The organism is Myxococcus sp. AB056 (assembly GCF_006547365.1).
Classification (GTDB): Bacteria; Myxococcota; Myxococcia; order Myxococcales; family Myxococcaceae; genus Myxococcus; species Myxococcus virescens.
Window position 1 is genome coordinate 57672 of record NZ_VHLB01000003.1, and the last position, 56402, is coordinate 114073.

At 70.5% G+C, this 56402-nt stretch carries 49 protein-coding genes (2 of these 49 cut by a window edge); 17 read left to right on the forward strand and 32 right to left on the reverse strand.

Annotated features, from left to right (window positions below):
• The 7 genes from FMP39_RS38535 to FMP39_RS37705 all read right to left on the reverse strand — a co-directional run.
• A protein-coding gene (locus tag FMP39_RS38535) for an AAA family ATPase (RefSeq protein ID WP_141588379.1) crosses the window boundary here: on the reverse strand, positions 1-160 show its beginning. It extends 3065 nt beyond the left edge of the window; the window shows 160 of its 3225 coding nt (coding positions 1-160); it begins with the start codon at positions 158-160; its stop codon lies off the left edge, out of view.
• The gene (locus tag FMP39_RS02205; RefSeq protein ID WP_171410322.1) at positions 157-1410 is read right to left on the reverse strand and encodes a DNA repair exonuclease; all 1254 of its coding nucleotides are present in this window, start codon (positions 1408-1410) and stop codon (positions 157-159) included. The genes FMP39_RS38535 and FMP39_RS02205 overlap by 4 nt, the downstream gene beginning before the upstream one ends.
• A 228-nt stretch (positions 1411-1638) precedes the next feature.
• A complete protein-coding gene (locus FMP39_RS02210; RefSeq protein WP_141588380.1) occupies positions 1639-1956 on the reverse strand; it encodes a hypothetical protein in 318 nt (105 codons plus the stop codon).
• A gap of 143 nt (positions 1957-2099) precedes the next feature.
• Complete coding sequence (locus FMP39_RS02215) at positions 2100-2981, reverse strand: cyclopropane-fatty-acyl-phospholipid synthase family protein (RefSeq protein WP_141588381.1); 882 nt, start codon at positions 2979-2981, stop codon at positions 2100-2102.
• Positions 2978-3715 carry a hypothetical protein gene (locus FMP39_RS02220; RefSeq protein WP_141588382.1) on the reverse strand — a complete coding sequence of 246 codons (738 nt, stop codon included), beginning with the start codon at positions 3713-3715 and terminating at the stop codon, positions 2978-2980. The genes FMP39_RS02215 and FMP39_RS02220 overlap by 4 nt, the downstream gene beginning before the upstream one ends.
• Positions 3712-5070 carry a sensor histidine kinase KdpD gene (locus FMP39_RS02225; RefSeq protein ID WP_141588383.1) on the reverse strand — a complete coding sequence of 453 codons (1359 nt, stop codon included), beginning with the start codon at positions 5068-5070 and terminating at the stop codon, positions 3712-3714. The genes FMP39_RS02220 and FMP39_RS02225 overlap by 4 nt, the downstream gene beginning before the upstream one ends.
• Positions 5067-5489: a hypothetical protein gene (locus FMP39_RS37705; RefSeq protein ID WP_228557574.1), complete on the reverse strand. Its 423-nt coding sequence runs from the start codon at positions 5487-5489 to the stop codon at positions 5067-5069. The genes FMP39_RS02225 and FMP39_RS37705 overlap by 4 nt, the downstream gene beginning before the upstream one ends.
• 173 nt (positions 5490-5662) lie before the next feature.
• Between FMP39_RS37705 and FMP39_RS02235 the strand changes: the two genes are divergently transcribed.
• Both FMP39_RS02235 and FMP39_RS02240 read left to right on the forward strand, forming a co-directional pair.
• Entirely contained in the window at positions 5663-6550 is an 888-nt protein-coding gene (locus tag FMP39_RS02235) for an EamA family transporter (protein ID WP_141588384.1), read from the forward strand.
• Between the two features lie 88 nt (positions 6551-6638).
• On the forward strand, positions 6639-7301 hold the full coding sequence (locus FMP39_RS02240; RefSeq protein WP_228557575.1) for a hypothetical protein: 663 nt from the start codon (positions 6639-6641) through the stop codon (positions 7299-7301).
• Here the strand turns inward: FMP39_RS02240 and FMP39_RS02245 are convergent, their stop codons facing one another.
• Positions 7302-8042: a DNA methyltransferase gene (locus FMP39_RS02245; RefSeq protein WP_194858197.1), complete on the reverse strand. Its 741-nt coding sequence runs from the start codon at positions 8040-8042 to the stop codon at positions 7302-7304.
• A 129-nt stretch (positions 8043-8171) separates the two neighbouring features.
• On the opposite strand from FMP39_RS02245, the gene FMP39_RS02250 reads away from it, so the two are divergent.
• Entirely contained in the window at positions 8172-8957 is a 786-nt protein-coding gene (locus FMP39_RS02250; RefSeq protein ID WP_141588387.1) for an alpha/beta fold hydrolase, read from the forward strand.
• Positions 8958-8982: 25 nt separating this feature from the next.
• Positions 8983-9417 (forward strand): hypothetical protein, encoded by a 435-nt coding sequence (locus FMP39_RS02255; protein ID WP_141588388.1) that lies wholly within the window; start codon positions 8983-8985, stop codon positions 9415-9417.
• Between the two features lie 107 nt (positions 9418-9524).
• Here the strand turns inward: FMP39_RS02255 and FMP39_RS02260 are convergent, their stop codons facing one another.
• Together FMP39_RS02260 and FMP39_RS02265 are read right to left on the reverse strand one after the other, a co-directional pair.
• Positions 9525-10217 (reverse strand): molybdopterin-dependent oxidoreductase, encoded by a 693-nt coding sequence (locus FMP39_RS02260; RefSeq protein ID WP_141588389.1) that lies wholly within the window; start codon positions 10215-10217, stop codon positions 9525-9527.
• The gene (locus FMP39_RS02265) at positions 10210-10869 is read right to left on the reverse strand and encodes a cytochrome b/b6 domain-containing protein (protein WP_255508454.1); all 660 of its coding nucleotides are present in this window, start codon (positions 10867-10869) and stop codon (positions 10210-10212) included. Before FMP39_RS02265 ends, FMP39_RS02260 begins: the two co-directional genes overlap by 8 nt.
• A gap of 287 nt (positions 10870-11156) precedes the next feature.
• On the opposite strand from FMP39_RS02265, the gene FMP39_RS02270 reads away from it, so the two are divergent.
• The 7 genes from FMP39_RS02270 (at position 11157) to FMP39_RS02300 (ending at position 20002) form a co-directional block, all read left to right on the forward strand.
• Positions 11157-12260: an outer membrane beta-barrel protein gene (locus FMP39_RS02270; RefSeq protein ID WP_141588391.1), complete on the forward strand. Its 1104-nt coding sequence runs from the start codon at positions 11157-11159 to the stop codon at positions 12258-12260.
• 108 nt (positions 12261-12368) lie between these two features.
• Complete coding sequence (gene kdpF / locus FMP39_RS02275) at positions 12369-12458, forward strand: K(+)-transporting ATPase subunit F (RefSeq protein ID WP_141588392.1); 90 nt, start codon at positions 12369-12371, stop codon at positions 12456-12458.
• Positions 12459-12467: 9 nt separating this feature from the next.
• On the forward strand, positions 12468-14189 hold the full coding sequence (gene kdpA, locus FMP39_RS02280) for a potassium-transporting ATPase subunit KdpA (protein ID WP_141588393.1): 1722 nt from the start codon (positions 12468-12470) through the stop codon (positions 14187-14189).
• A gap of 1 nt (position 14190) precedes the next feature.
• A complete protein-coding gene (gene kdpB, locus FMP39_RS02285) occupies positions 14191-16251 on the forward strand; it encodes a potassium-transporting ATPase subunit KdpB (RefSeq protein ID WP_141588394.1) in 2061 nt (686 codons plus the stop codon).
• A gap of 14 nt (positions 16252-16265) precedes the next feature.
• Positions 16266-16901: a potassium-transporting ATPase subunit KdpC gene (gene kdpC / locus FMP39_RS02290; RefSeq protein WP_141588395.1), complete on the forward strand. Its 636-nt coding sequence runs from the start codon at positions 16266-16268 to the stop codon at positions 16899-16901.
• 87 nt (positions 16902-16988) lie between these two features.
• On the forward strand, positions 16989-18158 hold the full coding sequence (locus tag FMP39_RS02295) for a sensor protein KdpD (RefSeq protein ID WP_141588396.1): 1170 nt from the start codon (positions 16989-16991) through the stop codon (positions 18156-18158).
• Positions 18155-20002 carry an ATP-binding protein gene (locus FMP39_RS02300; protein ID WP_141588397.1) on the forward strand — a complete coding sequence of 616 codons (1848 nt, stop codon included), beginning with the start codon at positions 18155-18157 and terminating at the stop codon, positions 20000-20002. The genes FMP39_RS02295 and FMP39_RS02300 overlap by 4 nt, the downstream gene beginning before the upstream one ends.
• A gap of 9 nt (positions 20003-20011) precedes the next feature.
• Here FMP39_RS02300 and FMP39_RS02305 read toward each other — a convergent pair whose 3' ends face one another.
• From FMP39_RS02305 to FMP39_RS02320, 4 genes are all read right to left on the reverse strand, one after another.
• Entirely contained in the window at positions 20012-20590 is a 579-nt protein-coding gene (locus tag FMP39_RS02305) for a putative toxin-antitoxin system toxin component, PIN family (RefSeq protein WP_141588398.1), read from the reverse strand.
• Positions 20591-20677: 87 nt separating this feature from the next.
• A complete protein-coding gene (locus FMP39_RS02310) occupies positions 20678-21157 on the reverse strand; it encodes a helix-turn-helix domain-containing protein (protein ID WP_228557576.1) in 480 nt (159 codons plus the stop codon).
• A 252-nt stretch (positions 21158-21409) separates the two neighbouring features.
• Positions 21410-21877, reverse strand: a complete 468-nt coding sequence (locus FMP39_RS02315) for a hemerythrin domain-containing protein (protein ID WP_141588399.1) — start codon at positions 21875-21877, stop codon at positions 21410-21412.
• 193 nt (positions 21878-22070) lie between these two features.
• Positions 22071-23432, reverse strand: a complete 1362-nt coding sequence (locus FMP39_RS02320; protein ID WP_141588400.1) for a sigma-54 dependent transcriptional regulator — start codon at positions 23430-23432, stop codon at positions 22071-22073.
• Positions 23433-23502: 70 nt separating this feature from the next.
• Between FMP39_RS02320 and FMP39_RS02325 the strand changes: the two genes are divergently transcribed.
• Positions 23503-23979: a hypothetical protein gene (locus FMP39_RS02325; protein ID WP_228557577.1), complete on the forward strand. Its 477-nt coding sequence runs from the start codon at positions 23503-23505 to the stop codon at positions 23977-23979.
• 377 nt (positions 23980-24356) lie between these two features.
• Positions 24357-25949 carry a methyl-accepting chemotaxis protein gene (locus FMP39_RS02330; protein WP_141588401.1) on the forward strand — a complete coding sequence of 531 codons (1593 nt, stop codon included), beginning with the start codon at positions 24357-24359 and terminating at the stop codon, positions 25947-25949.
• Positions 25950-26010: 61 nt separating this feature from the next.
• On the opposite strand, the gene FMP39_RS02335 is transcribed toward FMP39_RS02330, so the two are convergent.
• Both FMP39_RS02335 and FMP39_RS37710 read right to left on the reverse strand, forming a co-directional pair.
• The gene (locus tag FMP39_RS02335; RefSeq protein WP_141588402.1) at positions 26011-27666 is read right to left on the reverse strand and encodes a formate--tetrahydrofolate ligase; all 1656 of its coding nucleotides are present in this window, start codon (positions 27664-27666) and stop codon (positions 26011-26013) included.
• A 241-nt stretch (positions 27667-27907) separates the two neighbouring features.
• Positions 27908-28324 carry a hypothetical protein gene (locus tag FMP39_RS37710; protein WP_228557578.1) on the reverse strand — a complete coding sequence of 139 codons (417 nt, stop codon included), beginning with the start codon at positions 28322-28324 and terminating at the stop codon, positions 27908-27910.
• 153 nt (positions 28325-28477) lie between these two features.
• Between FMP39_RS37710 and FMP39_RS02340 the strand changes: the two genes are divergently transcribed.
• Positions 28478-30022, forward strand: a complete 1545-nt coding sequence (locus tag FMP39_RS02340) for an ATP-binding protein (protein ID WP_228557579.1) — start codon at positions 28478-28480, stop codon at positions 30020-30022.
• A 7-nt stretch (positions 30023-30029) separates the two neighbouring features.
• Here FMP39_RS02340 and FMP39_RS02345 read toward each other — a convergent pair whose 3' ends face one another.
• The 7 genes from FMP39_RS02345 to FMP39_RS02375 form a co-directional block, all read right to left on the reverse strand.
• On the reverse strand, positions 30030-30908 hold the full coding sequence (locus tag FMP39_RS02345; protein ID WP_228557599.1) for a sulfite exporter TauE/SafE family protein: 879 nt from the start codon (positions 30906-30908) through the stop codon (positions 30030-30032).
• Positions 30908-31519: a rhodanese-like domain-containing protein gene (locus tag FMP39_RS02350; RefSeq protein WP_141588405.1), complete on the reverse strand. Its 612-nt coding sequence runs from the start codon at positions 31517-31519 to the stop codon at positions 30908-30910. The genes FMP39_RS02345 and FMP39_RS02350 overlap by 1 nt, the downstream gene beginning before the upstream one ends.
• A 17-nt stretch (positions 31520-31536) precedes the next feature.
• Positions 31537-32241 (reverse strand): MBL fold metallo-hydrolase, encoded by a 705-nt coding sequence (locus FMP39_RS02355; RefSeq protein ID WP_141588406.1) that lies wholly within the window; start codon positions 32239-32241, stop codon positions 31537-31539.
• Positions 32242-32471: 230 nt separating this feature from the next.
• Entirely contained in the window at positions 32472-33758 is a 1287-nt protein-coding gene (locus FMP39_RS02360) for a sigma-54-dependent Fis family transcriptional regulator (protein WP_141588407.1), read from the reverse strand.
• Positions 33759-33787: 29 nt separating this feature from the next.
• Positions 33788-35059, reverse strand: a complete 1272-nt coding sequence (locus FMP39_RS02365) for an FAD/NAD(P)-binding oxidoreductase (RefSeq protein ID WP_141588408.1) — start codon at positions 35057-35059, stop codon at positions 33788-33790.
• Positions 35060-35210: 151 nt separating this feature from the next.
• The gene (locus tag FMP39_RS02370) at positions 35211-37913 is read right to left on the reverse strand and encodes an AsmA family protein (protein WP_141588409.1); all 2703 of its coding nucleotides are present in this window, start codon (positions 37911-37913) and stop codon (positions 35211-35213) included.
• 372 nt (positions 37914-38285) lie between these two features.
• Complete coding sequence (locus FMP39_RS02375) at positions 38286-39689, reverse strand: ELWxxDGT repeat protein (protein ID WP_228557580.1); 1404 nt, start codon at positions 39687-39689, stop codon at positions 38286-38288.
• Positions 39690-40144: 455 nt separating this feature from the next.
• Here FMP39_RS02375 and FMP39_RS02380 point away from each other — a divergent pair, with 455 nt between their 5' ends.
• Complete coding sequence (locus tag FMP39_RS02380) at positions 40145-41839, forward strand: DUF885 domain-containing protein (RefSeq protein ID WP_228557581.1); 1695 nt, start codon at positions 40145-40147, stop codon at positions 41837-41839.
• 8 nt (positions 41840-41847) lie between these two features.
• On the opposite strand, the gene FMP39_RS02385 is transcribed toward FMP39_RS02380, so the two are convergent.
• The 5 genes from FMP39_RS02385 to FMP39_RS02405 all read right to left on the reverse strand — a co-directional run bounded on the left by FMP39_RS02385 (position 41848) and on the right by FMP39_RS02405 (position 46968).
• Positions 41848-42279 carry a fibril protein gene (locus FMP39_RS02385; RefSeq protein WP_228557582.1) on the reverse strand — a complete coding sequence of 144 codons (432 nt, stop codon included), beginning with the start codon at positions 42277-42279 and terminating at the stop codon, positions 41848-41850.
• A 112-nt stretch (positions 42280-42391) separates the two neighbouring features.
• Entirely contained in the window at positions 42392-43369 is a 978-nt protein-coding gene (locus FMP39_RS02390; protein WP_141588412.1) for a 4-hydroxy-3-methylbut-2-enyl diphosphate reductase, read from the reverse strand.
• A gap of 109 nt (positions 43370-43478) precedes the next feature.
• A complete protein-coding gene (locus FMP39_RS02395; RefSeq protein WP_141588413.1) occupies positions 43479-45611 on the reverse strand; it encodes a M56 family metallopeptidase in 2133 nt (710 codons plus the stop codon).
• Entirely contained in the window at positions 45608-46003 is a 396-nt protein-coding gene (locus FMP39_RS02400) for a BlaI/MecI/CopY family transcriptional regulator (protein ID WP_026113917.1), read from the reverse strand. The genes FMP39_RS02395 and FMP39_RS02400 overlap by 4 nt, the downstream gene beginning before the upstream one ends.
• Positions 46004-46152: 149 nt before the next feature.
• Positions 46153-46968, reverse strand: coding sequence for a sterol desaturase family protein (locus FMP39_RS02405; protein WP_141588414.1), 816 nt, complete (start codon positions 46966-46968; stop codon positions 46153-46155).
• Between the two features lie 370 nt (positions 46969-47338).
• Here FMP39_RS02405 and FMP39_RS02410 point away from each other — a divergent pair, with 370 nt between their 5' ends.
• Positions 47339-47593 (forward strand): hypothetical protein, encoded by a 255-nt coding sequence (locus tag FMP39_RS02410; protein WP_228557583.1) that lies wholly within the window; start codon positions 47339-47341, stop codon positions 47591-47593.
• 8 nt (positions 47594-47601) lie between these two features.
• On the opposite strand, the gene FMP39_RS02415 is transcribed toward FMP39_RS02410, so the two are convergent.
• From FMP39_RS02415 to FMP39_RS02425, 3 genes are all read right to left on the reverse strand, one after another.
• Entirely contained in the window at positions 47602-48705 is a 1104-nt protein-coding gene (locus FMP39_RS02415) for a hypothetical protein (RefSeq protein WP_141588416.1), read from the reverse strand.
• An 18-nt stretch (positions 48706-48723) separates the two neighbouring features.
• Positions 48724-50151 carry a VWA domain-containing protein gene (locus FMP39_RS02420; protein ID WP_141588417.1) on the reverse strand — a complete coding sequence of 476 codons (1428 nt, stop codon included), beginning with the start codon at positions 50149-50151 and terminating at the stop codon, positions 48724-48726.
• A 113-nt stretch (positions 50152-50264) separates the two neighbouring features.
• The gene (locus FMP39_RS02425; RefSeq protein WP_194858198.1) at positions 50265-53123 is read right to left on the reverse strand and encodes a PAS domain S-box protein; all 2859 of its coding nucleotides are present in this window, start codon (positions 53121-53123) and stop codon (positions 50265-50267) included.
• Between the two features lie 232 nt (positions 53124-53355).
• Here FMP39_RS02425 and FMP39_RS02430 point away from each other — a divergent pair, with 232 nt between their 5' ends.
• The gene (locus FMP39_RS02430) at positions 53356-55080 is read left to right on the forward strand and encodes a GAF domain-containing sensor histidine kinase (RefSeq protein WP_228557584.1); all 1725 of its coding nucleotides are present in this window, start codon (positions 53356-53358) and stop codon (positions 55078-55080) included.
• A 4-nt stretch (positions 55081-55084) separates the two neighbouring features.
• On the opposite strand, the gene FMP39_RS02435 is transcribed toward FMP39_RS02430, so the two are convergent.
• On the reverse strand, positions 55085-56402 hold the 3' portion of the coding sequence (locus FMP39_RS02435; protein ID WP_228557585.1) for an ATP-binding protein. Its footprint extends 1199 nt past the window's final position; only the last 1318 of its 2517 coding nucleotides appear in the window; the start codon falls outside the window, past its right edge; it ends in the stop codon at positions 55085-55087.

Genomic DNA, 56402 nt, shown 5'->3' on the forward strand with positions numbered 1-56402 from the left:
AGCCGAACAGCATGCTGCGCAGGAAGGCCAGCAGCGTGCTCTTCCCCGCCTCGTTGGGGCCGTACAGCAGGTGCAGTCCCGGCCCCAGGTCGCGCGTGAGGCCGGAGAAGCGGCCGAAGCCGAGCACGCGCAGCGCGTCGATGCGCAGCCCCGGCTTCATGACGTCTCCTCCTCGTGCAGCGACTCCACGCCGTGCAGCCCCGCTTGCACCACCCACTCCGCGCGAGGCGCCTCCAGCGCGTCCACGCCCAGCCGCTTCAGCCGCTGGCTCAGCGCGCCCAGGGCCTCCTCTTCCCACAACCGCGCCAGCGCCGCCGGGTCCTCCGCGAGGAAGCCCACCTCGTCCAGCAGCGTGCGGGCGAAGCCGCCCGCCGCGCACACCGCCTCCAGGTCCACTTCTGGCCGGCTGCTGTCCCGCAGCGACTCCAGCAGTACCGGTGGGTGACTCCTCGCGAGCTGTTCGCGCAGGTCCACCTCCAACTGCGCCAGCGCGCCAGGACGGGCCAGCTCGCGGTGCAGCGGACCTCTTCCGGTGAGGGTGAGTCGCACCGCGTGGCCGTCCAGTTCGGGCGCGCAGCGTGCCTCCACGCCCTCCATCGCCGTGGCCAGCAGGCCGTCCAGCGTGCTGACGCCGGACAGCGGCACCTCCAGCTTGTGCCAGCGCACGCCGTCCACGGGGATGAAGCGCCGCCGCATGCCGCCGTCCTCCACCTCCACCAACATGCAGCCGCGCGGGCCGGTTTCGTTCGCGTGCCGGCCCTGCGGGTTGCCGGGGTACACCGCCACGCCGCCGCCGGGGAGCATGTGCTCGGCGCGCGTGTGGACGTGGCCCAGCGCCCAGTAGTCCAGCCCGCGCGAGCCCAGGCCCGCGGTGGTGCAGGGCGCGTAGTTGGCGTGGCCCTCCGCGCCGCCCAGGTTGGCGTGCAGCAGTCCCACGCTGAAGCCATCCCCGGTGCGGCGGAAGCGCGCGGAGAGGTCGTCGCGCACCTCTACGTCCGGATAGGAGATGCCCTGCACGCGGCACAGCCGCCGGCCCTCGCGCTTCACCTCCACTTCTTCCCAGTCCGGGCCGAACACCTTCACCGACGGCGGAAGCCCCAGCGCGCCGGTGTCTCCGCTCAGCGGGTCATGGTTGCCGTGGACGATGAAGGTGGAGATGCCCGCCGCGTCCAGCCGGCCCAGCTCGCGCCGCAGCGCCAGCCGCGCGCGCACGGAGCGGTCCTTCACGTCGAAGAGGTCTCCGGCGAGCAGCAGGAAGGCCACCCGTTCTCGCAGGCACACCTCCGTGATGCGCGTGAGCGCTCGGAACGTCGAATCCTGGAAGCGTCCCAGGAGCGGCCCCTGGGTCGCGACGCCCCGGAAAGGCGTGTCCAGGTGCAGGTCGGCGGCATGAACGAACTTGAAGGGCATGGCGCGCCGCACAACGTACCCGATGCGGGCGGGTGACCCGACATTCCGGCCCGGACGCACGGTCGCTGGCCGACAGCGACCCCTCCCTTTGTGCCCGGGTGGCGTCGACTCGCCGCCAGAACGGGTGTGGCGGGTAGGACAGAGCCGAAGGCCCAGAAGCGGAGCGGGGCCCGGGAGCATCCCGGACCCCGTGGGTTGCTTGCTCGCGGCGGTTCGCGAGCAGGCGGGCTACTGCTGACCTTCGGGGCTGTGCGTCCCGGTGTCCTGGGTGTTGTGGTCGTTCATCATCCCGGAGCCTCCGGTGCCGGCGTCCTCGTTCATCATCCCAGAGCCACCCGTGCCGGCGTCGTAGCCCTGCATCTCATGGCCGGAGCCGCCGGTGCCGCCGCTGGGGCGCGGCTGGTTGCCCTGGCCGCTACCGCCGGTGCCCTCCATGCCCGGGGTGGTCGTCGTCCCTCGCTGGTCACGGTTTTGTTCCCTGCATCCCGTGACGGACATCGCCACCGCCACCGCACCGAGCACCATCCACCGATTGAAAGCCTGCATCGCGTTTCCTCCCTGAGTAGCGACTGGCCCAAGGCTGGAGGCGGCCCTCGCGTGTTGCACCCCGTCCCCTCGGCCGTTGCGCACGCATGCCTGGGCTGCGGCCGGGCGGCCAGGGGCTGGCTTTCGTCGGAAGGGTCGTGGCCTCAGTCCACCCGCCGGAGCACGAGCAGCCCGTACTCCAGACCGCCGTCCATCAGCGCCTGCTGCAGGCGCAGGTGCTCGCGGCTGGATTCGCCGCGGCCGGCCTGAGCGAGCGCACGCAGGGGATGCTGGGAGGGGTGTGCCGAAGCGCGCTCATGCACCATCAATTCCAGGGTCAGCGACCAGAAGCCCACCACGCGTGAGGACACGTCGTCGCGTACCTCCAGCTCCAACCCCGCGGCGTGCGCGGCGGACAGGTACTCATCGAGCGAGCCGATGCGCGTGCGCCAATACCGGTCAAAGCCGGGGGCCAGCTCCGGACGGCAGAGGAAGCAGTCGGCGATGGCCAGCACGCCGCCTGGCTTCAGCAGCGTCCGCGTGCGGCGGAACCACTCGGCGCGCGGCAGGTAGCAGGCGCTCTCCACCGCCACCACCGCGTCGAAGGCCGCGCGGCCCGGCACGGAGAGGGCATCACAGAGGATGGGGCGCACGCGCGCGCTCACGCCCGCGGCCTCCGCGAAGCCGCGCACCAGCGCGACATGCGAGGGCACGTTCGTCACCGCCGTCACGTGCGCCTGATGCTCGGTGGCCCAGTAGAGCGCGCCGCCGCCCAGGCCGCAGCCGATGTCCACCACCTCGCCGCCGTCCGGGAAGCGGCCCACGGCGCGTGCCAGCTCCACCAGCAGCGCTTCCTGCGCGGCATGGACCGTGTCGCGCAGCACCTCCGAGGACGCGCCGGGCGGCGGCACCACGTCCACCAGCCCGGAGTGATAGTGCACGCGTGGGCCGGGCCCGTAGCGTTGGAGCAGCCGCTCCGTCTTCGCCTCGTAGTACGCGCTCACCTCGTCGCGTCTCCACTCGGGTTGCACGGCTTCGGCTCTCATGACTCCCCCTCTGGCAGCATCGGTTCGATGCGGCGCAGCGCCGCGTCCAGGCAGCGCAGGTCCAGTCGGCGCAGCGACTGCGCGGCGGCGCGCGCCCAGGCCACCACCGCGTGACGGTCCGCCCCGGGCATGCTGGTGAAGCGCACGTCCCGTGTGCGGATGTCCTCCGCCACGTGCGCGGCCACGCCCAGCGCCCGGCCCGCCGCCGCCGCGCGGGGCTCCAGCACCGTGCCCGCCCACAACACGCGCAGGTACGCGGCCCACTGCTGGCCGGCGATGCCCTCCGCCACCTGGCGGAACAACGGCGCCGTCCAGTCGCTGGCGCGCACCTCCAGCGCCTGCGGGCCCGCGGCCACCGCCAGGGTGCGGACCGCCTCTTCCAGCACCGGGCCCGGCAACTGCGCCTGCGCGCCGCACAGCGTGGCGAAGGCCAGGTTCTGGAGGATGAACTGCACGCACGGCCCCACGCGGATGGGTGGGTCGTGGTACGTGCACTCGCCGTCGATGAGGTCGTCGGCGAGGTTGCCCGCGCTGAAGCTGAGGAAGAGCCCGGCGCCGCGCGCCATCAGGGCCTCGCGCGGCAGACCGGCCTCCGCGCCCGCCTCGTAGAAGAGGGACAGGGGGCCCGGCTGCGCCGCCTCCAGCGCCGCGAGCACGTCCCGCTCCGACACCTCCGGCAAGCCCAGCCGGCGAAGCGCGCGCAGCGACTCCTGGTACAGGGCTCCGCCGCTCATCGGTACTCCCTGGGAAGGACCATGCGGAGCACGGCGCCGCCCCCTGCCGCGTTCTGCCGGTGCAGCATGCCGCCGCTGGCGCGCAGCAGGCACTCGCTGGTGTAGAGGCCCAGGCCCGTCGCGTGGGACTTGCTGGTGTACAGCGCCTCGGCGGGGCGGGCGAGCTGGCCGGGCGGGAAGCCGGGGCCATCATCCGTGATGGTAACCTCCAGGCGCCCGCTGAGCGGCTCCACGCGCGCATGGATGTGGACCCGCGCCGCGCCTTCCTCGCCGTTGCCCTCGCAGGCGTTGAGCACCAGGTTCTCCACCACGCGGCGCAGCGTGGGCGCGCCGCCGCGCATCAGAGCGCGCAGGGGCGGGGAGGGCTGCTCCACCTCCACCTGGATGTCCACGTCCGGGAAGCGCAGGCCCACGCTGGCCTGCACCGAGTCCAGCACGGGCGCCAGCTCTACGGGCTCCGGTTCCATGCCGGCATGGCGCCGCCCCTTGTTGCGGGCGTCCATCATCATGTCCCGTATCTGCGTCAGGTTGTCGTTGAGCTGCCGGAGCAGGTCGTCGAACTCGGTGCGGCCGGAGCCCGGGCGGTGCGCGCCCACCACGGCCAGCATGTCCGCCGCGCTGCCTGCCGCCATGAGCGCGTTGTCGATGTCGTGGTGGTAGCCCAGGATTTCCGACAGCGCCTGCGACAGGCGGCCCACGTCGCGCTCCTGCTGCTCCAGCAGTTGCGCGTGCACGGCGGCGCGCAGGCGCTCCGCGTCCGCGCGGGCCCGGTCATGCTGCACGGCGAAGGTCCCCAGGTAGAGCTGGGCGGTGAGCGCCGCGGGGCCGATGACGCCGAAGAGGGCCAGGTGTTCGTCGCTGCCGCGCAGGGGCAGGGCCAGCGCCAGCGCCAGCGCGGTGCCCAGGGCGAGGAAGGGCTGGCGCGGCGTCACCCGGTGCAGCCGGCCATGGAAGGCGGTGGTGAAGAGGAACAGCGAGGCGATGACGGCCGCCCCTGGCGGCGCCGACAGGGCCATCAGCGCGGCCACGAAGAAGTGCATCGTCGCCACGCCGAAGATGAGCCACACCCAGCCCCAGGGCTCGATGCGGCGGCGCCGCCGGTGGACGAGCGAGAACAGGATGCCGCTGGTCAACATGGGCGCGGCGCACAGCAGCGCGGTGCCGAAGTGGATGCCGAAGAAGCTCCGCGCGCCAGGGGCCCAGGCCGTCATGGCCAGCAGGCTCGGTACGAAGGCACAGAGCGCGAGCCACGCGCCCAGGCCCGAGGCGGCCAGCACCTCCGCGGCATTCTGGGCGCGCGTCCACCGCCGGAACGAGGACAGGACGGCCTGTCGCCCGGCGGAGCGCGGACTCATACGGTGGCGGACAGGATGTCACCCGCCATACCCAGGCTGGACGACTCCTCGGTGGCGTGTTCGGCCCGGAGGTTCAGTTCGTTGACGATGTCCGCGTTGCCGCGCTGGAGCAGCTGCACCGACACCTCGCCGCCCGCGAGCAGGTGGTGGAGGGCCTCCAGCACGGGCCGCAGTGCGGGGTTGAGCGTGCGCGCACCCAACGGGCCCTCCATCGCGCCCAGCTCATTGCAGCGCGCCAGGTAGGCCGTCAGCGCGTCGTCACGGACGGTGTCACCGCGCGAGCCGCCGTGCTCTGGCTTGAACGCGCGGTTTCGAGGCCGCGGCGTCGCGAGCGCGCCCGTGCGGGCATCCCAGCGCGGTGGGCATTCTCGGCGCGTGCGAAGTGGATGGAACCGGATTTCTCGGACTCTTGGCGTCATGCTGGCTCCCCCCCGGGGCCTGGCACAGTCGTTTCACCCCCGAGCAAAGCGAAGGCGCCCCCGCGCCGTCAAACTCCCGGCCAGGCGAGTGTTGTCCAGCGTGTTCTCTTCACCCTTCAAGGCAGGCGGGTGATACGGGATGGACAGAGGGTGCGGTGGAAGAGGTGCGCGGAATGTCTCGAGTCTTGACGAAGCCGGGGCCAGTCACGGTGGCGGTCCTGACGTTGCTCGTCGCGATGGCCTCCATCCAGACGGGCGCTTCGTTGGCCAAGCAAGTCTTCCCCGTGCTGGGCGCGGCGGGGGCCACGGCGCTTCGCGTGTTCTTCGCGGCGCTCATCCTGGCGGCGGTGTTCCGGCCCTGGCGGCAGCGGCTCACCCGCAAGGACTTGCGGGCCGTGGCCATCTACGGCGCGGCGCTGGGCGGGATGAACCTGACCTTCTACCTGGCGCTGGAGCGCATCCCGCTGGGCATCGCCGTCGCCATCGAGTTCACCGGGCCGCTCGCCCTGGCCATCTTCTCCACGCGCCGGGCGCTCGACTTCGTGTGGGCGCTGCTGGCCGTGGCGGGCATCCTGCTGATTCTGCCGCTGTCGGAGACGTCGCGGTCGCTGGACTGGATGGGCGTCTTCTGGGCGCTGGTGGCCGCCACCTGCTGGGCGCTGTACATCCTCTTCGGTCAGCGGGCCGGAGGCACCGTCCACGGCGGCACGGCGGCGTCGCTGGGGATGTGCGTCGCGGCGCTGCTCGTCATGCCCTTCGGGGTCGCACACGCCGGCATGAAGCTGCTGGACGTGTCGCTGCTGCCCATCATCCTGTGCGTGGCCGTGCTGTCGAGCGCGCTGCCGTACTCGCTGGAGATGTATGCCCTCAAGGCGCTCCCCACGCGCACGTTCGGCATCCTGATGAGCCTGGAGCCGGCGCTGGCCGCCGTGTCCGGGCTGCTGCTGCTGAATGAGCGGCTGTCGCTGGTGCAGTGGGCGGCCATCGGTTGCATCATCCTGGCGTCCGTGGGCAGCTCCGCGACGTCGCGCAAGCCCGTTGAAGCCGCCGCCGCGAACTGACCAGAAGGGTCCGCAGACACCATTCCCCGGGGGCGGGCCTGTCTTCGGGCTCGCAATGGGGCCCGGCGCCGGGCTAGAGGACGGCCTCATGCGTGACCGAATCCAGGCCGTGCTCCGCCAGCTTGCCCAGTCGCCCGACATGGAGGCGCGCTGGCTCCACACCCTGTCCCTGATGGAGTTCATCGGCGCGCGGAAGATTTCGCGCACCGTGGCGGACCGGCACCCGACGCTGGAGGTGCTGGGCCACCTGGCCGACGAGACGCGCCACGCCTTCGCCTTCAAGCGCCTGTCCGCCGAGGTCGCGGGCGCGGAAATCACCACGTTCCTCTGCCCGGAGGCCGCGGGCCGCTACTTCCAGGCGCTGGACCACGAGCTGGCCACCTGGGCGACGTCCTTCACGGGCGCGCCGGACGTCTATCTGCACTACCTGCTCACGACGACGGCCATCGAACGGCGCGCCATGGTGCTGTACCCGCTCTACAAGGCCGCGTCCCGCCAGCCGGCCGTGCGCGAGGAGCTGGGGCGCGTCGTCACCGAGGAGCAGAGCCACCGGCGCACCATCGAGGATGCGTGTGTCGAGCGCCTCACCGCCGTGGGCGCCACGCTGGATGCCGCGCTGGCGCTGGAAGAGCAGCTCTTCGCGGCCTTCATCGGTGAGCTGGAGGCCACCGTGGCGCGGGAGTCGGGCGCCCAGGCGGCCTTCGTTCCTGCGCCCGGCGAGGACGTCGCGGCGCGGTCGCAGCAAGGGTGACTACAGCGCGTCGTCGTCGCCCACAGGCGCGCCCGTGCCATGGGCGCCTGACAGGACAAGCGTGCCGTCCATCAGCTCCGCGCGCAGGTTGCGGGCCTTGCGCGCCCGCTTGCGGCTGAGCTCCACGCCCACCGCGTCCAGACCCAGCGCGTTGGCCACCGCCAGCACGGTGCCGTGGCCACAGAAGGGGTCCACGACGGTGCGCGTGCGGGTGTGCTCCAGGATGAAGCGGCACGCGATGAGACACGCCTCCACGCCCATGCCGCGCGTCCACGTCACCTCGCCCGCTTCCGGCAGGACGTCCGGCGTGGACTTCGCCATGTCCACGCGGACGCCGCGCGAGAAGCACAGCATGTGGGAGTACGCGGGCCGGCCGAACGTCACCGTCCCGGGCGGCCGCCGGCACACCACCTTGTGCCAGAGCAGGTCGACGCCCACCTCCTCCGCGGCGCGAGCCACCAGGTAGCCCTTGTCCACCCAGGTGCCCTCGTCCTTCACGTCCGTCTGGTAGAAGATGGCCACGCCTTCGGGCGGCACGCGCGCGAGGATGAGCGCCGCGGCGCGGATGAACCAGGCCTTCCACTCCGCCAGCAACAGGGACGGGAACTCGGACCAGTCCGGCAGGGACGCGATGGCCGAGCTGCCTTCCAACACCGGCCGCGCCTCCAGCCACACGAGTGCGTCTTCGCAGTACACCGTGCGCTTCGCCGCGCCCGCGGCGCCTGCCTGTTCGTCCACCATGGGGTGCCAGAGTCTGCCAGAGCCGCGCGCACTCCGCGTCGGGCTGGTCAACACGCCCAAACCGTGGCTTGCTAGCGCTTCCCTAGATTTCTACAATCCTGTTTTATCTCGATGCAACGGAGAGACGGAATGCCCACGACTTCAGCGAAAGACGGGACTTCGCTCCACTACCGTGTCGTGGGTGAGGGTCCGCGCACGGTCATCCTGGTTCACGGTTGGATGGTATCAGGCGCGGTCTGGGATGCGCTGGTGGAGCGCCTGGACCTGACGGGGCTGCGGCTGGTGATTCCGGACATGCGGGGCTCGGGTCAGTCGGGCCGGCCGGACGGAGGCTTCAGCCTGGAGTCGCTGGCGCACGACGTGCTGGCCGTGGCGGACGCCGTGGACGCGCGGCGCTTCACGCTGGTGGGGCACAGCATGGGCGGCCAGCTGGTGAAGTGGGTGGCCGCGGAAGTGCCGGCGCGCGTGGAGGGGCTGGTGCTCCTCAACACGGTGCCCGCCGCGGGGCTTCCGCTGCCTCCGGACGCGGCGGGGCTGTTCCGCACGTCGGCGGACAGCCGCGAGAAGAAGCAGACCATCCTCGGCCTCGCGTGCAAGCAGCTGTCGCCGGAGGCCCTGGAGGCGTTGGTGAAGGACTCGATGGGCGTCAGCCTGGCGGCCATCGAGCACGTCTTCGACGCGTGGACGGCGGGTGGCTTCGCCGACAAGCTGGCCTCGATTACGGCGCCCACGTTGGTGTTGGCCACGGACGACGCCTTCCTGCCGGCGGCCTTCCTGCGGGAGGCGGTGGTGTCGAGGATTCGCGGCGCACGCCTGTCGTACCTTCCCGGCCCCGGTCATTACCCACAGGTGGAGCGCCCGGCGGAGACGGCGGCGCTGGTGTCCGCCTTCCTCGCCGGCTCCCAGCCGGTCTGAGCGCCCGCTTCGAGGAGGCAGCACGATGGCCTGGAACATGTCCTTCGAGTACGACGCGCTGAACGACGTCGTCACCGCCTACTTCACCGACTGCGTGTTGGTGAGTGAGGCGGACGTCCTTCGCTGGCGGAAGGAAGTCGAGGAGCACCTTTCCAAGTACCCGCCCAAGGTGGACCTCCTCATCAACCTGGACGGGCTGGTGGTGAAGTTCACCGCCGGCCGTGTCTTCGGCAAGGAGCGGCGCGAGGTGCTGGAGCGCTACACGCACCGCTCGTACCGCTTCGGTGGTGACGAGATGACGCGCATGTTCGTGCTCACCAGCGGCGCCATCAACGGCGCGGCCGTCAATCACTACGCCACTCGCGACGAGGCGCTGGCCGCGCTTCAGGCCGAGCGCGAGGCGCTGCGCAAGCGGGGCTTTTCGCCCTTCGGTGGTGGCTTCGTCAGCAGCAAGGTCTGAGTCTTGCTCCCCAGCCTCATGCGCGGCGGTGCGTCTGAACACACGCCCCGTCGCAGGCGTCGATGGCTGTCGTTGATGTCGTGGGCGCGTGGCGAGTTGAGGGGGCCTCACACGCCCGCGAACCACTCGTAGCCGCGGTCCTCCCAGTAGCCTCCGGTGGGCTCGGGCAGGAAGTTCACCTCGGTGAGGTACTTCACCATCTTGTAACCCAGCTTCACGCCCGAATAGAGGCGCAGCGGCGCGCCGTGGCCGGGCGTCAGCGGCTGGCCGTTCATTCCGTAGGCCAGAATCGTCTGCGGATGGAAGGCGCTGGGCCGGTCCCAGGACGAGTAGTAGCCCGCGTCGAACGAGCGCAGCTCCACGTAGCCCGCGCGCGTGTCCGCGCCCACATGCCGGGCCAGCTCGCTCAGGCGGACGCCATGCCAGGACGCCACCGCGCTCCAGCCTTCCACGCAGTGGTGGCGAATGCGCAGGTCCGTGCGAGGCAGGCGCTGGAGGGCGTCCAGCGTCAGCACGGTGGGGTGCGCCACGAGCCCGCCCACTCGGAGCGCCCATCCCGAGGGCGCGAGCGGCACCGTGTCGGAGACGTAGTATTCGGGGAACTTGCCTGGGGGCGTCGTCTCCTCGGGAGGCAGCTCCGGCGCCAGCCGGCGTTCATCGAACAACACGGCCTGGGCGCGCGCGTTGAAGCGCTCCATGACGCCCAGGAAGCCCTCGCGAGGGCGGCTGCTGTCACACGCGCTGGCCGTGAGCGCGGTGGTGCCCAGCAGCGCCGTGCGCCGCGTGAGGTGCCTAGGCATCCGGCTTCCTTCCGCCCGTCACCATCTCCGCCAGGCTTCGCGGGTGGAGCAGCACCAGGGCGATGTGGCCCACGGTGAAGAGGGCGAGCAGCGCGAGGATGACGAGGTGGATGGCGCGCGCCGCGTCGTAGCCACCGAGCAGCGACGTGAGCGCGCCGAGCTGCACGGGCTTGTAGAGGACCAGCCCGGAGAGCACCGCGAGCAGCCCCAGCGCCAGCGTGCCCGTGTACGCCAGCCGCTGAAGGCCGTTGTACAGCCCCTGCGCGGGTGCGTGCTTTCTCACGCGCAGGTAGAAGGCGAGCGTGTCCAGGGCGTTGCGTGTATCGCGACGGGGCAGGAAGAGGCGGCGGCGCCACTCACCGCTGAGGGCGAGGTAGAGCACGTACGCCACGCCGTTGAGGGTGAGGAACCACGCGAAGGCGAAGTGCCAGTGACGGGCGCCGGCCAGCCAGTTCCCCAGCCGCATCCATTCGGGTGGAGGGATGCCCTGGAAGGGATACCAGCCGTAGGGCCGGCCCTGGGGCCCGAGCATGGGATAGGCGACAAGTATCTGGAGTCCGCTGGCCGCCATGATGAGCAGCAGCGGTACGTTGAGCCAGTGGGTGACTCGGATGAGCCACGGCTGAGGTCTGCGTCGTTCAGGGGCTTGCACGCACGCGGAAGAAAGCACCCGGCGTCACGCGGCGTGGGCGCGGCTCGTCCCGCGTTGGTGGACAGCCGTCATTCAGGGCGGGGGCCGCTCGCCTTGCGTCGACGTGAGGACGGGCCCTGGCCTCGCGGGGCAGGAAGAGGCGGCGGATTTCAGCGCGCACGATGCGCCCGAGCCCGTTCGTGCAAGTTGCAACCTGGAGAATGGCGGCAGGGACACAAGCCCCTGGAATGACAGGGGGCTCGTGAGCCGTGGCCGGGCACGGCGCGTGCTCTTGGGGAGAAGCGACCATGCTCGCTTCTCCACTGCCATCCCTGGTGTCCTCCCTGTTGCTGTCGCAGGCCCCTTCGCCGGAGCCGTCTCCCGATGCCGAAGCCCCGGGCCTGCTGTCTCGCCTGGAGGTGGAGGGCGGGGTGGACGTCTACTTCGGCTACAACGCCAATCGCCCCGCCGACGGTGCCAGTTTCATCCCCGGCACGGGCACCACCGCCCGGCGGGACAACGAGGTCTCCATCAACCTCGCGTCGCTGGGCGTGTCGCTCGCGCCCAAGCCCGTGGGCTTCAAGGTGCTGCTGGGCTTCGGCACCGGCATCGAGGTGCTGCACCAGGCCGAGCCGGAAGGCCCGGCCATCGGGCCCGAGGTGTGGCGCCATCTCCAGCAGGCCACGGTGTCGTACGCGACGGGACCGCTCACGTTGGAGGCGGGCGTCTATCCCAGTCACATCGGTCTGGAGTCGTTCCAGTCGCAGCTCAACTGGAACTACACGCGCTCGTGGATGGGCGAGCTGTCGCCCTTTTACCAGTCCGGCCTCAAGAGCACCTGGGCCTTCAATGACGCGTGGAGCGCGCAGCTCCACCTGCTCAATGGCTGGCAGACGATTGGGGAGAACAACCGCGGCAAGGCGCTGGGCACGCAGGTGGCCTATGCGGGCCCGCGGCTATCCACCGCCCTCAACACCTTCGTGGGGGAAGAGGGTGACGGTGGTCTGCGACTCTTCGTGGACGCCGTGGCCACCTGGAAGGTGACACACGCCTTCGCGCTGGCCGCCACGGCGGACGTGGGCCGGCAGGCGCGTTCCGGACAGTCCGCGGCCTTGTGGTACGCGGCGGGCTTCAACGCGCGGATGCAACTCTCCGACGTCGTGGCCGTTGCCGCCCGGGTGGAGGCCTATCGCGACGAGCACGGGCTCATCACGGGGGCCGTCCAGACGTTGGCGGGCGGCACCCTCACGCTGGAGTTGAAGCCCGCGGAACACCTGGTCCTCAAGATGGAGGCGCGCCGCGACACCTCCACCGCAGACGTGTTCACCGGCCGCGCCACGGGAGGGGATGGCGCGCCGACGCTCGAGGACGCCGAGACGCTCGGGGTGCTCAGCGCCGTCGCCTGGTTCTGAACAGGAGCCCCGTCTCATGGACCTCGTGCTCGTTCTTGTCACCGCCGCTTTCTTCGCGCTCGCGTGGGTCTACGTCCACGGATGCGAGCGCCTGTGAGGCATTGCCTGATGACTTTCGAATACGCCGCTGGCGCCGTCCTGGCCGTGCTGCTCGGTGCCTACCTCCTCTACGCGCTGCTTCGCCCGGAGCGCTTCTAGGCCCCCGCCATGTCCTTCATCGGTTGGTCGCAAATCCTGTTGTTCTTCGCCCTGGTGCTGGCGGTGACGAAGCCGCTGGGGGCCTATCTCTTCCGTGTCCTCGAAGGGGACACCCGTCCGCTGCCGCGCGTGCTGGGCCCCGTGGAGCGCCTGCTGCTGCGCCTGTGCGGCGCGGCGGACCGGCACGAGCAGACGTGGGTGGCCTACGCGAGCTCGCTGCTGGCGTTCAGCCTCTTCAGCGTCCTCATCGTCTACGGCCTCCAGCGCGTGCAGCACCTGCTGCCGCTCAACCCGCAAGGGCTGGGAGCGGTGGGGCCGGAGCTGGCGTTCAACACGGCCGTCAGCTTCACCGCCAACACCAACTGGCAGTCGTACGCTGGTGAGTCCACGCTCAGCTACTTCACGCAGATGGTGGGGCTGGCGTGGCAGAACTTCGTCTCCGCCGCCGCGGGAATCGGCGTGGCGCTGGCGCTGGCGCGGGGCTTCACCCGCCGGCCCGGTCCGGACGGACAGAAGACGTTGGGCAACTTCTGGGTGGATGTGATGAACGCCACCCTCTACGTGTTGCTGCCGCTGTGCCTGGTCTACGCGCTCTTCCTGGTGTCGCAGGGCGTGCTCCAGAACTTCGCGCCCTATTCGCAGGGGGTGACGCTGGAGGGCGTGCGTCAGACGCTGGCGCAGGGACCGGTGGCCTCGCAGGAGGCCATCAAGACGCTGGGCACCAATGGCGGCGGCTTCTTCAACACCAACAGCGCGCATCCCTTCGAGAACCCCACGCCCCTCACCAACCTGGTGCAGATGCTGTCCATCTTCGCCATCCCCGCGGCCCTCACGTACACCTACGGGAAGATGGCGGGTGACAACCGGCAGGGCTGGGCCTTGTTCGCGGCGATGTCCGTCCTCTTCCTCGCGGGCGTGGCCGCGGTGTACGCGGCGGAGGCCCAGGCCAACCCGGCGTTGAGCGCCGCGGGGCAGGTGGCGCAGGCGGGAAACATGGAGGGCAAGGAGGTGCGCTACGGCGTCGCGGCCTCCGCGCTCTTCGCCGCTGTCACCACCGCGGCCTCGTGCGGCGCGGTGAACGCGATGCACGACAGCTTCACGCCCCTGGGCGGCCTGGTGCCCATGGTCAACATGCAACTGGGCGAGGTCGTCTTCGGCGGCGTGGGCGCGGGCCTCTACGGCATCCTCGTCATGGTGGTGCTCAGCGTCTTCATCGCCGGGCTGATGGTGGGGCGCACGCCCGAATACCTCGGCAAGAAAATCGAGGCGCGGGAGATGAAGCTCGCGATGTTGTACGTGCTCGTCTTCCCGCTCTTCACGCTGGGCTTCAGCGGGCTGGCCTCCGTGCTGCCGCAGGGCGTGTCCTCACTCAACAACGCGGGGCCGCACGGCCTGTCGGAAATCCTCTACGCGTACACCAGCGGCACGGCGAACAACGGCAGCGCCTTCGCGGGCCTCAACACCAACACGCCCTTCTGGAACGTCACCCTGGGCGTGGCGATGCTCGGCGGGCGCTTCCTGATGATGGTGCCCGCGCTGGCTATCGCCGGCTCCATGGTGGGCAAGAAGGTGGTGCCAGCGGGCCCGGGCACCTTCCCCACGCACGGCGTGCTCTTCACCGGTCTGCTGGTGAGCGTGATTGTCATCGTCGGCGCGCTCACGTTCTTCCCCGCCCTCTCCTTGAGCCCCATCGTCGAGCACTTCCTCGCCGGGGCCGGAAAGCGCTACTGAGATGTCCTCGCCTGCTTCGAAACCGGCGTCGTTGCTGGACGCCTCGCTGCTCAAACCGGCGCTGGTGGACAGCCTGCGCAAGCTCCACCCGCGCGATGTGGCGCGCAACCCCGTCATGTTCGTGGTGTGGGCCGGGAGCCTGCTCACCACGGTGTTGGTGGTGAAGGACGTGGTGTCGCCGCGCCCGGATGCCGCGCCGCTGGGCTTCACCGTGCAGGTGATGCTGTGGCTGTGGTTCACCGTGCTCTTCGCCAACTTCGCGGAGGCCGTGGCGGAGGGCCGCGGCAAGGCCCAGGCTGGCGCCCTGCGGAAGATGCGCAAGGAGACCACCGCGCGCCGCTGGAAGGACGGGCGCGAGGAGCGCGTGCCCGCGCCGGACCTCCGCAAGGGTGACGAGGTGATTTGCGAGGCCGGGGACCTCATCCCCGGTGACGGTGAGGTGGTGGAGGGCATCGCCAGCGTGGACGAGTCCGCGATTACGGGCGAGTCCGCGCCCGTCATCCGGGAGTCGGGTGGCGACCGCTCGGCGGTGACGGGCGGAACGAAGGTGCTCTCCGACCGCATCCGCGTGCGCATCTCCGCCAACCCCGGCGACTCCTTCCTGGACCGGATGATTGGCCTGGTGGAAGGCGCGGCCCGGCAGAAGACGCCCAACGAGGTGGCGCTCCACATCCTGCTGGTGGGGCTCACCCTCATCTTCCTGTTGGCGTGCGTGACGCTGGTGCCGCTGGCGCTCTACTCGGGCGTGCCGCTGTCGGGCACGGCGGTGGTGGCGCTGCTGGTGTGCCTCATCCCCACGACGATTGGCGGCCTGCTGAGCGCCATTGGCATCGCGGGCATGGACCGGCTGCTGCGCAAGAATGTGCTGGCCATGAGTGGCCGCGCGGTGGAGGCGGCGGGCGACGTGGACACGCTGCTGCTCGACAAGACGGGGACCATTACCCTGGGCAACCGCATGGCCACGGAGTTGCTCCCCATGCCGGGCGTGCGGATGGAGGAGCTGGCCGAGGCCGCGCAGCTCGCCAGCCTCGCGGATGAGACGCCCGAGGGGCGCTCCATCGTCACGCTGGTGAAGGACACGTACAAGATGCGCCCGCGCGAACTGCAGGCGCACCACGCCACCTTCGTGCCCTTCACCGCGCAGACGCGCATGAGCGGCTGTGACCTGGTGGACCCGCACCCGCGCAGCATCCGCAAGGGCGCGGTGGACGCCATCGTCACGTACGTCCGTTCCCAGGGCGGCGCGGTGCCGGATGAGCTGGCGCAGGCGTCGGGCCGTATCGGCGACGCGGGTGGAACACCGCTGGCGGTGGCAGACGGTGCGCGATTGCTGGGCATCATCCACCTGAAGGACGTGGTGAAGGGCGGCATCAAGGAGCGCTTCGACCGCTTCCGCGCCATGGGCATTCGCACGGTGATGATTACGGGTGACAACCCGCGCACCGCCGCGGCGATTGCGCGCGAGGCGGGCGTGGATGACTTCCTGGCCGAGGCCACTCCCGAGGCCAAGCTGGCCCTCATCCGCACCGAGCAGGGCCGCGGCAAGCTGGTGGCCATGACGGGCGACGGCACCAACGACGCGCCCGCGCTGGCCCAGGCGGACGTGGGCGTGGCGATGAACACCGGCACCCAGGCGGCGAAGGAGGCCGGGAACATGGTGGACCTGGACTCCAATCCCACCAAGCTGCTGGAGGTGGTGGAGGTGGGCAAGCAGTTGCTGATGACACGCGGCACGTTGACGACCTTCTCCATCGCCAACGACGTAGCGAAGTACTTCGCCATCCTCCCAGCGCTCTTCATGGGCGTGTTCCCGCAGATTGCGCCGCTCAATGTGATGGGGTTGTCCTCGCCGTTCAGCGCGGTGTTGTCGGCCGTCATCTTCAACGCGCTCATCATCATCCTGCTCATCCCCCTGGCGCTGAAGGGTGTCCGCTACCGCCCGCTGGGCGCCGAGGCCCTGCTGCGGCGCAGCCTGCTGCTGTACGGCGTGGGCGGCGTCATCGTTCCCTTCGTGGGCATCAAGGTCATCGACGTGCTGCTCGGCGCCGTGGGCCTGGCGTGAAAGGACTTATCCCCATGTTCTCCACATTCCTCACGGCCCTGCGCACGTGCGTCGTCACGATGGTGCTCACGGGCCTGCTGTACCCGTTGGCCGTCACCGGGCTGGCGCAGCTCCTCTTTCCGGGGGAAGCCAATGGCTCGTGGGTGAAGGACGGCCGGGGCCGCGTGGTGGGCAGCGCGCTCATTGGCCAGGGCTTCACCCGGGCGGGGTACTTCCATCCGCGTCCTTCCGCCGCTGGCGAGGGCTACGACGGCGCGGCGTCCTCGGGCAGCAACCTGGGGCCCACGTCGCTGAAGCTGAAGGAACGCGCGGCGGCCGACCTGGAGCGCCTGCGCCGGGAGAATCCGGATGCAGCGGGGCCTGTTCCCGCCGAGTTGGTGACGACGTCCGCGTCCGGGTTGGACCCTCACCTGTCGCCGGAGGCGGCGCGCTGGCAGGCGGCGCGGGTGGCACAGGCCCGCGGCGTGGCGCTGGAGCGGGTGCTGAATGTGGTGGACGCGCTGGTGGAAGGACGGACCTTCGGCGTGCTGGGCGAGCCGCGCGTCAACGTCCTGCTGTTGAACCTCGCGTTGGACAGGCGCTTCGGGCCGCTTCCGGACGCGGCGCCGGGCGTGGGGGGCGGGGGCTCGCTGGGCCAGGGCGCACCTTGAGCGGCGTGGGGGCACGCACATTCACCACGTGAGATTCACCGGGCGCGAGGGCATCCTCCGCCCGGCGTCCCACCGGATGGGCAAAGGATGACGATGACGCGGCGCTCGCGCGCGGAGGACTTCCTGGAGCTGGTGGAGCGGGGCAGGCGTGGCCGGCTCAAGCTCTACATCGGCTTCGCGGCCGGGGTGGGGAAGACGTACCGGATGCTGGAGGAAGCACACGCGCTGAAGCGGCGCGGCGTGGACGTGGTGCTGGGCTTCGTGGAGTCGCATGACCGCGCGGACACGCAGGCGCTGGTGGAGGGCCTGGAGGTGGTGCCGCGCAAGCAGTACACCTACCGCGACGTCACCGTGGAGGAGATGGACCTGGACGCGGTGCTTGCGCGCAAGCCCCAGGTGGCGGTGGTGGACGAGCTGGCTCACACCAACCTTCCGGTGTGCCGCCACCGCAAGCGCTACCAGGACGTGCAGGCGTTGCTGGATGCGGGCATCAACGTCATCGGGGCCTTCAACGTCCAGCACCTGGAGAGCCTCAACGATTTGGTGGAGCGCGCCACTGGCGTCACCGTGCGGGAGACATTGCCCGACAGCTTCCTCAAGGCCGCCGACCAGGTGGTGAACCTGGACCTGGCGGTGGAGGACCTGCACGAGCGGCTCCGGACGGGGAAAATCTACGCGAAGGACAAGGTGCCGCGGGCGCTGGAGCGCTTCTTTACGGAGGAGAACCTGGCCACGCTGCGCGAGCTGGCGCTGCGTGAGGTGGCGGAGAGCCTGGACCGCGCCACCGCGAGGCCGCCTCCGGGGGAGGGCGATGAAGGTTCGCAGCGGAGCGCCGCCTGGGGCCGGGTGCTGGTGGCGCTGTCCAGCTATCCCCGGCACGCGGCGACGCTGCTGCGCCGGGGCTCACGGATGGCGGGCCGGCTGAACACGGACTGGTTCGTCGTGTACGTGGAGACGCCGCGCGAGGCGCCGCACCTCATCGACGCGGAGGCGCAGCGGCATCTGCTGACGAACATCGAGAAGGCGAAGGAGCTGGGCGCGGAGGTGGTGCGCCTGAGGGCTCGGGACCCGGTGGAGGGCATCCTGGACTTCGCGCGCTCGCACGGCGTGGGCCACATCATCGTCGGCCGTTCGCATCAGCCGTGGTGGAAGCAGCGGCTGGGGCGCGCGGTGGACATGAGGCTGGTGCGTGAAGGCCGGGGCTTCGACATCCACGTGGTGGCCTTCGAGCCGCGCGAGGAGGGACGCCGCCCATGACGCTGCGAGCCCGGTTGTTGTTGGCGCAGGCACCCCTGGCCCTGGCGCTGTTGTTGGTGGGCATGGTGGCCGTGGTGACGTTGTCCCAGTTGGGGCGTTCTGGGCCTCGGGTGCTTCAGGACAACTACCGCAGTGTGCTGGCCGCGCAGGAGATGATGGCGCAGTTGGAGCGCATGGACAGCGGGGCGCTCTTCATCATCGCGGGTGAGCGGCAGCGCGGGCTGACGCAGCAGGCGGCGCAGCGCGAGCGCTTGGAGTCGCAGTTGCGGGTGCAGGAAGGCAACGTCACCGAGCCCGCCGAGGACGCGGCGACGCTCCAGTTGCGCGCGGCCTGGCGGCGTTACCAGGAGGCCTACGACGGGTTCCTCGCCCAGTCGTCGCCGGAGGCGGCGCGGGAGGCGTACTTCGGTGTTCTCGAGCCGGCCTTTCAGGAAGTGACGGGAGCGGCCCGGGCCATCCTGGACCTGAACCAGGACGCCATGGTGCGCAAGAGCGAGGCGTTGCAGCGGCAGAGCGCGCGGGTGAACACGGTGATGGTGGCGGCGGTGATGGTGGCCTTCGTGGTGGGGTTGTTCGCCTCGCAGTCGCTGACGCACCGGGCGCTCCGTCCGGTGTCGGTGCTGTCGCAGGCGGTGCGGCGCCTGGGCGAGGGCGACTACGCGGCGCGCGCGGTGGTGGAGGGACAGGACGAAATCGCGCAGGTGGGGCGGGACTTCAACGCCATGGCGGAGGCGCTTCAGCAGTATCGGCGCAGCAGCCTGGGGGAGCTGCTCCAGGCGCAGGCGGCATCACAGGCGGCCATCGACAGCCTGCCGGACCCGGTGGTGGTGTTCGGCGCGGACGGAGGGCTGCTCAACGTCAACCGCGCGGCGGAGGACGTGCTGCGGCTGTCGCTGGAAGCGGGCGGGGACATGCTGGGGCAGGTGGTGCCGGAGGCGCGCGCGGTGCTGGAACGGGTGCGTGAGCACGTGTTGACGGGGCGAGGGGCGTATCAGCCGCGTGGGTACGAAGAGGCGGTGCGGGCGCCGCTCCCGGACGGGGACCGGTGGCTGCTGGCTCGGGGAAGTCCGGTGCATGGCGAGTCAGGGGAGGTGGTGGGGGCCACGGTGATTCTCCAGGACGTGACGCGACTGCGGCGCTTCGACGAGCTGAAGAACGACCTGGTGGCCACGGTGGCGCACGAGTTCCGCACGCCGCTCACGTCGCTGCGCATGGCCCTGCACCTGGTGACGGAGGGCGTGGTGGGGCCGATGACGGAGAAGCAGGCGGACCTGTTGTTCGCGGCTCGCGAGGACTCCGAGCGGCTGCAGGGCATCGTGGATGACCTGCTGGACCTGTCGCGCATCCAGGCGGGGCAGCTCCAGTTGGAGATTCGCCGGGTGCCCGCGGAGGCGTTGGTGGACGCGGCGCTGGACGCACAGCGCGCGGCGGCGGAGGAGCGTGGGGTGCGGTTGTTGAAGCAGGTATCGCTGGATGTGGAGCCGGTGGACGGGGACCCGGAGCGGCTGGGGTTGGTGCTGGGGAATCTGGTGGGAAACGGGGTGAAGCACACGCCCCCCGGAGGCGAGGTAGAGGTGCACGTGTGGCAGGAATCGCACGGGGTGCGCTTCGAGGTGCGGGACACGGGGGCGGGGATTGCCTTGGAGCAACAGGCGCGCATCTTCGAGAAGTTCTACCGGGCACCCGGCGCGCCCGCGGGAGGCGCGGGGCTGGGCTTGTCGATTGCGAAGGACATCGTCCAGGCACACGGCGGGGAGATTGGCGTGGTGAGTACGCCCGGCCAGGGCAGCACGTTCTGGTTCACGCTGCCCCGGCGGGAGGCGCCCGGGCCGGCGAGTGCGTGAGGACGTATCTCAGGCGCCTTCGAGCGGCGAAGGCGGGAGGAGTTCACGCACCTCGCTGATGAACTTCGGAACGGACTTCGCCAGTCCGTTCAGCAGGCGATGAAAGGTAATGGGCGGGTTCTTCAACATCTCTGCCTGAGCGCGGAGCACTTCCAGCATGACGCCGGGGGACTGACTGAGGAGATTTTGCAGGAAGGTGTCCGCATCCTGCGCCTGCATGGCTCGGGGTAGATGCTCAGAACCGAAGTCGCGCAGATTGTTGGTGACGATGGTCTGCGCTCCGACGTGCACTGCCGCCGCAAGGACATGCCGGTCCTTGGGGTGATTCGTCATGGCCGGGACGAGGCGCTCGTAGCCGGATACCAGCGCTTCGGGAAAGTGCCTGCGCATGGCCGAGACTCGGCGTTCAGCCTGCGCCGCGGTGAGCCCGATTTGTTCGACCAGATTGCGGCGCACCTCATCCAGGATTTCCTCGGTCCAGTAGATCTGGATGAGACCCTCGTTGGCGACGTTGAGAAGCATGTCGCAGAGAGAGACCGGAATCAGGACGTTCGCATCGAGAACGACCGGGAACGGAGCAGGGTTCACGCCCTAGTCGTCCCTTCTCCAGACGGCGGCTGTCAACGGTGGAGCGTCAGCTCGCTCCGCATCGAACTCGAGATAGCCACCAGCTTGCTACTCGTCGAACTCGGGATAGCCACGAGCTAGCTGCGTGTCCTGAATCATTTCGGCCAGCTTCGCACGGCGCTCCGCTGTTCTGCGGGCACGGTACTCAAGCACGTCCTGGGTGTTGACGCGCCGATGGGTACCGGTTCGGTGGAACGGAATCTTTCCCTCGTCGAGGAGCTGCACCAAGTATTGGCGCGACACGTTGAGCAGGTTGGCGGCCTGCTGCGTGGTGAGCTCCTTCTGGACTGGGACGATGGAGACAGCGTCCCCCGAGGCCAAAACGGCCAGGAGCTGCTGAAGCAAAGTCAGAACGTCCTTGGGAAGAGGGAGCGCCTCATGATTGGGACCAAGGAGCGTGAATCGCGGCTGGGTCCCCGCCCCGTGAAGCGTCTCGGTGATCAACTTGGCGAGTTGCTGGACCTGCCCCAGGGTGCCCTCCGTGGCAGCCACGGGCTCTGAGACGCGCACCGGAGCGTCGTCCTTCACGGGATTGATGGTGGAAGGTGACATACGGGCCCCGTGGGACGCCTCCTGAACGGCGCTTCGAGATGTCATGCGCGCACCGCTGCGCCCCGCAGAGAGTGCACTGCGTTCGCTGCACGCGTCTAACGGTGTAATACGGGGTATTACTCGACGCAAGTGCAGGTGAAGCCCGTTGCTAGGTGGCAGCTAGCCAAGTGCAAGTCAGCAGCTAGCTGCCCTAGGTGCAAGCTCACAGTGTGTGTGCCAAGCAGGCCCTCAGGCGTTCGCCTGACCCTGGAGCTTCTGCATCTCCTCGCGGCGGACCTCGGAGGCGGTGCGGACGATGTCCTTGCACGACATGCCCAGGTCCTCCTCGGTGACCTTCTGACCGAGCTTGGGCAGCACGTCCCGTTCCTCCATCGTCACGTGCTCCTTCACCACCTTCTCCAGTTCGCCGAACAGGGAGACCAGCTTCTGCGGGTCGTTGCGCGCGCGAATCATCTGGGCGATGAGCTCCGTCATCTCCCCGTGCTCCTCGACGGAGTCCTGAATCAGCTTCTCCTCCACCACCCGGCGCGCAGCGGGGTACACCCAGCGTTCTTCAATCGTGGTGTGCAACGTGAGCGCCTCCGCGAGCTGGATGCCGAGCTCTCGCTTGCTCTCGTCGTCCTTCGCCGCGCGACAGGCATCGAACAGCGCTTCCACCTCGCGGTGCTGCTGAATCAACAAGTCAATCACGTCCACGTCTGCGCTCCTTGGAATCGGTTCGGTGTCCTCCAAGGCTCCGCATGCGCGCAGGACGCTGCAATCGCCGCTCCAGGCACGCGGCGGAGCCCCGCCCGGTCGGCTTCCCGGAAACTCCGGCCCGGCACGCGTGCGACCGCTGTGCCTGGCTCGCGCGTTCTCGGCTGACGTGGATGTGGGAATTCGGGGTCCTTCAGCCCTCGCCCGACTCGTACTTCTTCCGCTTCCGCCACAGCGTGGACGCGTCGATGCCCAGCACCCGCGCCGCCTCATCCAACGTGGGCGCCGAGGCCATGACGCGCAGCACGTGCTCGCGCTCGATGTCCTCCAGCGTATGCGGCCCGCCCAGGGTCATCACCGGACTCCCCGCGGCGGCGATGCGGTCGGGGAACGCCTGTGGCTCCAGCACCTCCGCGGGCCAGACGATGAGCGCTCGCTCCATTGCATTCCGCAGCTCGCGCACGTTGCCCGGCCACCCATAGGCCAGCAGCATCTTCTCCGTCGCGGGCGACAGCTCCGGCGGTGGGCGCTGCGCCGCGCGAGCGAAGAAGGAGACGAAGCGCCGGGCCAGCGAAAGCAGGTCCTCCGGCCGCTCTCGCAGCGACGGCAGCTTCACCTCGATGACGTTCAGCCGGTAGAGCAGGTCCTCCCGGAAGCGCCCCTCGGCCACGTCCTTCTCCAGGTCCCGATTCGTCGCCGCCACCACCCGCACGTCCGCCTTGCGCGTACGTCCCTCGCCCAGCCGTTCGAACTGCTTCTCCTGGAGGAAGCGCAGCAGCTGCGCCTGGAGCCCCGGACTCATCTCCGCGATTTCATCCAGGAACAGCGTGCCCCCTTCCGCCGCCTCCACGCGTCCCGGCTGGTCCTTCACCGCGCCGGTGAACGCGCCGCGCACGTGGCCGAACAGCTCGCTGGCCAGCAGTTGCTCGGACAGCGTGGGACAGTTGACGGTGACGAAGGGCCGGCGCCGCCGAGCGCTCATCGAATGCAGCGCATGGGCGAGCACTCCCTTGCCGGTGCCACTCTCTCCCCGCAGCAGCACCGCCGCGTCGGACGCCGCCGCGCGCGTCAACAGCCCGATGGCCGCGTGCATCGCGGGCGAGGCTGTCTCCAACGTGGCCTCTGGCACCGCCTGGGAAAGCTGCCCCTCCAGGCTCTCCAACTGCGATGCCAGCTCCCGGTGCCGCCGCGCCTTCTCCACCACGTGGCGAATCTGCGCGGGCGTGAAGGGCTTGGGCAGATAGTCCCGCGCTCCGCGTCGCATCGCCTCCACCGCCGTGTCGAACGTGGCGTAGGCGGTGATGAGCACGACGTCCAGGTGGGGCGACTCGGCCAGGAGGCGCGGCAACAGCTCCATTCCGCTGGCCGTGCCGAGCCGCAGGTCGACGAAGGCCAGGTCGGTGGGGCCTTGCGCCAGCGCGGCCAGCGCGGCCTCGGGGGTGGCCGCCTCGCGGACCTCACAGCCGAAGCCTTCCAGGCACACGCGCAGGGTGTGGCGGATGTTCCGCTCGTCGTCCACCACCAGCACCCGCATGGGGCGCTCTCGGATGTCCATGACTTCATCCTAGGAGCAATCCGCGCCGCCACGCGGTCAGACTCCCGCGCAGCGTGCGGGAGCACGCGCAATGGCAGCCCGGCTGTTGGCGGTTCCCGCACATCCGCTGCACTCCGTGCTGGCGTTGCTCTCCGGTTTGGGCTGGAACAGGGGGCGTATGCGCTTGATGGGGATGATGGCAGGCGGCCCACCGCCCGAAGACGGTGAAGAGGAGAACGTCTTCTCCCGAGCCCGGGGCCCCTCGCTGGCCGAGAAGCGGACTCGGAAGGCCGTGCTCGTGGGGCTGGTGCTGCTGTTGCTGGCCGGCGTCTGGCTGTACCTCCAGGGCGGGGAGAACCGGGCGCTGAACGCACTGTCTCCCGCGCAGCGGGCCTCACTCTTCCAGGAGACGCGCGACTCCTTCCGCGAGATGTGCATGGGGGATGCGGGCACCAGCCGCTTCCCGAGGCGCTGCGCGCAGATGGCGGACTTCCTCACCCGCTTCACGGAATGTGACGCGACCTGCCAGCAGGAGATTGCGCCCGCGCTCCAGCGCTCCGTGCGCTGAGACGGGGCTCCACCGGGGAAGCGACGGCCTGCCCTCCTACCCGGAGCGCGTGGTGAAACCAGGCCATGCGTTGGAATGCTCTCCCGCAGGTGGGGTCGGGTCCTACCCGTCTTTCACGGCGCTCCGCGTCCGTCTGAATGACACGGGTGGTGAGAGTTACCAGCCCGCAGACAGTTGGCTATCCTACGACGCGCGGCGTGAGCACCGGCCGCGCGGGTTTGTGGCTCCCACGGGAGTTCACGGAAGGATGGCGACATGTGCTGGCGCAGCGGGCCCTGGAAGACGGGGTGGCTCTTCCACAGCCGGATTCTGGCCGCGGCGCGCGGCGTGGAGTCGCGGGCGTTGAAGGGTGCTCACGGTAGCGGGGAGGCCAGCGGGTGCGTCTGAAGCTCAAGCAGAAGATGATGTTGTTGCCGGCCGTTGTCGCGGTGTTCCTGGTGGCCATCCTGGTGGCGTTCATCGCCCTGGGCGCGCGCTCCGGTGGCGTGTACGCGCGCATCAGCAGCTCGCAGGTCCCCACCATCGAGCTGAACCGTGAGGTGATGCACCGCTTCCCGGGTCTGCACCGCAACGTGCTGGCGGCGGTGGCGGCGAAGGCGGGCGGGTTGGAGCCGCTGCGCGCGGAGGTGGACGAGCTCCAGTCGAAGCTCGACCTGACGAGGGCCGTACCGGGCGCGAACCTCCAGCGGGTGGATGAGCTCAAGTCGTCCCTGGCCACGTACTGGAGGAACTCCAGGGCGGCGGTGACGTTCGCGGTGGAGGGGGACGAGAAGGCGGCGTCCGCGCTCGCGAGCGTGGAGTCCCTGGCCGCGGGGCTGTCCCATGAGCTGGAGAGGGCCGTGGAAGCGGATGGCCAGGCCATCGCGACCTCCTACGCGGAGGTGGCCGGGCTGCACCGCGCCACCACCTGGACGGTGTGCGTGCTGGTGCTGTTGTGCATCGCGCTGACGGTGGGGCTGGCCTACTGGCTGCATCGCGAGGTGACGCTGCCGCTGGCGAAGCTGACCCACGTGGCCACGCGCATCGCGGAGAAGGGCGACCTGACGCAGGCCATCGACGTGAGCGCCCACGACGAGGTGGGCGAGCTGGCGCGCGGCTTCCAGGTCATGGTGACCCGGCTGCGCAACGTGCCCACCACCATCCAGACGGTGGTGACGGACCTGACGAACGCGGCGAAGACGCTGACGCAGGCCAGCCAGGAGCAGGTGAACTTCCTCACCAATCAGTCCCGCAGCCTCACCGAGGCGAGCACCACCATCGCCGAAATCGCGCAGACGTCCAGCATGGCCGCCAGCCGCGCGGAGATGGTGCTCCGCGTGGCGGGACAGGCGGATACGTTCAGCGCGTCCGGCCAGGAGTCCATCGAGAAGAGCGCCGAGGGCCTCCAGCAGATTCGCCAGCGCGTGGGCGCGCTGGTGGGCAGCATCGCGCACCTGAGCGACCAGGCCGTGCATGCCGGTGAAATCATCGGCAGCGTGAAGGACCTGGCGGACCAGTCCAACGTGCTCGCGCTCAACGCGGCCATCGAAGCGGCGCGCGCCGGGGAGCAGGGCCGGGGCTTCGCGGTGGTGGCGCGGGAGATGCGCTCGCTCAGCGGCCAGTCGCTGCAGAGCACCCAGCGCATCGGCAAGATTCTGCTCGAAATCAACCAGGCCATCCGCCAGACGGTGGGCATCGCCGAGGGCGACAGCGAGAAGATGGAGGAGGGCATCGAGCAGGTGCTCGCCTCGGCCAACACGCTGAAGGAAATCACCACCGTGGTGCAGGAGAGCAGTCAGGCCGCGCGCCAGATTGTGGCCTCCGTCACCCAGCAGAACGCGGGCATCGCGCAGATGACCGAGGTGATGACCACGCTGTCCTCCATGATGGCGGACGTGGTGACGGCCACGATGACGGCCGAGCAGGCGGTGACGCAAATCAACGCGTCGCTGGGACAGCTCCAGGAGCTGTCCACCGGCTTCCGCATCTGACGCTGCCTTGGGGCCGCGAGGGTGCCACCGTCCTGGGTGGCACCCCGGCTTGGGGCTCGGCTCACTCCCCCTGCATCAGCCCGGTGACGCGCCCGTCGTCGTGGACGGTGACGCGGCGGGCGGCGGGCTCGCGTGGCAGGCCGGGCATGGTGAGGATTTCTCCAGTGAGCGCCACCATGAAGCCCGCGCCCGCGGACAGCCGCACCTCGCGCACGGTGAGCGTGAAGCCGCGCGGCCGTCCCAGCTTCGTGGGGTCATCCGACAGCGACAGGTGCGTCTTCGCCATGCACACGGGCAGCCCGGCGCCGCCCAGCTCGCGCACGGCGTCCAGGTCCTTCTTCGCGCTCGCGGTGAAGGCCACGTCGTCCGCGCCGTAGACGGTGCGGGCGATGGCGGCCACCTTCTCTTCGGGCGACTGCGCCACGTCGTAGAGGAAGCGCGGCTGGGGCGGCGCGGCGTCCGTGCCGTCCAGCATCTCCAGCACGCAGTCGGCCAGCTCCAGCGAGCCGTCACCCCCTCGCGAGAAGCCGTCACACACGGCCGTCTCCACGCCACGGGCCTTGCCGAAGGCGCGCAGCTCTTCCAGCTCGGATTCGGTGTCCTGCGGGAAGCGGTTGACGCACAGGACGGCCGGCAGGCCGAAGGCGGCCACCGACTCCAGGTGCTTCTCCAGGTGCGCGAAGCCGCGAACCAGGGCCTCGCGGTCCGGCTCGGCCACGCGCGCGGGGGAGGCGCCTCCGTGGTGCTTCAGCGCGCGCAGCGTCACCACCAGCACCACGCCCCGGGGCCACAGCCCGCTGCTGCGGCACTTGATGTCCAGGAACTTCTCCGCGCCCAGGTCGAAGCCGAAGCCCGCCTCCGTGATGACTTCATCCGCGTAGGCCAGCCCCATGCGCGTGCCCATCACGGAGCTGCACCCGTGCGCGATGTTGGCGAAGGGGCCCGCGTGCACCAGCGCGGGGCCGCCCTCGCGCGTCTGGGCGAGGTTGGGCATCAGCGCGTCCTTGAGCAGCGCCACCATGGACGCCGCCGCGTCCACGTCCCGCGCGCGCACCGGCTGGCCGTCCCGGGTGTGGCCGATGATGACGCGTCCCAGCCGCGCCTCCAGGTCCTTCAGGCCCTCCGCGAGCGCGAGGATGGCCATGACCTCGCTGGCGGCGGTGATGTCGAAGTGGTCCTCGCGTGGCACGCCCTGCGCCTTGCCGCCCAGGCCGACGATGACGTTGCGCAGGAAGCGGTCATTCATGTCCAGCGCGCGCCGCCAGCGCACGCGCGTGGCATCCAGGGCCACCGGCTGGCCGTAGAAGACGGCGTTGTCCACCAGCGCGGACAGCAGGTTGTTGGCGCTGGTGATGGCGTGCAAGTCCCCGGTGAAGTGCAGGTTGATGTCGGCCGCGGGCTCCAGGCTGGCCTGCCCGCCGCCGGTGCCGCCGCCCTTCACGCCGAAGACAGGGCCCAGTGACGGCTCGCGCAGGGCCGCCACCGCGCGGCGCCCTCGCTTGCGCAAGCCCATGGCCAGCGCCACGGACATGGTGGTCTTGCCTTCGCCCGGTGGCGTGGGGTTGATGGCGGACACGAGCACCAGGCGTCCCTGCCGGCCGCCCCGCTTGCCGAGCGCGTCCAGCGACACCTTGGCGCGGTGGGTTCCCCACGGCAGCACGTCTTCGGGAGACAGGCCCAGCTCGGCGCCCACGTCGGTCATGGCTCTCAGCGTCATGCTGGGAATGTCCGTGCGGAACTGGCAGCGGTCAACGGCGGAGACGCGTGCCTGCTACAATTCAGGGCCGTGAAGACCTTCGCTCGTGTGTCTGGATTCCTGCTCGTTTGCATGAGCGGCGTCAGCCCCGTGCTGGCGGCGGACCCGCGCGACATCGAGACGCGGTCCGATGTGTCTGTCGGAATGGATGTCGGGCCCGCTGGTCGCAGGTCCCATCACCGAGGACTGCTCCTAGCGCGCGTCAGTCCAGGCGGAAGCCTTCGGGGGCCCGCGGGTCCTTCCTGTCATACATGTTGAGGTACAGCACCACCGGCTTCTCGAGTCCCTCGTAGCTGACGACGTACACGTCGAGCATGCCGGTCCCGAAGGGCGAGCCCTCCGACTCGAAGGCGCAGCAGCTTCCTTCCCGCTCGTAGCGGACCTTTTGCCCCTCTGGCCCCCGCAGGTGCTGGAGGTATTCGTGTTCCCCTTCGACGCCGCCGCCCACGTGGATGGGGTCGTCCTTGCTGTAGCCATATCCGGAGGGCGCGCTGGGCGTGGCCTCGGGGGCCGCCGCTTCCGTCGCGGGCGCGTCCGGCCGGGTGGCGCCGGCGGTGGAGGCACAGCCCGTGGCCAGCACGGGCACCAGGAACAGCATCGCGAGGCGGGAGGTCGTCATGTGGCGGAAGCCTACCGCTTTCGCACGGCAAGCGGCCTGGGAGTCGGAGCCCCTTCGGCGGTGGCGGCCGAGCAGGAGGGCCCCTTTCATGCCCTTGGCGGGCGCCGCATCTTTCCGCCGGAAATGTCCCGCCAACGAGGCCGAGGAGCGCCCATGTCGAAGGCCCACATCCATGAGGAAGGACGGAGCGGATGGGGCGCGCCGGGGCCTGCCGAGGCCCGTCACCCGAGCGGGGCCGACGTCGTTCCGGGGCTGCTGAGCTTGGGGCAGGCGCTCCAGGCGGCGCTCATCGTCGACGCGTACGGACGCGTGGTCTGGATGGACGATGCGCTGACACACGCCACCGGACCGCAGGGTGAGCCCTTCCAAGGGCGTCCCGTGGCCGCGGTGCTCGCTCGGCTGCCCTGGCTCGCGCAGGCGATGCGGCCCGCGCTCCAGGGCAAGGCCGGTGTCCACGAGGAGTCGGGCCTGAAGGCCTTCGTCCTGCCCGTGTTCGATGAGCAGGGGACATTGTTGGGCGCCTGCGCGCGCCTCCAGCTTCCTGAGTCCTCGATGGGGCAGGTCGCCGAAGGCGGTCTGACGCGGCACGCGCCGGAGAGCCTGGCGCACATGAACTCGGTGCTGCGCGCCACGTTCGACTCGATTGCGGAAGGCGTCATCGTGGTGGACCTGAACAAGCGCGTCACGGCCTTCAACAAGCGCTTCCTCGACATCTGGGGGCTGACCGAGGAGATGATGGTGGACCGCGACGCGGAGCGAGTGCTGGTGCGCGCGGCGGGCGGCGTGAAACACCCGGAGTCGTTCACCTCGCGAATCCGGGAGCGCTTCGAGCCTTCCGAGCAGGTGGACGTGGAGACGGTGGAGCTGCTGGACGGGCGCATCCTGGAGCGCAAGTCGCTGCCGCAGCGGATGGGGGGCGCCATCATCGGCCGCGTGTGGAGCTACCGCGAGGTGACGGCGGAGCGGCAGGCCGAGGCCGAGCGCGAGCGGCTGCTGCGCGAAGCCCAGGAGGCCATCCGCGTGCGGGACGACTTCCTGTCCATCGCCGCGCACGAGCTGAAGACGCCGCTCACGCCGCTGAAGCTGCACCTCCAGATGCTGCGGCAACGCGGCGCCGAGGGGGACGGGGCCTCCGCCCGGCACGTGGACAAATCGTTGATGCAGGTGAGCCGCCTGACGGGATTGGTGAATGACCTGCTGGACACCTCGCGCATCCAGGAAGGGCGGCTGACGCTGAAGCATGGGCCCGTCGTGTTGCAGGAGCTGGCCCATGACGTCGTCTCCGAGATGCGCCTGTCCAGCGCGCACCACCGCGTCGAGTACGAAGCGCCGGAATCACCCCTGGTCGTCCTGGGCGATGCGGACCGGCTCGCGCAGGTCCTGGTCAACCTGATGGAGAACGCCTTCAAGTACAGCCCCAGTGGGGGAACGGTTCGCGTCCGGGTGGCTCGGGAGGACCGCCACGCCCATGTCTCCGTTCAGGACGAAGGCATCGGCATTCCGCGGGACCAGCAGGCGCACCTCTTCGAGCGCTTCTTCCGCGCTCGCAACGCCCCCATCTCCGGCTTTGGTGGACTGGGGCTGGGGCTCTACATCTGCGGGGACATCGTCGAGCGGCATGGCGGCCGTCTGTGGGTGGAGAGCGTGCTGGGGCACGGCTCCACCTTCCGCTTCACCGTGCCGCTGGCGTCCACGTGACGGTGCCTCACCGGGGCAGGGCCTGCGCGGCCTGACGCTGGCGGGCCACGCGCAGGCGCCACACCGTCACGGGAATGCCCACGGCAAGAGGCGCCACGCTCCAGAGCCACAGCCCCTCCGTCCATACGCGCTCACGCAGGGGCGCGGGAACCTGGGCGCCCAGGAGGAAGGCGGCGGTGGTCAGCACGAACACGGCGAAGCCCTTGCGCAGCATCGCGGGGGACACGCGCCCCGCGAGCCTTCCGCCCACGAGGCTGCCCGTCATCGCGGCCAGGAGGACTTCGCCGGTGAGCATCCAGGGCAGGTCCAGGTGGCCCAGGTGGCCCACCAGGCCGGCGGCGCACTGGAGCGCGATGACCACCAGGGATGTGGCGGTGGCGACTGGCATGGGCAGCCCCGCCAGTGACAGCGCGGGCACGATGAGGAAGCCGCCCCCGGCGCCCACCAGTCCCGACAACGCGCCCACCGCGATGCCTTGTGCGAGCACGCGGGCAGCGGGGAGCGGGGAGACGCTGGTGGCGGCGGGCCCGGCTTCCCGGCGGCGAAGCATGGCCACGGCGGCGGCCACCATGACGCCCCCGAACAGGAGCAGCAGCGTGTCGGGCGCGAGGTGGGGATTGAGCCGGCCACCGAGGAAGGCCCCGCCCATGCCCCCTGCGCCGAATACGAGCGCGGTGCGCCAGCGGACGCGGCCCGCGCGCGCGTGGAGGAAGGCGCCGCTGGCGCTGGTGACGCCCACCACCACCAGGGACATGGCGATGGCCGTCCGAGGCTCGACGTCGAGCACGTAGATGAGCAGCGGCACGATGAGGATGGAGCCGCCACCTCCGAGCAGGCCCAGCAGGATGCCCACGAGCATCGAGCCCGCGATGCCCGCGTACAGCATCACCGCTCGCCTTCCGCGCGCGCGACGGCGAGCAGGTCCCGGTAGGTGCGCAGCAGGTGCTCGAAGGCGGCGGTGTCCCGGACATCCGTCGGCCGCGCGGCCTGGAGCGCGTCGAGCACGGCGGTGAGTGCTTCCCGAGACGGGGTCGTCAGGGGTGGCACGGTGGGACCTTCATGGGGCGGGGGTGCCACGGCGCGGTGGAGGCCGTCGAGCAGTCCGTCGCGGACGGTGCCCAAGGTGGGCAGCGCGTGGGGGACGGGGCGCACCACGGGCAGCCGCGCGGTGTTCCACGCGAGCATCCCGCCACGCAGGTTCATCACTCGGGTGAAGCCCAGGGTGACCAGGCTGGAGGCCGCCTTCGCCGAGCGCGCCCCGGAGCGGCAGATCATCACCAAGTCCGTGTCACGCGGCCAGGCGTCGACGACGTCCGGCACCGTGGCCAGGGGGACGTGCCGGATGCCCGCGACGTGGCCCAGGATGCCGTCGAGCTCGGCGGCCTCACGCACGTCGACCAGTGTGAGCTCGGAGGGCAGGCACGCCGCGAGCTGTCCCACCTCCACGTCGCGGTAGCCCGCGGGATGGGGCGTGGCGGTGTCGCAGAGAGGATGCATGGGGGCTCCGCGTGACTTCAGGCTTGGAGGGAAGGTGAGGGCGGCGTGTGTCCGCAGGCCCGGTTGGCGGGGACGGCCACGTCCAGCTTCCGGGGAGGTGGGAGCTGGAGCGCGTTCATCAAGACGATGAAGTCCGCGCGCGTGCGTCCGGCCAGCCGGGGGTTGTGCTGCTTCTCCTCGCCCACCGTGGACATGGCGTGCCCGGCGTAGTCGTGGCCGGGGTAGACCGCCGTGTCGTCGGGCAGGGTGAAGAGGACGCGGGTGATGGCGTCGTAGAGCTGGCCCGGGTCGCCGTTCTGGAAGTCCGTCCTTCCGGTGCCGCGGATGAGCAGCGCGTCTCCGGTGAAGAGGCGGCGCTCACAGAGGAAGCTCAGGCTGTCGTCGGTGTGGCCGGGCGTTTCGAGGACACGGACTTCGAGGCCGCCCACGCGCACGATGTCTCCATGGTTCACCGCCCGGTCCACGCAGGGTGCGCCGCGGCTGGAGGCCACCACGGTGGCGCCTGTCCGCTCGCGGAGCACACCCGCGCCGGTGACGTGGTCGGCGTGGACGTGCGTCTCCAGCACCACGGACAACGTGAGGCCCAGCTCCCGGAGGAGCTTCAGGTCGCGCTCCGTCTGTTCCAGCACCGGGTCGATGAGCGCGGCGGCGCCCGTGGCCTCGTCGGCCAGGAGGTACGTATACGTCGAGGTGTCCGCGTCGAAGAGCTGGCGGAAGAGCATCGTTCGCCTCCGTCGGAGTGGGGTGCGAGGCCGTCATTGCCAGTGACGTGCCAACAGGTGGGGGCGGGGCTCGGGTCGAGGGGACACGGGTTGCCGGCACCGCGGAATCGGCCTCTGCGGGCAAGACGGCATGCTTCAAGCGCGCCGTCGTGAAACGCACCTGAAACAGGCGTGAAACATCGTTTGAGGGCCATGTTCGTGGTGTTTCGTGGCCGACGCCCGCCCGTCGCTCAGCGTTCCGCCGTCGCACCCAGGTCGCGCAGGCGCCGCCACAGCGTCACGCGGCTGACGCCGAGCAGGCGCGCGGCCTCGGAGCGGTTGCCGCCCGCCTGGGCGAGCGCGGCGCGGATCCGCTCCGGTTCCATCGAGGCATCCGGAGGAGGCTTCGTCACGGGAGCGGCCTGCCGCGGCTCGGAGAACTCCGGTGGCAGGTCCGCCTCTCGGACCACCGGGCCTTCGCCAATGACGTAGGCGTATTCCATCACGTTCCGCAGCTCGCGCACGTTGCCGGGCCAGGCGTGCTCCTCCAGCAAGCGGCGGGCACCAGGCGAGAAGCGCTCCACGCGGCGGGCGCCGCGCTGGTGCAGCTCCTCCAGGAACCGCAGGGCCAGTGGGAGGATGTCGCCTCGTCGCTCCCGCAGCGTGGGCAGGAAGAGCGGCACCACGCGCAGGCGGTACATCAAGTCCGCGCGGAAGCGTCCCGCCTCCACTTCGCGCCGAAGCGGCCGGTGCGTGGCGGCGATGATGCGCACGTCCACGGGCACGGGCTGGCGGCCTCCCACGGGGATGACGGTGCGCGTCTCCAGCACGCGCAGCATCTTCGCCTGGAGGTCCAGGGGCATCTCCGCCACCTCGTCCAGGAACAGCGAGCCCTTGTCCGCGAGCCGGAAATGTCCTGGGCTGTCGCGCACCGCGCCCGTGAAGGCGCCGCGCACATGGCCGAACAGCTCGCTCTCCAGCAGGTTGGGCGGCAGCGCCGCGCAGTTGATGGCGCGAAACGGCCCGCGCGCCCGTGCCGACAGCGCATGCAGCGCGTGCGCGATGTGCTCCTTGCCGGTGCCCGACTCCCCGCGAACGAGCACGCTGGATTCGGTGCGGGCCACCTTCTCGACGATGCGGAAGACGCGCCGCAGCTCGGGCGCCTGGGTCCACAGGCCGTGGAACAGCTCCGCGCGACCATTCGTCTCTTCCGCCGCGTCAGGCGAGACGAGCAGGGCCCACCCGGATGCCCGAGGCCCTCGCGCCAGGGGGACGGCGCGCACCCGCACGGGCTTCGAGCGCCCACCCACGCGCAGGCGGGCGGAGGCCTCACGCCCGTTCTTCAGGAGGGCGTCCAGCGGCTCCGTGCCATCAGCGCGCCCCAGGACCTGCGCCAGCGGCGTCCCTGCGCGCAGCGTGCCGCCCAGCAGGGCTTCGAGCGCGGGCGTGAGCGCGGTCACCTTCCGCGCGTCGTCCACGAGCAGCACGGGGCCCGCGAGGGCATCCAGGGCGGGGAGCGCGAGGTGGGAGGTGGGCATCGCCGGTGCATAGCCCGGCTCCCGGCGTCTTATGCAAGGCCCCGCATCATGAATGCCCAGTAGAGGCGTGGCAGGCCGTACTTCTTCAGCAGCCACATGTCGCGCCGCTCCTGCATGGTGTCGATGAAGGGGATGGTGGGCGCGGGCTTGCCGTCGTAGTCGAACTCGGCGAGCAGCAGGCGCCCGTAGCCGGTGGTGAGGGGGCAGGACGCGTAGCCGTCATACCGCGCGGGCAGGGGCTGGCCCTTCATGCAGGCCAGGAGGTTCTCCACCAGCACCGGCGCCTGCTTGCGGATGGCGGCGCCCGTTCGGCTGGTGGGCAGGTCCGACGCATCGCCGAGCGCGAAGACGTTCGGATGGTCCGGGTGCTGGAGCGTGTACTTGTCCGCCTTCACCCAGCCGGCATTCGGACCTTCCCGCCAGGACAGCGGGCTGCGCTTGATGAAGTCCGGCGCGCTCTGCGGCGGGGTGACGTGCAGCATGTCGTAGGCCAGGGTGAGGCGCTCCGTCTGCCCGTCGCGCGTGGCCTGGAAGGTGGCCTCGCGCCGCTCGCCGTCCACGGCGATGAGGTCGTGCTGGAAGCGGGGCGTGATGCCGTAGCGGTGCACCACGCCCTCCAGCACGGAGGCGAAGGGCTTCACGCCGAAGATGGTCTTGGCTCCGGAGCCGAAGACGACGCTGGTGCGCTCCATCACGCCCGTGCGGCGGAAGTGGTCCGCGGCCAGGTACATGATTTTCTGCGGGGCCCCGGCGCACTTCACGGGCGTGGAGGGCTGGGTGAAGAGCGCGGTGCCACCCTGGAAGTTCTGGAGCAGGCGCCACGTCTTGGGCGCGAGCTGGACGTCGTAGTTGCTGCTGACGTGCGGCGTCTTCAGCGCCTCGCGCAGGCCCGCGACCTTGTCCCAGTCGAGCTGGATGCCAGGGGCGACGACGAGGAAGTCGTAGCCCAGGCGCAGGCCACCGCGGGTGAGGACCTCCCTCGCCTCCGGGTCTATCTCCGTGGCGGCGTCGCGCACCCACTTCACGCCGTGCGGGATGAGGCGGGACTCGTTGCGCACGGTGTCCTCGACGCGCGCCTCCCCGGCGCCCACCAGCGTCCACAGGGGTTGGTAGTAGTGGTGCTGGGAAGGCTCGAGGACGGCGACGCCCTTCTGCCCGGCGCGCGCCAGCCGGGCGGCCACCGTGATTCCGGCGGTGCCACCTCCGATGATGAGGACGCGATGGTGTTCGCGTACCGGCACCACCACGGCGCTGGACGGCGTCACCGAATCCCCGCGGTCGAAGTCCTCGCTCGTCTGCATGTCGCGCGCTCCCTTGTGACGCGTGAAACGGGCAGGAAGCCCTAGCAGGGCGCATGCCACACTCGTCCCCGAGGGCAGACCCCGGGTGACGAGGTGAACATGTTGTTTCCCGACCGTTTCAGCGTGTTTCAGGGAGCGCCGGCCGCGGGCTCTACTTCCCGAAGAGGCCGCGCAGGCGCTTCTTCGCTTCGTCCTCGGCGCGCTTCTTGGCCTCGGCCTCCAGGCGCGCCTTCTCCTCGGCGGCCTTGGCCTCCAGCTCCTTGCGCTTGGCCTCTGCTTCGGCGCGAAGCTTGTCCTCGCCGCCTTCGATGATGCCCTGGACCTGCTGGCCGCGCTCGCCGCCAATCAGGTTGCCCGCCAGCGACGAGGCCGCCAGCTTCGCGATTTGCGTCACCGCTGGCTTCACGTCCAGGCTGGTGACCTCCGGCTTCCACGCGGGGCCCGTCAGCTTGAGGCCCACGGGGATGGCGGCCGGCGGCGTCACCTTGCCCAGCGTCAGCGTCTTCACCGTGGACGGCGTCAGCGACACGGAGCCCGTCAGGTCCAGCGAGCCATCCAGCCGGATGCCGCCGTCGAAGCTCAGCTCCGCCTCCGGCCGCGCCCACGTCAGCGGCTTGGAGAGCTGGGCCACGCCGTCCTTGATTTGAACGCTGAAGGGCAGGTCACCGCCCAGCTTCGTCACCTGCTCGTTCTTCAGGCCCTTGGCCGCGATGGGCAGCGCCTTGGCGAGCGGCTCGGACACCGCGGCCACCAGGTCCTTGCCCAGCAGTTCGCCATCCAGCAGGTCGCCGTTGATGCCGCCGAGCAACGTTTGCTTGAGCTTGTCGGGCGTGTAGCCCACGCCCTTCACGTCCACGTTGCCGTTGAACTTGCCCGTCACGGCCTTCTGCGGCGTGAATTGCGTCAGCGCCTGCTCCACCGCGACGCCCTCCACCTTCACCTTCGCCTCGAAGGGGCGCTGCTCCGGCAGGGGGCCCAGGCGCATCGTGGTGCCGTCCGCGACGATGCGTCCGCCGTAGACGCCCGTGGAGAACTTCTCCACCGTGATGAGGTCGTCGGTCATCTTCACCACGCCCGTCACCTGGGTCATGGTCATTTCCATGTAGCGCAGCGTGCCCACCGCGAAGCGGATGTCGCCCCGGTAGCCGTTGAAGCGCGTCGGGTCATCCGACAGCGGCTCCTCCGGCGGCGGACCGCCGCGCGCCTGGACTTCCTCCTCGCTCATCATCAGCGCGTCCGCGTCCAGCTTCTGGCTCTTGAGGTCCGCGGAGAACATCGTCGTCTGCTTCTTCCCCGCGCCCGCGAGCGCGAAGGACGCGCTGCCCGTCATCGTGTCCTCGAGCACGTTCGCGGTGAGCTTGGGGATGTCCACCTTCATGCCGGAGCCCTTGCCGGGCGCGTAGGTGCCCGCGGCGCTCAAGTCCATTCGCTGGCCCGGGGCCTTGTCCACCAGCAGGCCGGGCCGCAGGTCGATGCCGCCCAGGTCCGCCTTTGCGTCGAAGCGCAGGGCGCCGCCCGTGGCCGCCGCGCCGGAGACCCGCGCGGAGAGCTTCATCGCGCCGCCCGCGTCCTTGGTGAGCTGGGCCGGCACGCGCAGCCGCACGGGCGTCAGGTCCACATTGACGTCGATGGCCTGGGCGTCCTGCGTGCCGCTGCCGCGCACGTCCAGGCCGATGGGACCGGCAATCATCCCGTTGAGCTGCTTGCGCAGCGGCGGGTAGTACTCAGCGAGCGCGGCCGGGTCCAGGTTGCGGCCCGTCAGCTCGAAGCCCTCCACCGCGGGCTTGTCCGTGAGCAGGCCCTTCACGCTGCCCTTGCCGGTGATGCTCGCGGGGCCCAGGTCCACCTTCAGCTTGTTGAGCGCCAGGTCACCCGTGGTGATGTCGCCCGCGACGTCGGTGTCCATGACGACGTCCAGCGCCTTGCCGCCCTCGGAGCCAGTGAAGCTCAGGCCCAGGGCCTTGATGATGCCCACCAGCTTCGTGGGACCCTGGCCGCCGGGAACGGCGCCGCCCAGGTCCGCCTGCCAGTCCGCATCCAGCGTGCCCGCCCGCAGGCCGATGTCCGGCGGCAGGAAGGGGCCCAGCGGGGCGAGGTCGATTTTCTGAGCCTTCAGCGTCACGCGCTCGGGCGTGGGGACCAGCGTGGCCGGCAGCGGCGCGGCGTGGAGGGACACCTGGAGGTTCTGGGTGTCCGCGAGCACGGCGGCGGCCAGGTTCACCACCAGCGGCTTGCCCACGCGGAGGTCCTTCACCTCGATGTCCAGGTCCTTCACGCCCAGCTCGCGGGCCTGTTCTCCGGCGCCGCGGTCCACGAAGCGGATGGCGCCGTCGGTGAGGGCCGCGCGCTCCACGTGGACGCCGGAGAGGTCCATGGGCTGAGACTCTTCGGCGGGGGCCTCCTCTTCCTTGGGCTGCTGTTCTTCCAGCCGCTGGAGCAGGCGCTGCACGTTGGTGGTGCCGTCGGCGAAGCGGACCAGGTTGACGGTGAGGCCGGAGACCTCGGCGTTCTTCACCTGGATGTCCTTGCCGCTGGAGGACAGGAGCGGACCCGCGGCGACGCGGACGTCAATCAGGGCCAGCTGGGCCAGCGGCAGGTCTTCCCCTTCGGCGGGGCCGACGGTGACGTTCTCCACCTGGGCGCCAATGGTGGGGAAGAGCTTGGTGGAGATGTCCCCGATTTCGATGGGACGTCCCAGGAGCTGGGAATAGGTGGCCGCCTGGTCGCGAGCCGTCTTCAGCAGGATGGCGTCCAGTCGCCAGAGCGCCACGGCCACGATGATGACGAGGAGCGCGAAGACTCCTCCAAGGACATAGGGCCAACGGCGCTTCTTCTTCACCACGGTGTCGGACATCGCTTGAAACCTCCTCCAGCGAGCGGGCCGCAGGCGCCGGCCTGTGCGGTACCCGACGGGCAGGCAGACGCTTAGCCCAGCCCAGGCTCGTCCGCACGCGTCAGACGCGCCAGCCCGCAGCGGGACAGCAGCATGACAGTTCTGCCCAAGACGACGCTGGAGGCGGGGAGAAATGCACGGAGGCGTACAAATCGAAGGACGGACGGCCGCTCTGGGAGCACGAAAAAAGGGGGCACCAGCCGGCTCCTGGTGCCCCCTGCCACTCGACAGTTCTCCGATGTGGGCATCCGGCGCCAGGAAGGGAAGGGGGCCAACGCCATCCCGGTTGGCCCCTGGGGCCGGCTGCGCCGAGGGCGGGCAGGCGCCTACCGCTCAGAGCCCGCCGTTGCCGCTCATGTCACACATGCCCGCCGGCCGGATGCGCAGCGCGCGCAGCTCGCGGCCGTAGTCGGTGTTGTCGCTGGCGACGAAGTAGAGGTCCCACCCCGAGCGCACGAAGTTGTTCGGGTCCGAGTGCATGGCCCCCGGCGCGATGCCCTGCACCTCGAACACCCCCAGCTCGCGGGTGTCGCTCACCCACGCCTCCCGGCCCCCGGCCTCCGTGTGGGCGCTGAAGAAGAGGTACTCCTCCACGGCCGTCAGCTCCGCGGGCTCCGAGCCCAGCGCGCCCACGGCGATGTCGGCGTGCAACTGCGTCCCCGCGCTCGTCCCGTCGCTGCTCCACAGCTCGCGGCCGTGCACCCCGTCATCCGCGACGAAGAAGAGCCGGTCCTTCACCACCGTGAGGTTCGTCGGCTGCGACGGCACCGGGCCCGGGTAGATGTCCTTCACCCGCATCGTGCCGGACGTCGTGCCGTCGCTGCGCCACAGCTCGAAGTCCACCCCCCCGGCTCCAGTCGCCGCGCTCAGGAAGAGCTTGTTCTTGTAAGCGACCATCCCCAGCGGCGCGCCGATGAACGTGTACACGTAGCGCGCCCAGCTCGATGTGCCGTTGGTGACGTAGAGCCGCGTCTGCGGCGCATCGAAGTTCCAGGTGAAGAACAGCTTGTCCCCCACCGGCGTCAGGTCGCCCAGCATGTTCTCCTCCGTCCCGTCCACCAGCCGCACGAAGCTGGCGCCATCGGTCCGGTACAACTGCACCCGGCTCGACTGGCGGTCGGTCGGTGAGAAGATGCTCACCTTGACGTAGAGGGCGTTCGTCCCCGCCACCAGCTCGAAGTGGCTGGAGACCAGGTCTCCCTCCGTGCTGAAGTCACGCAAGAGGAAGGTTCCCTCCTCCGTGCCGTCGCTGCGCCACAGCTCGCGGCCATGCACGCCATCGTTTGCCGTGAAGTACAGCACGCCGTCGTAGAAGGTCAGGTGCTCCGGGTCCGAGCCCAGCCCTCCCGGCGAGATGTCCTTCACCAGCACCGTGCCCGCGGTGGTGCCATCCGTCTTCCAGAGTTCGCGGCCATGCACGCCGTTCTTCGCCGCGAAGTACGTCGTCGTCCCGCCCTGGACGAAGGGGCCCGCGTCCGAGCCCGGGCCTTCGGAGTACACGTCCCGGAGCGGATGCGTCCCCGAAGCCACACCCGAGCTTATCCAGGGCTCACGGCCCCACACGCCATCCGTGGCGGAGAAGAGGAGGACCTCGTTGCCGTGGGTGAGGTCCCGCGGATGGGAGTGCCCCGCGCCCGGGATGATGTCCCGCACGAGCCGGGCCGTCGTGTCGCACAGGTCCCATCCGGAAGCCGCACCCAGGCGCGCGGTGTCTTCACGGCTGGTGGCGGCTGCCACCTCCCCGTGCTCCTGGCGAACCGGGGAGGGTGCTTCGACGCCGCATCCGAGGGTGGCGATGCCTGAAACGGCGGACAACAGCAAAGGAAGGCTTTGTGCGCGAAGACGCATACTCACTCCTTGTTGCGGTGGCTGGCTGCGGTGGGGTGCCGCGGTCGCGCAATCTGGCTGGGATGTGACGAAACCCAAGCCGTCCGCGAGTCGGTCCAGGGCTGTCATTGCGTGACAGTCGCCCTCCGCGGGCGCCTCGGCGTACGAGACCGGGGACCTTCAGCCGACAACCCGGCCGAGAGCTGTTCGACGAAGAAGCATCCAGAGCGCGCTTCCCGCTTTCCGAACCGCCGTCCCATTACGAGACTCGACGCGCCATGCGCATTCGCTCCGCATTCGTCCTGTTGGCCTGTGTCTCCGCTTGCGCTTCGCGCTCGGGGGCCGGGCCGGAGTCTTCCTCGGCCATGCCCACCGCTTCCGTCTCCGCCGCGGATGCCGACTACGTCGTCCTCGCGCGCGAGTACCTGGATTGGTATGCGGCGGCGCATCCGACCCGGGCCACGCGGCTCGGCTATCACATGCATGACGCCCACCTGCCGGACGTCTCTTCGGGCGCGCTGAAGCGCAAGGCGGAGGCGCTGCGCGGCTGGCTGACGCGCCTGGAGCAGGTGGTGGCGCGCGGTGGCCTGTCGGGAGACGCGGCCGTGGACGTGCGCGTGCTGGAGAACGCGATGCGCGCCGACCTGCTGGAGCTGGAGGAGGTGCGCCCCTGGGAGCGCGACCCGGGCTTCTACGTGGGCATCATCTCCAGCGGGTTGGACGGCCTGTCGTCACGCGAGTTCGCCCCCGTGGCCGAGCGCATGCGCGCCATGCGCTCCCGGATGGCGCGCATCCCTGGCGTGCTCGACGCGGCGCAGTTCAACCTGAGCGGCGTGCCGAAGCTGTGGGCGGAGTACGCGCTGCGCGACGCGCGCGGCACCGTGGCGTACCTGCGCACGGACCTGCCCCGGGCCCTGACGGCGCAGGGGTATGCCCAGGTTCCGCTGAGCGAGCGCGCCGCCTTCTCCGCCGCGCGCGAGGAGGCCGCGCGGCAGATGGAGGCCTTCGCGGTGTGGCTGGAGCGCGAGCTGCTGCCCAAGGCGGACGGCGACTTCCGCCTGGGGCGCGAGCGCTTCGAGAAGAAGCTGGCGCTGGAGGAGCACGTCACGCTGGACGCGGACGCGCTGCGCGACATCAACGAGCGCGCCATCCGCGACTACAAGGCCTGGGTGGCGCGCGAGGCCGCCCGGCTGGACGCCACCAAGACGCCCGAGCAGGTGATGGCGGAGCTGGTGAAGGACCACCCGAAGGCGGAGGAGCTGGTGGCGTCGGCGAAGGCGCAGTTGGTGGAGTTGCAGCGCTTCGTGCGCGAGCGGAACATCCTCACGCTGCCGTCGGACCGGCTGCCCGTGGTGCGGGAGACGCCGCCCTACGCGCGGCTGGGCTTCGCGTCCATGGACACCCCCGGCCCCTTCGAGACGAAGGCCACCGAGGCCTTCTACAACATCACCAACGTGGAGCCCGGCTGGACGCCCGAGCAGAAGGCCCAGCACCTGACGTACTTCAACCGCGCGGGCCTGCTGGGCATCACCGTCCACGAGGCCATGCCCGGCCACTTCGTGCAGTTGCTCTACGGCGCGCGGATTCCCACGGACGTGCGCAAGGTCTTCACCCCCGCGTCACTGGTGGAGGGCTGGGCGCACTACTCCGAGCAGATGATGGTGGATGAAGGCCTGGGCAATGGTGACCCGGCCGTGCGGCTGGGACAGCTCCGCCGCGCGCTCCAGCGGCACGCGCGCTGGTACGCGGCGCTGGCGCTGCACGTGTACGGAGAGCCCGTGGAGGCGGTGGCGAAGCGGTACGCGGAGATTGCGTACTTCGAGCCCTTCCCCGCCCTGCGCGAGGTGGAGCGCGGCACGCTCGACCCCACGTACCTGTATTACGCCGTGGGGCGCATGCAGATCTTCAAGCTGCGCGACGATTACCGCCGCCACCTGGAGTCGCGCGGGAAGACGCTGGTGCTGAAGGACTTTCACGACCGGCTCCTCCAGCTCGGGCTGCCGGTGTCGCTCGCGCGGGAGGTGTTCCTGCCGGGCGACACGGCGCCGTCGCTGGAGTGAGCCGCGGACTACAGCTCGATGACCCGGGGCGTCTCCTCCTGCCCCGCCTGCGAGCGGGAGGCGAGCCCCTGGAGGTTGAAGCCGTTGGGCGCGTGCACGGCGCCCGCGGTGTTCGGGTCCAGGTAGAGGCTCACCGGAGCGGCGAGCCCGTCGTACGTCACCTCGAAGACCTCCAGCTCGGTGGGCGCGCCGGTGCCGCAGCAGGGGCCCACGCGGCGCCAGGCGATGCGCTGGCCCTGGGGGCCTCGCAGCAGCTCCAGGAAGGCCATCATCCCCCGGTCACCCCAGCCGACGCGGACCGGGTCCTGAGGGTGGAAGCCGTACTCCACCCCCTCGACTCGCGGCGCCGTGGCGCGGGGCTCTGGCACCGCGGACTTGTTGGTTGATGCACACGCAGCCAGGAAGAGCATCCCGGCACAAGCGGCTCGAATCAGCGACATTCCGACCCTCCCCACCACCACCGTCCCGCGGGGAAGATGTGGCTGGGTGGCGCTCCGTGCATCCCGGTAGCGGGGCCGGCCGTTCACCGGCGGACGTTGACCGCGCCCGGCGTCACTTCTTCTTCGGCGCCGTCCCCGACATGTCGCGGATGAAGACGCGGTCGATGCCGTGGATGCGCAGGGCCACCAGCTCGTCCGGAGTGACGTTGGGGTAGCCCGCCTCGCGCATCTGCTTCACGAAGTCGGGTGTGACGCCGTGGATGCGGAAGGCCAGAATCTGGTCCTGGGTGAGGTCCTTGAAGCCCAGCTCGCGCATCTGCTTCACGAAGTCGGGCGTGACGCGGTGGATGCGGAAGGCGATGACGTCATCCGCGTCCGTGCCCTGGAAGCCCAGCTCGCGCATCTGCTTCACGAAGTCAGGCGTGACGCCGTGGATGCTCATGGCCGTCAGTTGATTCCAGGGCAGCTTCGCGAAGCCGACGCCGGAGAACTCCTTCACGCGCTGGAGCGTGACGCGGTGGATGCGGCCCTCGACCAGTTCCTTGAATGACAGCCCGGCGTAGCCCGCGTCGGACAGGCCGCGCACGTACTCGGGCGTCACGTCGAAGATGCCCGCCTGGATGAGCTCCTCCATGCTGAGCTGCTTGTAGCCCAGCGCGGCCAGGGCCTGGATTCGTGCGGTCGTGACGTTGGTCGCCGCGAGCTGGAACTGCGCCTCGGGCGTGATGTCCGAGTAGCCCAGCGTGGCCATCTTCTTGAGGAAGTCGCTGCTGGCATCGAAGCGGAAGTGGCCCGCGCCCTGGCCGTCCTGGAACTGGCCTTCGAAGCGGAAGGTGCCGGCCTCGCGCGGCAGGGTGAAGGTGGTGGCTCCGTCCGTGGTGGACAGTCCCTGGAAGGACGCCAGGGGTTCCGTGAAGCCCGTGTTGCGGTGCGGGCCCTGGCGGAGCTGGAGGTTCAGGGTGGATGGGGTGCTGCTATTGGGCGAGGCCGACCAGGTGCCGCGAGGCTCGAAGGTGGAAGAGGCCGCGACGGCGGAGGTGGCCATCAACAACAGGGCCACGAGGGACAGGCGTGACGACATGAGACGCATGGTGGGCTCCTTCGGGTAGACGCCTCCCGTGCGGCGCGCGTCGGATGGGACGTGCGCCGAGCGGGGGGGAAGCGAGATGGGTTGGGTGATGGGGCGCGGGACGAACGGCTTACTTCGAGCCGGTGCCGCGCATCTTCCGGATGAAGTCCGCGTCCACGCCGCCGGTGCGCAGCCGCACCAGTTCGTCGACGGAGAGGTCCTTCAGGCCTGCGTCGTGGAGCTCACCCAGGAAGTGGGCGTCCACGCCGGTGGCGCGCAGCCGCTGGAGCTCCTTCGTATCCATCGTCTGCACGCCCGCCTTGCGAATGCCGGCGAGCCAGCCCGGGTCTACGCCCACGGCGCGAAGCTGCATCAGCTCCCGGGCCTTCAGCTTCGACAGGCCGTGCTTGTTCATCTCCCGGATGTACTCGGGGTTCACGCCCACGGCGCGCAGGTGGGCGAGCTCCTCCAGCGACATGCCGGCGTAGCCAGCGTCCTTGATGCCACGGACGAAGTCCTCGTCCACGCCCACGGCGCGCGCGTGGGACAGGGCCTTCGGGTCATCGACGTTGAAGCCCGCGGACTTGAGGGACTGGATGTACTCGGGCGTGACGCCCAGGTGCCGCAGGCGCGTCAGTTCCTTCGCTTCCAGCTTCCGGCCGAAGCGCGTGTTCATGTCCTGGACGTAGTCGGGGGTGATGCCGGCGTGGCTCATCCTCACGAGGTTGGAGACGGTCGGCGTGTAGCCCAGGGCCGTCAGTTGCTGCACGCGCTCCGGGGTGACGCCCGCGTTCTTGAGCGCGATGAGCTGCGCCACGGAGAGCTGCTGCCCCGCGCCGACTCGCGTCTGCTGGTCCAACTCACGCTGGGCACGCGAACCCAGGCTCCGCGCGGGAGGCGCAGGTGGCGGGGTGGGGCCCGGGGCTGACTGGACCGCCACGGCCGCGACACTGGCCGGAGGAGCGGGAGGCGCCGGGGGCGCGGGCGGTGCCGCGGGTGTGGGCGCGGGCGGCATCGGCGGGGCGAGCGAGAGCGCCGGGATGGGCGGAGGCTGGATGAGGACGGGCTCGTCGCCCGGCTGCGGCGCGGTGTCCGTCTGTCCCAGCAGGAGCGACGTCAGCGGCGCGGCCACGGCCAGGCTGCTGACCAGGGTGAGCACGGAGGCGCCCGCCGCCCAGCGCGAGGCGCAGCGCGACGTGGGCAGGGTGATGAGCCGCCGCACGCGCTCCGGCAACGAGCCGCCCAGCGCGGACATGGCGGGGCTCGGCGCTCCCGGCAGCACGCGGAGCGTCTCGAGCGCCGTCAGCGCCCGGGCGTAGGAGACGGAGTTGCCGCTGGCGGCCACCGCGACGTCGTCACAGCAGTGCTCCCGCTCGACGCGGATGACGTGGGAAATCCAGCGGACCGCCGGGTGGAAGAAGAGCAGCGTCTCCACCAGCACCTGCGCCAGGTTCACCGCGAAGTCATGACGGCGGATGTGGGCCAGCTCATGGGCTAGCACCATCTCCAACTGCCGAGCAGGAAGGCCCGCCAGGGTGGATACGGGCAGGAGCACCACGGGCGACAGCCAGCCCACCGCGGCGGGCACGTCCACGTCGGAGGACTGGAGCAGCCGCACCGCGCGGCGCAGGCCCAGGCGCCGCGACAGGGCGTCCAGCCGCTCCTGCCACGCCTCGGGCGCGGGCAGGGCCCGGTCCGCCAGCCGGCGCAGCTTCATCCACTCCGCCGCCATCCGCCCCGAGCACAGGCCCACGCCCGCCACCCACGCCAACACCAGCCAGTGCAGGTGCGCTTCCACCTGGGACAGCGCGCGTTGCAGCAGCAGGCCGGCCATGACCAGGAAAGAGCCCAGGCCCGTCAGCAGCGTGCTCTCGAAGCCGCTCGCGGCGCCGTCCTCGGCCATGTCCGCGTCAATCCATGCGGGCGACGCCGCGACGGGCGCCACTCGCCAGGCGGGCCGCGCCGCCTGCGTCACTGTCTCCTCCAGGCGCAGCGCTCCCAGCGCAGAGGGCAGGGATTGCGCGCGCGGCACGGAGGTGTCCACCGCCACTCGCGCGGGCGCGCCGTGGAAGTGCTTCCACCCGGAGGCCACCGGCAACGCGAGCGCGAGCACCAGCGCTCCACAGGCCAGCGCGTAACGCGCATGCGCCGCCCGCCGCCCCACCGTGATGAGCGCCACCGCCAGCGTCAGCGCCACCAGCGTGCCCTGCCAGAGCGAGTGCAGCAGCGCCCACCCCAGGGACTCCATCAGCAGCCGGCTCATTCCTCGCCTCCTTCCAGGGTGTCGAGCAGCCGGCGCAGCTCCGCCAGCTCCTCGGGACGCGTCTTCTTCGACGACAAGGCCTGCATCGCCAGCCGCGCCGGAGAGCCACCGAAGGCGCGGTCCACCAGGTCCGTCACCAGCTGCCGCTGGGTGCGCTGCTCCGTGGCCCGGGGCCGGTACACGTGCGCGCGCTGGGACTCGTCACGCTCCACCAACCCCTTCTCCGTCATGATTTGCATCAGCTTCAACACCGTCGTGTACCCGGTGCCCTCCGGCTCATCTCGGGTGAGGGCTTCGTGCACCTCGCGCACCGTGCTGTCGCCACGCGCCCAGAGCACCCGCAGGATGGCCAACTCCCCATCCGTGGGACGCGGCAGCTTCGTCTCACTCATGACGCTTCCTTCCATGACTCGATTGCCTGGACGCATATTACGAACGGATTCGTAGATGTCAACGAAGCCCTTCGTAGTTGCGGTCCGTCAAAAGCCCCCTGCCTCTGGGTGAGGGAGGGGGCTTGGGGATTCAGGCGGGTGCCTGGCCGTCAGCTCTCCTGTCGCGTCGCGGGCTCCGGCGGCGTCTGGGCGGAGGCCTGGTTCTCCCAGAAGCGGCGGGGGTGGCCGTCACCGCGGGTGCCGCCGGAGAGCCGGTCCACCCAGGGATACCGCTGGGCCTCCTCGGCCGTGTAGCCCAGGTTGAAGACGGTGGGGCTCTTGGGCTTGTCACCCGACTTCTCGTAGAAGGTCCCGAAGAGGCGGTCCCAGAAGTAGTTGGTGATGCCGTAGTTGCCCTGCTCGTTGTGGAAGTGGTGCGACAGGTGCAGCCGCTTGATGTCCTTCAGGAACTGGGACTTGGGCGTGTAGTTCAGGTGCTGGATGCAGTGGCAGAACTCATAGAAGCACGTAATCACCATGGCCCAGCCCAGCGCGGCGGCGGCGCCCGCCTTGCCGCCAATGAGATAGCCAATGGGGGCAATCACGCCGCCCACGGTGGGGAGCACGTTGGCCAACGCGCCGAAGAGCACGCGCAGGTCGTTCGGGTCCTGGTGGTGGTCGAAGTGGATGCGCTTCCACGTCGCCGCGGTGAGCGGTGACTTGTAGAGGAAGCGGCTGTGCAGGATGTGCTTGTGCACCAGGTACCAGCCGAAGGGGAACGCCACGCTCGCGGCGAGCATCGCCAGCAGCATGCGCAGCGGGTTCTCGAACCACTTCACGGCCAGGACCAGGCTGATGATGCCCACGGTGATGTAGGCCACCACCGCGTAGTAGGTGAAGAACGAGTAGATGAGGTCGCCCAGCGTCATCCGGTCCAGGTTGTGCTTGCGGTTCTTCAGGAACGAAAAGGGTGCGCTGACTGCCACGGTATCCTCGCAGGGAGCCGCTGCCCCCCATGGAGGCAGACGAAGCAGGAGTGTGTGCGCGCCGTACCCGCCGGCCACGGGGCTTACGGCGGTGCTGTCAGTACCAGGGGCCCTTCAAATTGCCGCATCCTGAAGGGCGCCCCATAGCGTTTTCCTGGAGCAGGTGAGAAGCAACCCTGCTGAATGAACAGGCGGTGTGTTGCCTGCCTGCCCAGAAGCCGGCCCAGGCACGGGCTTCCTTCGCGTCCGATAGCAGCCCACTTTCCTGGAGGCCAGGATGACTTTCCGGGAGGCGCGGATGGCGGAGCACGAAGGACAGCAGACACCCAGGACGAAGGTCCGCAGGCGCAGGACACCGACTCCCAAGGCCGTGCGCACTAATGAACGGAATGCCGGGTCCGACCGAGGCAGCATCGCCCTGCGCCGCACGGCGTCCGAGTACCGGGCCACGGCGGAGGAGCAGGCGGCGCGCGTGCGTGAGGAAATCGAGGCGGCGCTGGTCCAGGCCCGCAGCACCCGCGAGGCCATTGAGCAGCGCATCGCGGATCAACTGCACGCGCCGCCGGTGAGCCACACGCCCCCGCCGCGGCGCAAGCGCGCCACCCGGGCGTCCCGGAAGAAGTAGCGCGTCGTTCAGGGGGCGACGCGCGTGGGGTTCGGCGCGGCCACGGGGGCGATGTCGTCGGACCCCGCGCTGGAGGAGGGCTCTCCCAGTTGCTTCAGCTTGCGCGCCAGGTCCGCGGCCTGCGCGCCCTTGGCACCCAGCTCGTTGCCCTGCACTCCGATGAAGGAGACCCGGGCCCGCTCCAGCAGCGCCACCTGTGCGTGGAGCTGGGCCAGCAGCCGCTCCTTGCGGCGGGCCAGCACGTCCAGGTGGTTGAGCTCCTCACCCAGCGAGGACGCGGCCAGCTCCAACTGCCGGCGGGCCACCGCGTCCTGCGTGGCGGCGGCGCGCGCTCGCAGCTCGCGCACCTGGGCGTCCACGTCGTTGGCCACCACGGAGCCGAGCTGCGCCTCCAGCCCGAAGTGGACCTCCGCCAGAGAGAAGCTGTCGCCCGTCATCTTCTCCAGCACGCCCAGCAGCTCCGTGCGCCCGGTGCTGGGAGGCATCTTCGTCACCACGTCCTTGCACTGGCGGTAGAGGGCCAGGGCCCGCGTGGCCAGGGTGTGCGAGTCGCCCTTGAGCGCGTCCTGCAACTGGCGGCCCCTCGCCTCCACCGCGTCCAGCTCCACGCGGAGGTTGGCCGGCAGCGTGCCGATGCTCCAGAAGAGGCCCACGACGAGGAAGCCCACCAGCGCCGACAGCAGGCCGTCGCTCCCCAGGAAGCGCGCCTCCAGCACCTGTTGGACGTAGAGGCCCAGCGGGACGAGCACGCCCGCGGCGGCGGCGCTGGTGGCCACCGCGGAGGGTTGTCCTGGCTGCTCCCGTCCATGGCCCAGCCAGGCGACCAGCGCCGCGGCGAGCGCGCCCGCGAGGCTCACAGGCAACGGCTCCGGGGCCCGGAAGAAGTAGGGCAGGGCCGGCAGCACCGTCAGCGCCAGGCGCAGCGCCAGGGGGTGGACCCCGGTGGGCTTCACGCACGCCTGCGCCGCGGCCACGATGGCGAGGTACTCCGGTGTCAGGTGCAGGTCCGGGACGGCCCCCGCGACCAGGCCCATGCAGGCGGCACCTCCCAACGCGCGAAGCGTGCGGGTCTCGAACTCCTCGCGGTGGAAGTACTGCACGGAGAGGGCCATGGGTTCACCGTCCTGCTGCTAGTACGTATTGTTCTGGCCGAAGTTCTTGATGGACTTCTTGAGGAGGTTGCGCGACTCGGCCTGCGCCTCCTCCGCGCTGGACGCGCCCGCCAAGGCTGCCTGGGAGCGGTTCACGTCCGCAAGCTCCCCGGACAGCGCGTCCGCGGAGGAGCCGAAAATGGTCCGGGCGTTGTCCAGCAGGCTACGGGCCTTCGCCTTGTTGCCGCGCTTCATCTCCTCCGCGGCGGCTACCATGTGCTGGGTGCCCAACGCCCGGGTCGCGTGGACGCGCACCTCCTTGTCCAGGTGCTCGCGCACGAGCTCCAGGTTGCTCGTCACCTCCGCGGTGAGCTGCAGCGCTGTCTCCGCCGGCAGGTCACGCGCCACGTCGACGTAGTGCACCCGGGCGTTCACCAGTGCGAGCGCGCCGGCGGTCCGCGGGGTGTTCAGCGTCAGCTTCGCCATGATGCGCACCGTCTGGGCGCTGGCCATGTCGTACAGCGGCACCTTCAGCACGTTGCCCTCGCGGAAGGACGCCATGCCCATGACCTCCACGTGCCGCACCTCGGGCGGGACGTCCAGCCGCAGCTCCACCATTCGCGCCACGGTGCTGGTCGCCTGGTCCAACTCGCGGGAGAAGACCTCCGCCAGCCGCGCCGAGTCGTCGATGAAGCCGGAAAAGCCGCCCCCCTGCTCGGCCATGCCGCGCATCAGCGTCTCCTGGTAGTCCCGGCCCACGCCCAGCGCGCTGACGGTGATGCCGTCGCGGCGCAGCCGGTGGACCTGGTCCAGCAGGCCCGCTTCGGACAGGAGGCCCGTGGTGGGCTGGCCGTCGCTCAGCAGGATGGCGCGGCTGACGCGGTACTCGCGCATGTGGGGCCGCAGGGCGTTGGCCGCGGCGTCGAGCGCGCCGCTGATGTTGGTGCTGCCGTCATCCTGTAGCCCGGAGATGAGGGTCAGCAGCTCCGCGCGCGCTTCTTCCGTCATCCGCTGACTGGGCTGCACCCGCACGTCGGTGCCGTAGTCGATGAAGGCGAGGCGGTCCTCGGGCGTCAGGCGCTGCACCAGCTCCGTGGCGGCGCGCCGGGCGTCGGCCAGCTTCTGGCCGTTCATGGAGCCGGAGCGGTCCAGCACCAGCGCCAGGCTGACGGGCACCCGCTGGCCGGTCTCCGCCGGGCGCGCCTTCAGCTCCAGCCACGCGAAGGCCTCGCTGGGCCCCGTCTGCACGTACGCGCCGGACAGCTTGCCCGCCATGTTCAGGGCGCCGTCCTCCGGCTTGGACGTCACCAGCGTCAGCGTCCGCGTGGCGGGCGGGTCCTCCGGGCGCCGCACCGTGTGGCTGGTGTCCGTGACGGCGGGAGGCGGCGGTCCGGGCGGCGTGCCCAGCAGGAGCGCGCCCACGGCGAGCACTCCCGTCGCGGCGACCAGCAGCAGTGAGCGGTTCATTCAGGGCCTCGAGGTTGGAGGGATGCGGCACACTCGCCTGGAGTCACCCGAGGCCGCATCGGTCACCAGGAGGAGGGTCCACCCGTTGCCCGATACGACCTCCGCTCACGGGCTCAGGCGTCGTGCGCCGGCAGTCGCTGCCGGACGAGCTCCTCCACCACGCCGCGGACACGGGCTTCGTCGAAGGGCTTCTCCAGCATCAGGTTGGGGATGCTGGCCAGGAAGTCCCGCGCGCCCGAGGTGAACGCGCCACCGGAGACGAACACGAAGCGGTGCTCCAGCCCCGCGTACTGGCGCCGCACGGCCTCGTACACGTCGCGCCCCGTCAGGTCCGGCATCATCACGTCGCACAGCACCGCGTCTGGTTTCAGCCCGCGCTCCAGCAGCTCCAGCGCCTGGCGCCCGCTGCACGCCACGTCCACCTGGTGTTCGCGGAGGATGCGCTGCAACACCCGGCCCACCGCGGGCTCGTCATCCACCACCAGCACCCGGCCGCGCGGCGCGCGCGGTGCTTGTCGCGAATCAGGCTCCGAGGGCTTCGCGCGCTCCACCGTCTCCGGCGTGGGCAGCACCACCCGGAAGAGGGTGCCTCGCTCCGGCTCGCTGTCCACGGTGATGTCGCCGCCCAGCCCGCTGATGATGCTGTGGCAGATGGACAGGCCCAGCCCCGTGCCCACGCCCACCGGCTTGGTGGTGAAGAAGGGGTCGAAGATGCGGTCGATGACCTCACGCGCGATGCCCACGCCCGTGTCCGCCACCTCCACCACCACGCGCCCGGCGCCGTCCACCCGCGTGGCCAGCCGGATTTCGTGCCGGTGCGCGGCGCCCTCCGGAATGGCCTGCGCCGCGTTCACCACGAGGTTGAGGAACACCTGGCTGAGCTTGCCCTCGTTGGCCATGACGGGCGGGATGTCGCCGTAGTCGCGCCGAAGCTGCGCGCGGTGGCGGATTTCGTTGGCCGCCATCATCGCCACCGACTCCAGCACCGCGTGCACGTCCAGCGGCGACACGCGCTCCTCGTCCGGCCGGGAGAACGTCTTGAGCTGGCGGACAATCTGCCGCACGCGCTCGGCGCCTTCACAGGCCTCTTGCAGCACCTCCTGCCATTCACCCAGGTCCGGCTCGCCCTTGAGCCGCGCCTGGAGCGCCGCCGCGCCGTCCCCGGGCGGCAGGCTGCGGCTGAACTCGTCGGACAGGAAGCCCAGGTTGGACAGCACGAAGGCCAGCGGGTTGTTGATTTCGTGCGCGATGCCCGCGGCCAGTGTGCCCACCGACGCCAGCCGGTCCGCCAGCGTCAGCCGCGCCTGGAGCTGGCGCTGCTCAGTCACGTCGCGGGCAATGGAGACCACCGCGGGCTGGCCGTCGAAGCGCAGCGGCAACGACACCACCTCCGCCACGCGGGTGCGCCCGTCCCTGCGCACCAGCCGCCGCTCGCCGGTGAGCGCGCCGGCCCGCACCGCGTCCGGGCTGCGCATGTCCCGTACGAACTCCGTGAGGGGGCGGCCCACCAACTGGTCCGCGCGCTCGAAGCCCAGCGTGGCCACCAGCGCCGCGTTGGCGTAGACAATCTGGTTGTCCCGTTCGATGGCCGCCGCGTCCGGCACGCCCTCCAGCAGCGCGCGGAAGCTCGCCTCCGACAACCGCAGGGCTTCTTCCGCCTGCCGGCGCTCGGTGATGTCGCGCGCCAGGCCCTCCACCGCCACCATGCGTCCGGAGGCGTCCGTCACCGGTGCCACCACGTGCTCCAGCCACAGCGTCCGCCCGTCGGGGTGGAGGAAGCGCACCACCACCGGCGCGCCCTGGAAGGGCTCCGGCGCTTCCAGCAACTGCTCCATCAGCGCGCGGTCCTCCTCGTGCACGCGCCGGTACCACAGCTCCGCGTCCGCGTAGTGCGCCACCGGCCCGTAGCCCAGCTTGGTGTGGGCCACGCGGCTGACGTAGGCGAAGCCGCGCGGGGCCTCGCGCCGGTACACGTAGAGGACGTCCGACGCGTTCTCCGCGAGCTGACGGAAGCGCCGCTCGCGCTCGCGCAGCGCCCGCTCTGATTCGCGCCGCTCCAGCGCCATGGAGATGGCGCCCGCCGCCGCCGACAGCAGGTCCACCTCCAGCCGGTCCCACCGCCGCGCCTCCGCGGTGTTGTCGAAGCCCACGAACCCCGTCAGCACGCCGCGCACGCGCAGGGGCAGCACCAGCAGGGACAGGATGCTCTGCGGGTCCAGCAGCTCCCGCTCCGACGCGGGGAAGCTCTCCACCAGGCCCTCGATGACGTCGCCCCGCGACAGCGTCTCCGTCCAGCGCCGCAGCGCGGGCTCCATGGGAACGTTCTGGAGGTCCGGGTTGTCTATTTCGGGCTTCACGCCGGGCGCGCACCACTCCGCGCGCTGGCTGCTCAGGATGGCGCCGTCCTGCGCCCGGTGCAGCTCGAACACGTAGACGCGGCTGGCGCCCGACGCGTGGCCCAGCGGCGCCAGCGCGGGCCCGTAGAGGTCGCCGCCATCCTGCGTGGCCAGCAGCCGCTGCTGCATGTCCACCAGCGCGGTGAGGTAGCGCTCGCGCCGCGCCAGCGCGCCGTCCGCCGCCTTGCGCTCGGTGAAGTCGTTGAGCGTGCCCGCGGTGCCCAGGATGCCGCCGTCGTCGTCGTGCATCAGCCGGGCGAACACCTCCACCCAGCGGTAGCTCCCGTCGCGCGTGAGGTAGCGCATCTCATGGCGCACGAACTCCACTTCCCCCGCGAACAGCTTCTGGAGCGGCTCCGGGTCGCGCTCCCGGTCATCCGGATGGAGGAACTCCGAGAAGGAGCGGCCCAGGCTCTCCTCCACGCTGAAGCCGGTGATGTCCGTCCAGGCCGGGTTGAGGAAGGTCCACGTTCCCGCCAGGTCTGTCTGGAACACCACTTCCCGCAGGCTGTCGATGACGCCTCGGTAACGGTGCTCGTTGGAGGTCCAGTCAGGCGTGGAGTGCGGCTTCTGCATGATGGAACTCGAGAAAGTGGGCCGCGCGGGTGGACGCAAGGTCACCCGGATGCGCTACAAAGGGACAGAGAATCTGGATTTCCGGGCAGGCAAGCAAGGGGGCTTCGATGACCCTGGCAGGCGCGGGATGGGGACGGCGCCCCTTCTGCTGTTCTGTGGAAACACGGAGGCTGCCCTTCGTCCGGGGAAGGAGACATGCCTCCATGTTGCCTCTGCTCGCGGGAAGTCCCTCATGGCCTCTGGAAGCGCCCCGCTTTCGATGACGCATCTGGACTCCGAAGAGGCGGACGCCCTGCTGAAGGAGGGCGTCCTCCGGTTGCTGCTCGAGCAGGCGGGCGAGGCGCTCGTGTTGGTGGATGTCACCGGGCGTGTGCTCGCTTTCAACATGGAGGCCGGGCGTCAGTTCCGCATGAGCCGGCCCGAACGCGCCGAGCAGGGTTGGTTGCCCGGTTGTGTATGGACGCGTGCGGAGGATGCGTCCATGTCGGTGGAGGTGCCGCCCCTGGCGCGCGCGCTCACGGGCGAGTGGGTGGCGGAGGCCCGCTGGCGGGTGCGCCGGCCGGATGGGACGCACGTCCTGCTGCGCGCCTCCGCGGTGCCGCTGGAGCACGACGCGGGCTCGACGGCTGGAGCGCTGCTGCGCGCCTGTGAAGTGGCCTCGGCCGTGGGGCTGGACGCGGTGGGCTCGGCGCGGCTGCTGGCGGAGGCCGGTGCGCTGCTGGGCGCCGCGTTCGACGATGAGGCCGCGCCGCGGCTGCTCCGCTTGCTGGTGCCCGCGCTCGCGGACGCGGCGGTGCTGTACCTGGGCCTTCCCGGCGGGCCGCCGCGCCCGGTGACGGCGCTGCACGCCGAGCCGGAGCGCCATGGCCTGCTGGAGGAGATGCTGCGCCGCTACCCGCTGCCGCCCGAGCGCGTGCTGCCGTTGTTCGGCACCGGCCAGTCGGAGCGGTTGCGGGTGACGGAGGCCCACGTGGATGCCGCCGCGCGGGACGCGGAGCACGCGCGGCTGCTGCGGGGGCTGGGCCTGCGCTGCTACCTGGGCGTGCCGCTGGTGGCGCGCGAGCGCGTCATCGGCACGCTGGCCCTCTTCCGCGCGGATGAAGCCCGTGACTTCAGCGCGGAGGAGGTGCGGCTGGCGGAGGAGGTGGCCCGCCGCACCGCGCTCTCCGTGGACAACGCGCAGCTCCTCCAGGAGGCGCGCGAGGCGGTGCGCCTGCGCGACGAGTTCCTGGGAATCGCCAGCCACGAGCTGAAGACACCGCTGACGCCGCTGCACCTCAAGGTGCAATTGCTGCAGAGGCAGGTGGATGGGATGGCGGCCCACCACCAGCCGGTGTCCGCCGAGCGCGTGTCGGAGACACTGGAGGTGGTGCAGCGGCAGGTGCGCAAGCTGACGAGCCTGGTGGACAACCTGCTCGACGTGTCGCGAATCACCGCGGGCCGCCTGCGGCTGGAAGTGGAGGAGATGGACCTGGCCAGCGTGGCGGCGGAAATCCTCTACCGCTTCGCGCCCTCCGCCTCGCAGCTGAAGTGTGAGCTGGAGCTGCACGCGCCGGTGCCCGTCATGGGCCGGTGGGACCGGCTGCGGCTGGAGCAGGTGGTGACCAACCTGCTGTCCAACGCGCTGAAGTACGGCGCGGGCCACCCCGTGCGCGTGGTGGTGGAGGCGGAGGGGCTCACCGCCCGCCTGACGGTGCGCGACGGCGGCATCGGCATCTCCGCGGAGGATTTGCCGCGCATCTTCGAGCGCTTCGAGCGTGCGGTGAGTGACCGGCACTACGGCGGCCTGGGCCTGGGGCTCTACATCACCCGGCAGATTGTGGAGGCCTTCGGCGGCACGGTGCGCGCCACCAGCGAGCCGGGGCAGGGCTCCCTCTTCGTGCTGGAGCTGCCGCGCGGCGACATCCCCGAGGAGTGGCTGACGGCGCACGGCGCGCCGGAGCCGTCGTCGTCCTGACGCGCTAGGCCGCGCTCGCGGAGGCCGCGGGCTCGGCGTGGCGGGGCAGCCGCACGTGGAAGCTGCTGCCGCGCTGGGGTCCCGGGCTCTCCGCCCAGATGGCGCCGCCGTGGCGCTCCACGATTTCGCGGCAGATGAAGAGGCCCAGCCCCAGTCCGCCGAAGTGGCGCGCCTGGGCGTTGGACGCGCGCGCGAAGGGCCGGAACAGGTCCGCCACGTTCTCCGGAGGGATGCCGATGCCCTCGTCGCGCACGCTCAGCAGCACGTGCGTCTCCGCGGCCTCCAATGACATGCGCACCGCGCCGCCGTGGGGCGAATAGCGCACGGCGTTGCTGACCAGATTGGTGAGCACCTGCTCCAGCCGCAGCGCGTCCCAGTCGCCCTCCACCGGGTGGGCGGGGACGTCCAGCGCGAAGGTGACGCCGGACTCGGTGCGCAGCTCGAAGCGCTCCAGCACCTCGCGCAGCAGGGGGACCAGGTCCAGGTGCTTGCGCTCCAGCTCCAGCCGCCCGCCCTGGATGCGCGCGGTGTCCAGCAGGTCATCCACCAGCCGCGTCAGCCGCTCCGTCTGCCGGGCCATGGAGCGCAGCGCCTTGAGCAGCCGCTCGCGCTCCGGGAAGTCCCCGCTCTTCTCCAACCGCTGGAGGGTGAGCGCGGCGAAGCCCTTGAGCGGGGTGAGCGGCGTGCGCAGCTCGTGGCTGGCCACGCTGAGGAACTCCTCGCGCGCGCGCACCGCCTCCTTCAGCTCCGTCTGCGTGGCGCCCGTGCGGGCCGCCATCTCGTTGAAGCCGCGGGCCAGCTCGCCCAGCTCGTCGTCCTCCTCCACGTCCACGCGCTGTGACCAGTCGCCCGCGGTCAGCGCGGCGGTGGCGGAGCGCAGGTGGTCCAGGCGGCGGATGACGTCGCGGGCAACGAGCTGCGACAGCAGCAGGGCCATGAGGACACCCAGCAGCACCAGCCCCACCACCGCGGCGCTCATGCGCGTAATCGCCGCGTAGGCCACCACCAGCTCCTGCGTCACCAGCACGTTCCACTCCGTGCCTTCCACGGGGGCCTCGGCGGCGAGCATGCGGCGGTCCGCCGCGTCGAAGGCCTCCAGCACGCCGATGCCGGGACGCAGCAGCTCCAGGCTGAGCGCGTCCGGCAGGTGGGCTTCGCCCAGCAGCGGCGCGCCGGGCGCGGTGTCGCGCAGCACCTTGAGGCCGCGCCGGTCCAACACCTGCACGCGGAAGCGCCGCGACGCGGGCGTGGTGGCCTGGCTCAGGCGCTCCAGGGACAGCAGGCCCACCAGCATGCCCCGCACCTCGCCGTCCTCGCGGAAG

Coding starts and splice junctions, on each gene's coding strand:
- FMP39_RS02205 (WP_171410322.1), bottom strand. CDS start 1,410: ATGCCCTTCAAGTTCGTTCATGCCGCCGACCTGCACCTGGACACGCCT.
- FMP39_RS02210 (WP_141588380.1), bottom strand. CDS start 1,956: ATGCAGGCTTTCAATCGGTGGATGGTGCTCGGTGCGGTGGCGGTGGCG.
- FMP39_RS02215 (WP_141588381.1), bottom strand. CDS start 2,981: ATGAGAGCCGAAGCCGTGCAACCCGAGTGGAGACGCGACGAGGTGAGC.
- FMP39_RS02220 (WP_141588382.1), bottom strand. CDS start 3,715: ATGAGCGGCGGAGCCCTGTACCAGGAGTCGCTGCGCGCGCTTCGCCGG.
- FMP39_RS02225 (WP_141588383.1), bottom strand. CDS start 5,070: ATGAGTCCGCGCTCCGCCGGGCGACAGGCCGTCCTGTCCTCGTTCCGG.
- FMP39_RS37705 (WP_228557574.1), bottom strand. CDS start 5,489: ATGACGCCAAGAGTCCGAGAAATCCGGTTCCATCCACTTCGCACGCGC.
- FMP39_RS02235 (WP_141588384.1), top strand. CDS start 5,663: ATGTCTCGAGTCTTGACGAAGCCGGGGCCAGTCACGGTGGCGGTCCTG.
- FMP39_RS02240 (WP_228557575.1), top strand. CDS start 6,639: ATGCGTGACCGAATCCAGGCCGTGCTCCGCCAGCTTGCCCAGTCGCCC.
- FMP39_RS02245 (WP_194858197.1), bottom strand. CDS start 8,042: ATGGTGGACGAACAGGCAGGCGCCGCGGGCGCGGCGAAGCGCACGGTG.
- FMP39_RS02250 (WP_141588387.1), top strand. CDS start 8,172: ATGCCCACGACTTCAGCGAAAGACGGGACTTCGCTCCACTACCGTGTC.
- FMP39_RS02255 (WP_141588388.1), top strand. CDS start 8,983: ATGGCCTGGAACATGTCCTTCGAGTACGACGCGCTGAACGACGTCGTC.
- FMP39_RS02260 (WP_141588389.1), bottom strand. CDS start 10,217: ATGCCTAGGCACCTCACGCGGCGCACGGCGCTGCTGGGCACCACCGCG.
- FMP39_RS02270 (WP_141588391.1), top strand. CDS start 11,157: ATGCTCGCTTCTCCACTGCCATCCCTGGTGTCCTCCCTGTTGCTGTCG.
- kdpF (WP_141588392.1), top strand. CDS start 12,369: ATGACTTTCGAATACGCCGCTGGCGCCGTCCTGGCCGTGCTGCTCGGT.
- kdpA (WP_141588393.1), top strand. CDS start 12,468: ATGTCCTTCATCGGTTGGTCGCAAATCCTGTTGTTCTTCGCCCTGGTG.
- kdpB (WP_141588394.1), top strand. CDS start 14,191: ATGTCCTCGCCTGCTTCGAAACCGGCGTCGTTGCTGGACGCCTCGCTG.
- kdpC (WP_141588395.1), top strand. CDS start 16,266: ATGTTCTCCACATTCCTCACGGCCCTGCGCACGTGCGTCGTCACGATG.
- FMP39_RS02295 (WP_141588396.1), top strand. CDS start 16,989: ATGACGATGACGCGGCGCTCGCGCGCGGAGGACTTCCTGGAGCTGGTG.
- FMP39_RS02300 (WP_141588397.1), top strand. CDS start 18,155: ATGACGCTGCGAGCCCGGTTGTTGTTGGCGCAGGCACCCCTGGCCCTG.
- FMP39_RS02320 (WP_141588400.1), bottom strand. CDS start 23,432: ATGGACATCCGAGAGCGCCCCATGCGGGTGCTGGTGGTGGACGACGAG.
- FMP39_RS02325 (WP_228557577.1), top strand. CDS start 23,503: ATGGCAGCCCGGCTGTTGGCGGTTCCCGCACATCCGCTGCACTCCGTG.
- FMP39_RS02335 (WP_141588402.1), bottom strand. CDS start 27,666: ATGACGCTGAGAGCCATGACCGACGTGGGCGCCGAGCTGGGCCTGTCT.
- FMP39_RS37710 (WP_228557578.1), bottom strand. CDS start 28,324: ATGACGACCTCCCGCCTCGCGATGCTGTTCCTGGTGCCCGTGCTGGCC.
- FMP39_RS02340 (WP_228557579.1), top strand. CDS start 28,478: ATGTCGAAGGCCCACATCCATGAGGAAGGACGGAGCGGATGGGGCGCG.
- FMP39_RS02345 (WP_228557599.1), bottom strand. CDS start 30,908: ATGCTGTACGCGGGCATCGCGGGCTCGATGCTCGTGGGCATCCTGCTG.
- FMP39_RS02350 (WP_141588405.1), bottom strand. CDS start 31,519: ATGCATCCTCTCTGCGACACCGCCACGCCCCATCCCGCGGGCTACCGC.
- FMP39_RS02355 (WP_141588406.1), bottom strand. CDS start 32,241: ATGCTCTTCCGCCAGCTCTTCGACGCGGACACCTCGACGTATACGTAC.
- FMP39_RS02360 (WP_141588407.1), bottom strand. CDS start 33,758: ATGCCCACCTCCCACCTCGCGCTCCCCGCCCTGGATGCCCTCGCGGGC.
- FMP39_RS02365 (WP_141588408.1), bottom strand. CDS start 35,059: ATGCAGACGAGCGAGGACTTCGACCGCGGGGATTCGGTGACGCCGTCC.
- FMP39_RS02370 (WP_141588409.1), bottom strand. CDS start 37,913: ATGTCCGACACCGTGGTGAAGAAGAAGCGCCGTTGGCCCTATGTCCTT.
- FMP39_RS02380 (WP_228557581.1), top strand. CDS start 40,145: ATGCCCACCGCTTCCGTCTCCGCCGCGGATGCCGACTACGTCGTCCTC.
- FMP39_RS02385 (WP_228557582.1), bottom strand. CDS start 42,279: ATGTCGCTGATTCGAGCCGCTTGTGCCGGGATGCTCTTCCTGGCTGCG.
- FMP39_RS02390 (WP_141588412.1), bottom strand. CDS start 43,369: ATGCGTCTCATGTCGTCACGCCTGTCCCTCGTGGCCCTGTTGTTGATG.
- FMP39_RS02395 (WP_141588413.1), bottom strand. CDS start 45,611: ATGAGCCGGCTGCTGATGGAGTCCCTGGGGTGGGCGCTGCTGCACTCG.
- FMP39_RS02400 (WP_026113917.1), bottom strand. CDS start 46,003: ATGAGTGAGACGAAGCTGCCGCGTCCCACGGATGGGGAGTTGGCCATC.
- FMP39_RS02415 (WP_141588416.1), bottom strand. CDS start 48,705: ATGGCCCTCTCCGTGCAGTACTTCCACCGCGAGGAGTTCGAGACCCGC.
- FMP39_RS02420 (WP_141588417.1), bottom strand. CDS start 50,151: ATGAACCGCTCACTGCTGCTGGTCGCCGCGACGGGAGTGCTCGCCGTG.
- FMP39_RS02425 (WP_194858198.1), bottom strand. CDS start 53,123: ATGCAGAAGCCGCACTCCACGCCTGACTGGACCTCCAACGAGCACCGT.
- FMP39_RS02430 (WP_228557584.1), top strand. CDS start 53,356: ATGGCCTCTGGAAGCGCCCCGCTTTCGATGACGCATCTGGACTCCGAA.